Source organism: Streptomyces silvisoli, from assembly GCF_029269905.1.
Taxonomy (GTDB): Bacteria; Actinomycetota; Actinomycetes; order Streptomycetales; family Streptomycetaceae; genus Streptantibioticus_A; species Streptantibioticus_A silvisoli_A.
The window spans coordinates 1-57,303 of the sequence record NZ_JARJBC010000029.1; the positions used below are offsets into that span (position 1 = coordinate 1).

General features: G+C 71.3%; 49 protein-coding genes, 1 tRNA gene, 2 pseudogenes and 1 riboswitch (1 of these 53 only partly in view). Of the genes and pseudogenes, 37 read left to right on the forward strand and 15 right to left on the reverse strand.

Annotated elements, in window-relative coordinates; all coding sequences use genetic code 11:
* Positions 1-117: 117 nt before the first annotated feature.
* The 14 genes and pseudogenes from mfd to P3G67_RS31735 form a co-directional block, all read left to right on the forward strand.
* Positions 118-3,591, forward strand: a pseudogene (mfd, locus tag P3G67_RS31670) (transcription-repair coupling factor); the annotation flags it as partial.
* A 130-nt stretch (positions 3,592-3,721) separates the two neighbouring features.
* Positions 3,722-4,363, forward strand: a complete 642-nt coding sequence (locus P3G67_RS31675; RefSeq protein ID WP_276096576.1) for a SurA N-terminal domain-containing protein — start codon at positions 3,722-3,724, stop codon at positions 4,361-4,363.
* A 114-nt stretch (positions 4,364-4,477) separates the two neighbouring features.
* Complete coding sequence (locus P3G67_RS31680; RefSeq protein ID WP_276096577.1) at positions 4,478-5,461, forward strand: nucleoside triphosphate pyrophosphohydrolase; 984 nt, start codon at positions 4,478-4,480, stop codon at positions 5,459-5,461.
* Between the two features lie 29 nt (positions 5,462-5,490).
* Complete coding sequence (locus P3G67_RS31685) at positions 5,491-5,853, forward strand: DUF6479 family protein (protein WP_276096578.1); 363 nt, start codon at positions 5,491-5,493, stop codon at positions 5,851-5,853.
* Between the two features lie 42 nt (positions 5,854-5,895).
* Positions 5,896-6,582 (forward strand): endonuclease V, encoded by a 687-nt coding sequence (locus tag P3G67_RS31690; protein WP_276096579.1) that lies wholly within the window; start codon positions 5,896-5,898, stop codon positions 6,580-6,582.
* A gap of 23 nt (positions 6,583-6,605) precedes the next feature.
* On the forward strand, positions 6,606-7,862 hold the full coding sequence (locus tag P3G67_RS31695) for a cytochrome P450 family protein (protein ID WP_276096580.1): 1,257 nt from the start codon (positions 6,606-6,608) through the stop codon (positions 7,860-7,862).
* Positions 7,863-7,999: 137 nt separating this feature from the next.
* Positions 8,000-9,070, forward strand: coding sequence for a LysM peptidoglycan-binding domain-containing protein (locus P3G67_RS31700; protein WP_276096581.1), 1,071 nt, complete (start codon positions 8,000-8,002; stop codon positions 9,068-9,070).
* A 231-nt stretch (positions 9,071-9,301) separates the two neighbouring features.
* Positions 9,302-9,465, forward strand: a riboswitch (cyclic di-AMP (ydaO/yuaA leader).
* A 2-nt stretch (positions 9,466-9,467) separates the two neighbouring features.
* Positions 9,468-10,163, forward strand: a complete 696-nt coding sequence (locus P3G67_RS31705; RefSeq protein ID WP_276096582.1) for a LysM peptidoglycan-binding domain-containing protein — start codon at positions 9,468-9,470, stop codon at positions 10,161-10,163.
* Positions 10,164-10,389: 226 nt separating this feature from the next.
* Positions 10,390-11,670 (forward strand): phosphopyruvate hydratase, encoded by a 1,281-nt coding sequence (gene eno / locus P3G67_RS31710; protein WP_269855751.1) that lies wholly within the window; start codon positions 10,390-10,392, stop codon positions 11,668-11,670.
* 172 nt (positions 11,671-11,842) lie between these two features.
* A complete protein-coding gene (locus P3G67_RS31715) occupies positions 11,843-12,313 on the forward strand; it encodes an FtsB family cell division protein (RefSeq protein WP_269855842.1) in 471 nt (156 codons plus the stop codon).
* 64 nt (positions 12,314-12,377) lie between these two features.
* The gene (locus P3G67_RS31720) at positions 12,378-12,926 is read left to right on the forward strand and encodes a DUF501 domain-containing protein (RefSeq protein ID WP_269855752.1); all 549 of its coding nucleotides are present in this window, start codon (positions 12,378-12,380) and stop codon (positions 12,924-12,926) included.
* Complete coding sequence (locus P3G67_RS31725) at positions 12,923-13,864, forward strand: Ppx/GppA phosphatase family protein (protein WP_276096583.1); 942 nt, start codon at positions 12,923-12,925, stop codon at positions 13,862-13,864. Before P3G67_RS31720 ends, P3G67_RS31725 begins: the two co-directional genes overlap by 4 nt.
* A gap of 374 nt (positions 13,865-14,238) precedes the next feature.
* On the forward strand, positions 14,239-15,612 hold the full coding sequence (locus P3G67_RS31730) for an NAD(P)/FAD-dependent oxidoreductase (protein WP_269855754.1): 1,374 nt from the start codon (positions 14,239-14,241) through the stop codon (positions 15,610-15,612).
* A gap of 202 nt (positions 15,613-15,814) precedes the next feature.
* Complete coding sequence (locus tag P3G67_RS31735) at positions 15,815-17,131, forward strand: SAM-dependent methyltransferase (protein WP_276096584.1); 1,317 nt, start codon at positions 15,815-15,817, stop codon at positions 17,129-17,131.
* Between the two features lie 245 nt (positions 17,132-17,376).
* Here the strand turns inward: P3G67_RS31735 and P3G67_RS31740 are convergent, their stop codons facing one another.
* Together P3G67_RS31740 and P3G67_RS31745 are read right to left on the reverse strand one after the other, a co-directional pair.
* On the reverse strand, positions 17,377-19,923 hold the full coding sequence (locus P3G67_RS31740; protein WP_276096585.1) for an ABC transporter permease: 2,547 nt from the start codon (positions 19,921-19,923) through the stop codon (positions 17,377-17,379).
* A gap of 62 nt (positions 19,924-19,985) precedes the next feature.
* Positions 19,986-20,801: an ABC transporter ATP-binding protein gene (locus tag P3G67_RS31745; protein WP_276096586.1), complete on the reverse strand. Its 816-nt coding sequence runs from the start codon at positions 20,799-20,801 to the stop codon at positions 19,986-19,988.
* Positions 20,802-21,240: 439 nt separating this feature from the next.
* Between P3G67_RS31745 and P3G67_RS31750 the strand changes: the two genes are divergently transcribed.
* Both P3G67_RS31750 and P3G67_RS31755 read left to right on the forward strand, forming a co-directional pair.
* A tRNA-Leu gene (locus P3G67_RS31750) sits at positions 21,241-21,322 on the forward strand.
* Positions 21,323-21,503: 181 nt separating this feature from the next.
* Positions 21,504-22,350 (forward strand): annotated as a pseudogene (locus P3G67_RS31755) (Bax inhibitor-1/YccA family protein).
* A 109-nt stretch (positions 22,351-22,459) separates the two neighbouring features.
* On the opposite strand, the gene P3G67_RS31760 reads toward P3G67_RS31755, so the two are convergent.
* On the reverse strand, positions 22,460-22,693 hold the full coding sequence (locus P3G67_RS31760) for a DUF4287 domain-containing protein (RefSeq protein ID WP_276096587.1): 234 nt from the start codon (positions 22,691-22,693) through the stop codon (positions 22,460-22,462).
* Positions 22,694-22,800: 107 nt separating this feature from the next.
* On the opposite strand from P3G67_RS31760, the gene P3G67_RS31765 reads away from it, so the two are divergent.
* Entirely contained in the window at positions 22,801-23,115 is a 315-nt protein-coding gene (locus P3G67_RS31765) for a hypothetical protein (protein WP_276096588.1), read from the forward strand.
* 11 nt (positions 23,116-23,126) lie between these two features.
* Here P3G67_RS31765 and P3G67_RS31770 read toward each other — a convergent pair whose 3' ends face one another.
* From P3G67_RS31770 to P3G67_RS31780, 3 genes are all read right to left on the reverse strand, one after another.
* Positions 23,127-23,870, reverse strand: coding sequence for a hypothetical protein (locus P3G67_RS31770; RefSeq protein WP_276096639.1), 744 nt, complete (start codon positions 23,868-23,870; stop codon positions 23,127-23,129).
* Positions 23,871-24,143: 273 nt separating this feature from the next.
* Positions 24,144-25,364, reverse strand: a complete 1,221-nt coding sequence (locus P3G67_RS31775) for an acetyl-CoA C-acetyltransferase (protein WP_276096589.1) — start codon at positions 25,362-25,364, stop codon at positions 24,144-24,146.
* Positions 25,365-25,520: 156 nt separating this feature from the next.
* Positions 25,521-26,528 (reverse strand): SGNH/GDSL hydrolase family protein, encoded by a 1,008-nt coding sequence (locus tag P3G67_RS31780; protein ID WP_391858390.1) that lies wholly within the window; start codon positions 26,526-26,528, stop codon positions 25,521-25,523.
* Between the two features lie 126 nt (positions 26,529-26,654).
* Between P3G67_RS31780 and P3G67_RS31785 the strand changes: the two genes are divergently transcribed.
* The gene (locus tag P3G67_RS31785) at positions 26,655-28,040 is read left to right on the forward strand and encodes a cystathionine beta-synthase (protein ID WP_269855763.1); all 1,386 of its coding nucleotides are present in this window, start codon (positions 26,655-26,657) and stop codon (positions 28,038-28,040) included.
* A 440-nt stretch (positions 28,041-28,480) separates the two neighbouring features.
* Here P3G67_RS31785 and P3G67_RS31790 read toward each other — a convergent pair whose 3' ends face one another.
* The gene (locus P3G67_RS31790) at positions 28,481-28,903 is read right to left on the reverse strand and encodes a hypothetical protein (protein ID WP_276096591.1); all 423 of its coding nucleotides are present in this window, start codon (positions 28,901-28,903) and stop codon (positions 28,481-28,483) included.
* Between the two features lie 124 nt (positions 28,904-29,027).
* Here P3G67_RS31790 and P3G67_RS31795 point away from each other — a divergent pair, with 124 nt between their 5' ends.
* Together P3G67_RS31795 and P3G67_RS31800 are read left to right on the forward strand one after the other, a co-directional pair.
* Complete coding sequence (locus P3G67_RS31795; RefSeq protein WP_276096592.1) at positions 29,028-30,425, forward strand: acyl-CoA synthetase; 1,398 nt, start codon at positions 29,028-29,030, stop codon at positions 30,423-30,425.
* 172 nt (positions 30,426-30,597) lie between these two features.
* Positions 30,598-32,736, forward strand: a complete 2,139-nt coding sequence (locus P3G67_RS31800) for an MMPL family transporter (RefSeq protein WP_276096593.1) — start codon at positions 30,598-30,600, stop codon at positions 32,734-32,736.
* A gap of 54 nt (positions 32,737-32,790) precedes the next feature.
* On the opposite strand, the gene P3G67_RS31805 is transcribed toward P3G67_RS31800, so the two are convergent.
* Positions 32,791-33,198 carry a DUF6299 family protein gene (locus tag P3G67_RS31805; RefSeq protein WP_276096594.1) on the reverse strand — a complete coding sequence of 136 codons (408 nt, stop codon included), beginning with the start codon at positions 33,196-33,198 and terminating at the stop codon, positions 32,791-32,793.
* 220 nt (positions 33,199-33,418) lie between these two features.
* On the opposite strand from P3G67_RS31805, the gene P3G67_RS31810 reads away from it, so the two are divergent.
* Positions 33,419-34,033: a 50S ribosomal protein L25/general stress protein Ctc gene (locus P3G67_RS31810; protein ID WP_269855768.1), complete on the forward strand. Its 615-nt coding sequence runs from the start codon at positions 33,419-33,421 to the stop codon at positions 34,031-34,033.
* 6 nt (positions 34,034-34,039) lie between these two features.
* Here P3G67_RS31810 and P3G67_RS31815 read toward each other — a convergent pair whose 3' ends face one another.
* Positions 34,040-35,485: a purine-cytosine permease family protein gene (locus P3G67_RS31815; protein WP_276096595.1), complete on the reverse strand. Its 1,446-nt coding sequence runs from the start codon at positions 35,483-35,485 to the stop codon at positions 34,040-34,042.
* Positions 35,486-35,575: 90 nt separating this feature from the next.
* Between P3G67_RS31815 and P3G67_RS31820 the strand changes: the two genes are divergently transcribed.
* Positions 35,576-36,418, forward strand: a complete 843-nt coding sequence (locus P3G67_RS31820) for a MurR/RpiR family transcriptional regulator (RefSeq protein WP_276096596.1) — start codon at positions 35,576-35,578, stop codon at positions 36,416-36,418.
* 87 nt (positions 36,419-36,505) lie between these two features.
* Positions 36,506-37,084, forward strand: coding sequence for a hypothetical protein (locus P3G67_RS31825; RefSeq protein WP_276096597.1), 579 nt, complete (start codon positions 36,506-36,508; stop codon positions 37,082-37,084).
* Here the strand turns inward: P3G67_RS31825 and P3G67_RS31830 are convergent.
* Entirely contained in the window at positions 37,068-38,420 is a 1,353-nt protein-coding gene (locus P3G67_RS31830) for a diaminopimelate decarboxylase (RefSeq protein WP_276096598.1), read from the reverse strand. The genes P3G67_RS31825 and P3G67_RS31830 overlap by 17 nt on opposite strands.
* 148 nt (positions 38,421-38,568) lie before the next feature.
* Here P3G67_RS31830 and hutU point away from each other — a divergent pair, with 148 nt between their 5' ends.
* From hutU to hutI, 4 genes are all read left to right on the forward strand, one after another.
* Entirely contained in the window at positions 38,569-40,248 is a 1,680-nt protein-coding gene (hutU, locus tag P3G67_RS31835) for a urocanate hydratase (protein ID WP_276096599.1), read from the forward strand.
* Between the two features lie 125 nt (positions 40,249-40,373).
* Complete coding sequence (locus P3G67_RS31840) at positions 40,374-41,573, forward strand: allantoate amidohydrolase (protein ID WP_276096640.1); 1,200 nt, start codon at positions 40,374-40,376, stop codon at positions 41,571-41,573.
* Positions 41,564-42,973, forward strand: a complete 1,410-nt coding sequence (locus P3G67_RS31845) for a formimidoylglutamate deiminase (RefSeq protein WP_391858391.1) — start codon at positions 41,564-41,566, stop codon at positions 42,971-42,973. Before P3G67_RS31840 ends, P3G67_RS31845 begins: the two co-directional genes overlap by 10 nt.
* Positions 42,970-44,169: an imidazolonepropionase gene (hutI, locus tag P3G67_RS31850; RefSeq protein ID WP_391858392.1), complete on the forward strand. Its 1,200-nt coding sequence runs from the start codon at positions 42,970-42,972 to the stop codon at positions 44,167-44,169. The genes P3G67_RS31845 and hutI overlap by 4 nt, the downstream gene beginning before the upstream one ends.
* Before the next feature lie 106 nt (positions 44,170-44,275).
* Here hutI and P3G67_RS31855 read toward each other — a convergent pair whose 3' ends face one another.
* Complete coding sequence (locus P3G67_RS31855) at positions 44,276-45,199, reverse strand: RNA polymerase sigma factor SigF (RefSeq protein WP_276096643.1); 924 nt, start codon at positions 45,197-45,199, stop codon at positions 44,276-44,278.
* Between the two features lie 259 nt (positions 45,200-45,458).
* Between P3G67_RS31855 and P3G67_RS31860 the strand changes: the two genes are divergently transcribed.
* Positions 45,459-45,827, forward strand: coding sequence for an STAS domain-containing protein (locus P3G67_RS31860; protein WP_269855775.1), 369 nt, complete (start codon positions 45,459-45,461; stop codon positions 45,825-45,827).
* A gap of 138 nt (positions 45,828-45,965) precedes the next feature.
* Complete coding sequence (locus tag P3G67_RS31865; RefSeq protein ID WP_276096600.1) at positions 45,966-46,466, forward strand: ATP-binding protein; 501 nt, start codon at positions 45,966-45,968, stop codon at positions 46,464-46,466.
* On the opposite strand, the gene P3G67_RS31870 is transcribed toward P3G67_RS31865, so the two are convergent.
* The gene (locus tag P3G67_RS31870) at positions 46,463-46,861 is read right to left on the reverse strand and encodes a hypothetical protein (protein WP_276096601.1); all 399 of its coding nucleotides are present in this window, start codon (positions 46,859-46,861) and stop codon (positions 46,463-46,465) included. The two genes, P3G67_RS31865 and P3G67_RS31870, sit on opposite strands and share 4 nt — an antisense overlap.
* Before the next feature lie 92 nt (positions 46,862-46,953).
* Entirely contained in the window at positions 46,954-47,178 is a 225-nt protein-coding gene (locus P3G67_RS31875; protein ID WP_276096602.1) for a hypothetical protein, read from the reverse strand.
* A gap of 76 nt (positions 47,179-47,254) precedes the next feature.
* On the opposite strand from P3G67_RS31875, the gene P3G67_RS31880 reads away from it, so the two are divergent.
* From P3G67_RS31880 to P3G67_RS31900, 5 genes are all read left to right on the forward strand, one after another.
* The gene (locus P3G67_RS31880) at positions 47,255-47,908 is read left to right on the forward strand and encodes a TetR/AcrR family transcriptional regulator (RefSeq protein ID WP_276096603.1); all 654 of its coding nucleotides are present in this window, start codon (positions 47,255-47,257) and stop codon (positions 47,906-47,908) included.
* A gap of 132 nt (positions 47,909-48,040) precedes the next feature.
* Positions 48,041-48,754 (forward strand): LPXTG cell wall anchor domain-containing protein, encoded by a 714-nt coding sequence (locus P3G67_RS31885; RefSeq protein ID WP_276096604.1) that lies wholly within the window; start codon positions 48,041-48,043, stop codon positions 48,752-48,754.
* A gap of 28 nt (positions 48,755-48,782) precedes the next feature.
* Positions 48,783-49,706 (forward strand): hypothetical protein, encoded by a 924-nt coding sequence (locus P3G67_RS31890; protein ID WP_276096605.1) that lies wholly within the window; start codon positions 48,783-48,785, stop codon positions 49,704-49,706.
* A complete protein-coding gene (locus P3G67_RS31895; protein ID WP_276096606.1) occupies positions 49,703-50,740 on the forward strand; it encodes a neocarzinostatin apoprotein domain-containing protein in 1,038 nt (345 codons plus the stop codon). Before P3G67_RS31890 ends, P3G67_RS31895 begins: the two co-directional genes overlap by 4 nt.
* Positions 50,737-52,176: a hypothetical protein gene (locus P3G67_RS31900; protein ID WP_276096607.1), complete on the forward strand. Its 1,440-nt coding sequence runs from the start codon at positions 50,737-50,739 to the stop codon at positions 52,174-52,176. The genes P3G67_RS31895 and P3G67_RS31900 overlap by 4 nt, the downstream gene beginning before the upstream one ends.
* 62 nt (positions 52,177-52,238) lie before the next feature.
* On the opposite strand, the gene P3G67_RS31905 is transcribed toward P3G67_RS31900, so the two are convergent.
* A complete protein-coding gene (locus P3G67_RS31905) occupies positions 52,239-53,744 on the reverse strand; it encodes a peptide MFS transporter (RefSeq protein WP_276096608.1) in 1,506 nt (501 codons plus the stop codon).
* 456 nt (positions 53,745-54,200) lie between these two features.
* On the opposite strand from P3G67_RS31905, the gene P3G67_RS31910 reads away from it, so the two are divergent.
* Positions 54,201-54,872, forward strand: a complete 672-nt coding sequence (locus P3G67_RS31910; protein ID WP_269855784.1) for a response regulator transcription factor — start codon at positions 54,201-54,203, stop codon at positions 54,870-54,872.
* A gap of 25 nt (positions 54,873-54,897) precedes the next feature.
* Complete coding sequence (locus P3G67_RS31915; RefSeq protein ID WP_276096609.1) at positions 54,898-56,199, forward strand: ATP-binding protein; 1,302 nt, start codon at positions 54,898-54,900, stop codon at positions 56,197-56,199.
* Between the two features lie 16 nt (positions 56,200-56,215).
* Here P3G67_RS31915 and P3G67_RS31920 read toward each other — a convergent pair whose 3' ends face one another.
* Entirely contained in the window at positions 56,216-56,722 is a 507-nt protein-coding gene (locus tag P3G67_RS31920) for a GtrA family protein (RefSeq protein ID WP_269855786.1), read from the reverse strand.
* Between the two features lie 448 nt (positions 56,723-57,170).
* Between P3G67_RS31920 and P3G67_RS31925 the strand changes: the two genes are divergently transcribed.
* On the forward strand, positions 57,171-57,303 hold the 5' portion of the coding sequence (locus P3G67_RS31925; protein ID WP_391858393.1) for a 5-(carboxyamino)imidazole ribonucleotide synthase. Its footprint extends 1,037 nt past the window's final position; only the first 133 of its 1,170 coding nucleotides appear in the window; it begins with the start codon at positions 57,171-57,173; its stop codon lies off the right edge, out of view.

The following is a 57,303-nucleotide window of genomic DNA, read 5'->3' on the forward strand; positions in this document are numbered from 1 at the left end:
TCCCCAGGCCCCGCAGGGCCAGCAGCTTCTGGGCCGCCGTGCCCCAGCCCATGCCCAGGCCGAGGCCGATCACCGCGCCGAACATGGCGATCACCACGGACTCCAGCCGGATCATCCGCCGCAGCTGACGGCAACCGTCCACACCTGGACCTGGTGGGCCCGCCCGGCGCCCGACCGTTCGTGATCGCCGCCCTGGCGGCTTGCTCCGGCCGCCCCGTACTCGCCGTGACCGCCACCGGCCGGGAGGCCGAGGACCTGGCCGCCGCGCTGCGCTCGCTGCTGCCGCCGGACGCGGTCGTGGAGTACCCCGCGTGGGAGACGCTCCCGCACGAGCGGCTCTCCCCCCGCTCCGACACCGTCGGCCGCCGCCTCGCGGTGCTGCGCAGGCTCGCGCACCCCAGCAAGGACGATCCGTCCACCGGCCCGGTCAGCGTCGTGGTCGCCCCCGTACGTTCCGTACTGCAACCGCAGGTCAAGGGCCTGGGTGACCTGAAGCCGGTGAGCCTGCGCAGCGGCGACACCGCCGACCTCGGCGAGGTCGTGGACGGCCTGGCAGCCGCCGCGTACGCCCGTGTCGAACTCGTGGAGAAGCGCGGCGAGTTCGCGGTCCGCGGCGGCATCCTGGACGTCTTCCCGCCCACCGAGGAACATCCGCTGCGGATCGAGTTCTGGGGCGACGACGTCGAGGAGATCCGTTACTTCAAGGTCGCCGACCAGCGCTCCCTCGAAGTCGCCGAGCACGGCCTGTGGGCCCCGCCGTGCCGTGAACTGCTGCTGACCGACGAGGTACGGCGCAGGGCCGCGGAGCTGGCCGAGTCGCAGCCGGGACTCGCCGAACTGCTCGGCAAGATCGCCGAGGGCATCGCGGTGGAGGGCATGGAGTCGCTCGCCCCGGTGCTGGTGGACGACATGGAGCTGCTGCTGGACGTGATGCCCGCGGGCAGCCTGACCGTCGCCTGCGACCCGGAGCGGGTGCGTACCCGGGCCGCGGACCTGGTGGCCACCAGCCGGGAGTTCCTGGAGGCCTCCTGGGCCGCGACGGCGGGCGGCGGGCAGGCGCCGATCGACCTGGGCGCCGCCTCGCTGTGGTCGCTCGCCGACGTCCGCGACCACGCCCGGGAGATCGGCATGGCGTGGTGGTCGGTCAGCCAGTTCGCCAGCGACGCCGAACTGGACGACGACACCGTGAAGTTGGGCATGCACGCCCCCGAGACGTACCGCGGGGACAGCGCCCGCGCGCTCGCCGACACCAAGGGCTGGCTGGCCGACGGCTGGCGCGCCGTCTACGTCACCGAGGGCCACGGCCCGGCCGCCCGTACCGTCGAGGTGCTGGGCAACGAGGGCATCGCGGCCCGGCTGGACGCGGACCTGCCGGGCGCCCCCGAGCCGTCCGTCGTGCACGTCGCCTGCGGATCCATCGAGCACGGCTTCGTGGACCCGGGGCTGAAGCTGGCGGTGCTGACCGAGACCGATCTGTCCGGTCAGAAGTCCGCCAGCAAGGACATGGGCCGGATGCCGTCCCGGCGCCGCAAGACCATCGACCCGCTCACCCTCCAGGCCGGGGACTACATCGTGCACGAGCAGCACGGCGTGGGCCGCTACGTGGAGATGGTGCAGCGCACCGTGCAGGGCGCCACCCGTGAGTACCTGCTGGTGGAGTACGCCCCGGCCAAGCGCGGCCAGCCGGGCGACCGTCTCTTCGTGCCCACCGACCAGTTGGAGCAGATCACCAAGTACGTCGGCGGCGAGGCCCCGACGCTGCACCGGCTCGGCGGCGCCGACTGGACGAAGACCAAGGCGCGGGCGAAGAAGGCGGTCAAGGAGATCGCCGCGGACCTGATCAAGCTGTACTCGGCGCGGATGGCCGCCCCCGGTCACGCCTTCGGCGCGGACACCCCCTGGCAGCGCGAGCTGGAGGACGCGTTCCCGTACGCCGAGACCCCCGACCAGCTCACCACGATCGCCGAGGTCAAGGAGGACATGGAGAAGTCGGTCCCGATGGACCGGCTGATCTGCGGCGACGTCGGTTACGGCAAGACCGAGATCGCGGTGAGAGCGGCCTTCAAGGCGGTGCAGGACGGCAAGCAGGTGGCCGTGCTGGTTCCCACGACTTTGCTGGTCCAGCAGCACTTCGGCACGTTCTCCGAGCGCTACGGCCAGTTCCCGGTCAACGTGCGGGCGTTGTCCCGGTTCCAGACGGACACCGAGGCGAAGGCGGTGCTGGAGGGGCTGAAGGAGGGCTCGGTGGACGTGGTCATCGGCACCCACCGGCTGTTCTCCTCCGAGACCAGGTTCAAGGACCTGGGCCTGGTCATCGTGGACGAGGAGCAGCGCTTCGGTGTCGAGCACAAGGAGCAGTTGAAGAAGCTGCGGGCCAACGTGGACGTGCTGACCATGTCCGCGACGCCGATTCCGCGCACCCTGGAGATGGCGGTCACCGGCATCCGGGAGATGTCCACCATCACCACCCCGCCGGAGGAGCGGCACCCGGTGCTGACCTTCGTCGGCCCGTACGAGGAGAAGCAGATCGCGGCGGCGGTCCGCCGTGAACTGCTGCGTGAGGGACAGGTCTTCTACATCCACAACCGTGTGGAGTCGATCGACCGGGCCGCCGCGCGGCTGCGCGAGATGGTCCCGGAGGCGCGCATCGCCACCGCCCACGGGCAGATGGGCGAGCACACGCTGGAGCAGGTGGTGGTCGACTTCTGGGAGAAGAAGTTCGACGTGCTGGTGTCCACCACGATCGTGGAGTCCGGCATCGACATCTCCAACGCCAACACCCTGATCGTGGAGCGCGGCGACAACTTCGGCCTGTCGCAGCTGCACCAGCTGCGCGGCCGGGTCGGCCGGGGCCGTGAGCGCGGCTACGCGTACTTCCTGTACCCGCCGGAGAAGCCGCTGACCGAGACCGCGCACGAGCGGCTGGCGACCATCGCCCAGCACACCGAGATGGGCGCGGGCATGTACGTGGCGATGAAGGACCTGGAGATCCGCGGTGCGGGCAACCTGCTCGGCGGTGAGCAGTCCGGCCACATCGCGGGCGTCGGCTTCGACCTGTACGTACGGATGGTGGGCGAGGCGGTCGCCGACTACCGGGCGGCCCTGGAGTCCGGGGAGGCGCAGGAGGAGGCGCCGCTGGAGGTCAAGATCGAACTTCCGGTGGACGCGCACGTTCCGCATGACTACGCGCCGGGGGAGCGGCTGCGGCTCCAGGCGTACCGTTCGATCGCCGCGGTCAACTCCGAGGAAGACATCGCCGCGGTGCGCGAGGAACTCACCGACCGGTACGGCAAGTTGCCGGAGCCGGTGGAGAACCTGCTGCTGGTCGCCGGGCTGCGGCTGCTGGCCCGGCGGGCCGGTGTCACCGACATCACCCTGCAGGGCAACAACATCCGCTTCGGCCCGGTGGAGTTGCGCGAGTCCCAGGAGCTGCGGCTCAAGCGGCTGCACCCGCGCAGCGTCGTCAAGCCCGCGGTCAAGCAGGTGCTGGTGCCACGCCCGTCGACCGGCACGATCGGCGGCAAGCCGGTGGTGGGCCGTGAACTCCTGCAGTGGACGGCCGAGTTCCTGACCACGGTGGTGGGCGCCTAGCGTTTCCGGTCCGCGGCGGCGCGGCCATCACCGAATGGTGGCCGCGTAGTGGATATCGCCCCCCGGCAGTCCCTATCCTCGGTCAGCGCCAGGTCGTGCACTGTCGCTCGATCAACCGCCGGGAGGCACCATGGTCCGCCGTCGTACCGCCACGCTCTCCTTGACCGCCGCCGCTGTGCTCGCCGCGACGCCGCTGCTCACCTCCTGCGGCGCGGAGCATCCAGGGACGGCGGCCGTGGTCGGGGGGCAGACGATCTCGATGTCCACGTTGCAGTCGCAGGTCAAGGCGGTGCGCGACGCGCAGGGCGGTTCCGCGCAGACCGCGCAGCTGATCGAGTCGACCAGTGATCTGGACCGTACGACGCTGGGCGGCCTGGTCTTCGACCGGGTGCTGGACACCGCCGCGCGGCAGGCCGAGGTGACCGTCACCCGGGCCGAGGTGCAGCAGGCCCGGTCGGCCGCCGAGGCGCAGGCGGGCGGTGCGGCGGCGCTGCGCGACCAGTTGCTCCAGCAGTACGCCGTCGCACCGAACGGCATCGACGACTTCTACCGGGTGCAGGCCGAGGCCCAGGCGCTGGCGCGGAAGCTCGGCGTGGACCTGGCCACCCCCGACGGGCAGGCGGCGGTGACGAAGTCCCTGGTCAAGACCGCCCAGCAGATGCGGGTGGACGTCAATCCACGCTACGGCACCTGGAATTCCCAGACCCTGACCATCGGCACGGCCAGCACCCCGTGGCTGCGGCACGCCGTCGCCCCCACACCTGCCGCCTGAGGTCGGGTCCGGCGCCGCCAGGCACCCCTCGCCCGGGGTCGGCGGCCTCCTCCGGAAAGCCCCTTCCCGGGGGAGGCCGGGCCACCGCTGACATCTCAGCGGTAGCGTCTACGTGTGAACGACAACGCCGCCGCTGACGCCCGTCCCGGTCGTCTGGTCCTGCTCACCACCAGTCACCGTGTCGCCCCCGGTCTGCTGTCCTGGCCCGCCTGGCGGGTCCTGCGGGACGCGGACCTGGTGGTGTGTCCGGACAGCGCGCATCCGCAGCTGCCGTATCTGCGGGAGGCGGGCGTCGAGGTGGAGCGCTCGGCGCCGACCGGCCGTGAGCTGGTCGACCTGGCGGTCGGCGGCCGTACGGTGGTGGTCATCCCGTCTGCTGACGGCGACTCGTCGCTCACCGACGAGCTCGCCCGGCTGGCTGGTTCCGGCCGGGTGCGGATGCCGGAGCTGGAGCTGCTGCCCGCCTCGTACGACCTGCCGGGCGCGCGGCTGCTCGACCTGGTCGCGGTGATGGACCGGATCCGCGCGGAGTGCCCGTGGAGCGGCCGGCAGACCGGCGAGGGCCTGGTGAAGTACCTGATCGAGGAGGCGTACGAACTCGTCGAGGCGATCGAGGACGGTGACCGGGCGGCGTACCGCGAGGAGCTGGGGGACGTGCTGCTCCAGGTGGTCTTCCACGCCCGGATCGCGCAGGAGGACTCCGAGGAGCCGTTCTCGATCGACGATGTCGCGGGCACGATCGTGGACAAGCTGATCCGCCGCCACCCGCATGTCTTCGGCGGGGAGAGCGCCGAGACCCCGGAGGAGGTCAAGGAGCACTGGTTGCGCACCAAGGCCGCGGAGAAGCGCCGCGACTCGGTGACCGACGGCATCCCGCTGGACCAGCCCGCGCTGGCGCTCGCCGCGAAGCTGGCGGGCCGGGCGCGCACCGGCGGGGTGGCCGCGCCCGCGCCCGCGCACGACTCGGAGGACCTCGGGGACCGGCTGCTCGCCCTGGCCGCCCTCGCCGAGCGGCAGGGGGTGGATCCGGAGGCAGCGCTGCGCTCCGCCGCCCGTCGGTACCGGGACGCGATCCGAACGGCCGAGCGAACTGAGTGATCCGCCCGGCGTATGGGTAATAAATCCACATGATGTGGACATTCGGCGCGGAAACCGTCGCGGCGGGCTTCATAATCGGCCCGCTGCTGATCGGCATCGGCATTGTGGTCGCCCTGGCCCTCGTCGGGTTGTTCTACGGACGTCTGCGGCGCGGCCCGGGCCCGCAGCGCACACCGCAGCCCCCGCCGGAGCAGCCGCCACCACGGGCCCGGGCGTGGACGACACCCACCGAGTTCGCCGAGGGCGAGGCCCCGGCGAACCACGGACCGGGGCACCAGGACTCCCAGGTCTCCGAGCCCGAGGAGGTCAGCCGGGAGCCGGACGAGGTGCCTCGGGACGGCAGGCGGCGCTTGCCGTACGAGCTGCGCGGCTACCCGGGCCCGCGGACCTGAACCCGGTACCGCGCCGCCTCTCGAGTGGGTGATCATGGCGGTATGCGCATCGACATACCGCATTCCTGGCCGCGCACCGAGGCCGATGCCATCGCGATCCAGGACCGGCTGCGCGGCCTGGTGGACCGCGTCGGACCCGGGCCGCGGGAGCCGCGGCTGGTGGCCGGGCTCGACGTGGCGTACGCCGAGGACTCCAACCGGGTGGCCGCCGCCGTGGTGGTGCTGGACGCGCGGACCCTGGAGGTCGTGGAGCGCGCCACCGCGGTCGGTGACGCCACCTTCCCGTACGTCCCGGGCCTCTTCGCGTTCCGTGAACTGCCGGTGCTCGTCGAGGCGTTGACCCGGCTGGAGAGCGTTCCGGAACTTCTGCTCTGCGACGGCCAGGGCCTGGCGCATCCGCGCCGCTTCGGGCTCGCCTGCCATCTGGGGGTGCTCACCGGGATCGCGGCGGCCGGGGTCGCCAAGACCACGTTCGTCGGCGACTACGACGCCGCCGCGCTCGGCCCGCGGCGCGGTGCGGGCGTCCCGCTGGTCGACGGCGGTGAGACCGTCGGACGCGCGCTGCGCACCAGGGACGGCGTCAAGCCGGTGTACGTCTCCACCGGGCACGGCATCGACCTGGACACCGCCTGCCGCCATGTGCTGGCGCTCGCCCCGCGGTACCGGCTGCCGCAGACCACCCGGCTCGCCGACCGGCTCAGCCGGGACGTGCTGCGCGCCGCCCGCTGACGCCACCGGGTTAACGTCGGGGGGTGACTGACGCATCCGCCCCCGCCCTGTTCACCTGGGAGTTCGCCGCCGATCCCTACCCGGCGTACGCCTGGCTGCGGGAGCACGCGCCGGTGCACCGCACCACACTGCCCAGCGGGGTGGAGGCCTGGCTGGTCACCCGGTACCCCGACGCCCGGCAGGCACTCGCGGACGCCCGGCTCAGCAAGAACCCCGTCCACCACTCCGAGCGCGCCCACGCCAAGGGCAAGGTCGGCATCCCCGGTGAGCGCAGTGCCGACCTGATGACGCACCTGCTGAACATCGACCCGCCGGACCACACCCGGCTGCGCCGCCTGGTCTCCAAGGCGTTCACCCCGCGCCGGGTGGCCGAATTCGCCCCGCGGGTAACGGAGTTGACCAACCGGCTCATCGACTCCTTCGCGGCCAGGGGCGAGGCGGACCTGATCCATGAGTTCGCCTTCCCGCTGCCCATCTACGCCATCTGCGACCTGCTCGGCGTACCGGCCGAGGACCAGGACGACTTCCGCGACTGGGCGGGCATGATGATCCGGCACGGCGGCGGACCGCGCGGCGGCGTCGCCCGCTCGGTGAAGAAGATGCGCGCGTACCTGCTGGAGCTCATCCACCGCAAGCGCGCACAGCTCGGTGACGACCTGATCTCCGCCCTGATCAGGGCCAGCGACCACGGCGAGCACCTCACCGAGAACGAGGCCGCGGCGATGGCGTTCATCCTGCTGTTCGCCGGTTTCGAGACCACGGTCAACCTCATCGGCAACGGCACGTACGCGCTGCTGCGCGACCCGGGGCAACGGCGGCTGCTCCAGGACTCGGTGGGCCGCGGTGAGACGGACCTGCTGGCCACCGCGGTCGAGGAACTGCTGCGCTACGACGGGCCGGTGGAGTTGGCGACCTGGCGGTTCGCCACCGAACCGCTGACCATCGGCGGCCGGTCGATCGGCACCGGCGACCCGGTGCTGGTGGTCCTGGCCGCCGCCGACCGCGACCCGGAACGCTTCGCCGGTCCCGACACCCTCGACCTGGCCCGGCGCGACAACCCGCATCTGGGATTCGGACACGGCATCCACTACTGCCTGGGCGCCCCGCTCGCCCGGCTGGAGGGCCAGACCGCGCTGGCCACCCTGCTCACCCGGCTCCCCGACCTGCAACTCGCCGTGGATCCAGAGGAGTTGCGCTGGCGCGGCGGACTGATCATGCGCGGGCTGCGCACCCTTCCGGTCTCCTTCACCGCTGTCCGGGATGTCGCCAACGGGCAATAAGAGCATGGAGAATACAGACACCTGACGGGATGTCGGTCAGGCGTGACCTCCACGTGATCTCCACTACATCCGCCCGTGACCGACGCCGTTACGGGCTACGCTCTGCGCTCGTCCCCGCCGTCGGAGAAAGGCGTCACATGCTCAGGTCGGGCAACGGTCAGCACCGAAAGCCGCGTCAAGCGCCCGCGTTCGTCGTCACCGCCGGGGTCACCGGCGCCGGGATCGCGCTGCCGCTGCTCGGCGCCACGGGTGCGCACGCCGCCACCGCCAGCACCTGGGACAAGGTCGCGCAGTGCGAGAGCGGCGGCATGTGGAGCGCCGACAACGGCAACGGCTCGTACGGCGGCCTCCAGATGACCCAGGACACCTGGGAGCGGTTCGGCGGCACGGCCTACGCCGAGCGGCCCGACCTGGCCAGCCGGCAGCAGCAGATAGCCATCGCCGAGAAGGTGCTGTCCGCCCAGGGCGCCGACACCTGGGGCGGCTGCGCGGTGGACGCGGGCCTGGCCAGGGGTGGCGCCTCGGCGGAGGTGGACCCGGGCACCCTCGATCCGTCGACGGACGGGTCGTGGAACGACTCCGGCGCGTCCGGTGAATCCGGTTTGTCCAACTCGCCGGTTCTCGGGGATGGTTCGGGCGTGACGGGTTCTTCTGGTTCATCCAGCTCGTCCACTTCGACCGGTTCGAGTGGGTCTTCCGATTCATCTGGTTCGGTGGATGCGTCGGGTGCGCCATCGTCCGACCCGTCCTCCAGTCCCTCGCCCTCTTCTTCCGCTTCGTCCGCCCCCTCCTCCTCGGCCAGCAGCACGCCGTCGCCCTCCGGTGCCGGTGGCGGCGGCGGGCGGCACGCCAAGCCGTCTCCCTCCGCTTCCGGTTCGGCCAGCGCCGACCCCACGGCCTCCGGAACGCCCTCCGGAACGCTTTCCGGGGCGCCGTCGAGCGCTCCCGCCGACCCGGCGCCGACTACGTCCGGTGACCGTGGCGGTGACCGCGCCTCACGTGGCGGCGTCGACGCGCGCCAGCAGGGTCCGGGGGTGGACGGGCAGGAGAGCGGCTCGTACACCGTTCAGCCGGGCGACAACCTGACGCAAATCGCGACAGACCACTCGGTGCCCGGAGGCTGGCCGTCGCTCTACGACGCCAACAAGTCCGTGGTGGGCTCCAACCCGGACCTGATCCTGCCCGGACAACAGCTCACTCTTCGTTAAACCTGTGACATACCTCTCCCGGGCCGCTTCGGGCGACGGACCGTCAGCCGTCCGCTTATCCCGTTCCGACCTGCGGATCTGACGTTCCGCTGGTGATGCGTCAGGAATCCGCCGGTGCCGGGCGGTGTTTGTCAGCCGCCCGGGGGGTGTGTTTAAGGTCGTGACCGCTCGCCACCGCGAGCCCTGTCGGTCAGGTACGCCGAGTCCTGCCGCCGACCGACGGGAACAGTCGACGCGAAAGCGCCGTAGGCAGGAGCGGGGGACCCAAGGTTCTCCGCCGGTCCGCTCAACTCGACGGACCGGCTAGGGGTTAAGTCGCGCGCCGTGCGCCGCGACCGGGCACTCACTCGGCCCGAACCCGACAGCTGACCTCGTAGGCGTCGGTGAGGAAATCTCCATGGGTAAGCACCGCCGTGCCTCGAAGGCTGTCCGTATCGCCACCATCACCGGTGTCGCCGGTGCGGCCGTCGCCGCGCCGCTCCTGACCGCCACCTCGGCTTCCGCCGCCTCCGTGGCCGTCTGGGACCGTGTCGCCCAGTGCGAGTCCAGCGGCAACTGGTCCAACCACGACACCGGTGGCAACGGGCACTACGGCGGTCTGCAGTTCTCGCAGTCCAGCTGGGCCGCCGCCGGTGGTCTGAAGTACGCCTCGCGCGCCGACTACGCCACCAAGGACCAGCAGATCGCCGTCGCCGAGGTGCTGCTGAAGATGCAGGGCCCGGGTGCCTGGCAGTGCGCCTACGCCGGCCCGCTGACCTCCGGTGGCCCGGCCCCGGAGATCAACGTGAGCGGCTCCGCCTCCGCCTCGGCCGGCGCGGACAACGCGGCCAGCACCCAGACCGCCAAGGAGGCCCCGGCCAAGGAGGCCCCCGCCGAGGCCCCGGCGCCGAAGAAGGTCCGCAAGCACGCCCGCCCGGCCGCCCCGGTCGAGCAGGGCACCGGCAGCTACACCGTCAAGTCCGGTGACACCCTCTCCGGTATCGCCGCCGCCCACGGTGTCGCCGGTGGCTGGCAGAAGCTGTTCGAGCTGAACAACGACGTCGTCAAGGACGCCAACCTGATCTTCCCCGGTCAGCACCTGAAGCTCGGCTGAACCCCGACAACGGCACAACTGCCCTGACGGTCTCCCGTGTTCGCGAACCGCGCGGCGACCGATGAAAGCCCCCCGGCCGGACACGCCTTCCCCCCGAGCGTGTCCGGCCGGGGCATTTTGGGTTCGACCGCCGTCCCGTCGGCTGGCCGGACCGGGCGAGCCGGTTAGGCTCATCCCGCAGAGCACCAGCGCACCAACCAAGCAACACATCCCAAAGGAGATGCTCGTGCCGTCCATCGACGTCGTCGTAGCCCGGGAAATCCTCGACTCACGAGGCAACCCCACCGTCGAGGTCGAGGTCGGCCTCGACGACGGGAGCACCGGCCGCGCGGCCGTACCCTCCGGTGCCTCCACCGGTGCGTTCGAGGCCCTCGAACTGCGCGACGGGGACAAGGCCCGTTACGGCGGAAAGGGCGTGGAGAAGGCCGTTCTCGCCGTCATCGAGCAGATCGGCCCGGAGCTGGTGGGGTACGACGCCACCGAGCAGCGGCTGATCGACCAGGCGATGCTCGACCTGGACGCCACCCCGGACAAGTCCTCACTCGGCGCCAACGCCATCCTCGGCGTCTCGCTGGCCGTGGCGCACGCCGCCTCCGAGGCCTCCGACCTGCCGCTGTTCCGCTACATCGGCGGCCCGAACGCCCACGTACTGCCGGTCCCGATGATGAACATCCTCAACGGCGGCGCCCACGCGGACTCCAACGTCGACATCCAGGAGTTCATGATCGCGCCGATCGGCGCCGAGTCCTTCTCCGAGGCCCTGCGCTGGGGCGCGGAGACGTACCACGCGCTGAAGTCGGTCCTCAAGGAGCGCGGTCTGTCCACCGGCCTCGGCGACGAGGGCGGCTTCGCGCCGAACCTGGAGTCCAACCGCGCCGCCCTCGACCTGATCGTCGAGGCCATCAAGAAGGCCGGCTTCCAGCCCGGCCAGGACATCGCGCTCGCCCTTGACGTGGCCGCCACCGAGTTCTACAAGGACGGCGCGTACGTCTTCGAGGGCAAGGCCCGTACCGCCGCCGAGATGAGCGCCTACTACGGCGAGCTGGTCGCCGCCTACCCGCTGGTCTCCATCGAGGACCCGCTGGGCGAGGAGGACTGGGAGGGCTGGAAGACCATCACCGACCAGCTCGGCGACAAGGTCCAGCTGGTCGGTGACGACCTGTTCGTCACCAACCCGGAGCGCCTGCAGCGCGGCATCGACAGCGACACCGCCAACGCCCTGCTGGTCAAGGTCAACCAGATCGGTTCGCTGACCGAGACCCTGGACGCCGTCGAGCTGGCCCAGCGCAGCGGCTACAAGTGCATGATGTCGCACCGCTCCGGCGAGACCGAGGACGTCACCATCGCCGACCTGGCCGTCGCCACCAACTGCGGCCAGATCAAGACCGGTGCCCCGGCCCGCTCGGACCGCGTCGCCAAGTACAACCAGCTGCTGCGCATCGAGGAGATCCTCGACGACGCCGCGGTGTACGCCGGCCGCAGCGCCTTCCCGCGCTTCCGCGCCTGAGGTCCTGTGACGGGCCCGGGGGGCGGTGCCCCCCGGGCCCTTGGGGTTGAGGGCTCAACCCCAAGGGGTGTCCGGAGGCGAGAGCCCCCGGAATCGGGCCTGGGGCGTGGCCCGGTGGGTTTGGGGGCGAAGCCCCAGAACACAACTACGTACGTGCTGAGGGGTGAGCGACGTGCCAACGGACCGCTTCTCGACCGCGACCAGGCTCAAGGCCCTGGGCGCGCAGGCGCAGGCCCGCGTCTACCGGGCCACCGGCCGTACACCGCGGCGCAGCAGGCTCACCGGTCGCGCAGCGCTGCTGGCGCTGACCGTCTGCGCGCTGGTCGTCGCCCTCGCGTACCCGATGCGGCAGTACGTGGCCCAGCGCTCGCAGATCGCCGACCAGCGCGAGCAGGCGCGCCAGGCGCGCCAGCGGGTGGAGCGGCTGCAACAGGAGAAGGCCCGCTGGTCCGATCCGGAGTACGTCAAGGCGCAGGCCCGCGAGCAGCTGCACTTCGTGATGCCGGGGGAGACCGGGTACACCATGTCCGGCCAGCGCGGTACGGACGCCGACCAGAGCGACGCCGCCACAGGGGCGGCGGCCAACCGCGCCTGGTACGACAATCTTTGGAACGGAGTGAACTCCTCCGACGCCAGCCACTGACCGGGGCCCGGCTCGCCCGGGACCCGTACCACCACCGAGCCACCGCCGAACCAGAAAGCCGCCCGTGAAGAACCCGCCGCCCCGCACCGAACCCGCCCCGCCCACCGAGGCCGACATCGCCGCCATCGGCGAGCAGCTCGGCCGCGTGCCGCGCGGACTGCGGGCCGTAGCGCACCGCTGCCCGTGCGGGCTGCCGGACGTCGTGGAGACGGCGCCCCGGCTGGAGGACGGCACGCCGTTCCCCACGCTCTACTACCTGACCTGCCCGCGCGCCGCCTCCGCCATCGGCACCCTGGAGGCGGAGGGCGTGATGAAGGAGATGACGGCGCGGCTCGCTGAGGACGAGGAGCTGGCCGCCGGGTACCGGGCGGCGCACGAGGACTACATCGCCCGCCGGGACGCCATCGAGGTGCTGGAGAACTTCCCCAGCGCGGGCGGCATGCCGGACCGGGTCAAGTGCCTGCACGTGCTGGTCGGCCACTCGCTGGCGGCCGGTCCCGGGGTGAACCCGCTGGGTGACGAGGCGATCGCGATGCTGCCGCAGTGGTGGCGCAAGGGCCCCTGCGTGTGCGCCGGTGCCGACGAGGGCGGCGCCGAGGAGGACGCGAAGTGACCCGGGTCGCCGCGGTCGACTGCGGTACGAACTCCATCCGGCTGCTGGTCGCCGATGCCGACCGGCACACCGGCGCCATCAAGGACCTCGACCGGCGGATGCGGATCGTACGGCTCGGCCAGGACGTCGACCGCACCGGCCGGCTGGCGCCCGAGGCCCTGGAGCGCACCTTCGCCGCGTGCCGTGAGTACGCCGAGGTGATCCGCGAACTCGGTGCGGAGAAGGTGCGGTTCGTGGCCACGTCGGCCTCCCGGGACGCGCGGAACCGCGAGGAGTTCGTTCGGGGCGTGGTGGAGATCCTGGGCGTGGAGCCCGAGGTGATCTCCGGCGACGACGAGGCCGAGTACTCGTTCACCGGGGCGACGAGGGAACTGGCCGGCCGGGACCACTTCGAGAAGCCGTACCTGGTGGTGGACATCGGGGGCGGCTCGACCGAGTTCGTGGTCGGCTCGGAGCACGCCGCGGCGGCCCGCTCGGTGGACATCGGCTGCGTCCGGATGACCGAGCGGCACCTGGTCCGCGACGGCCAGGTCGGCGATCCGCCCACGCCGGGTCAGATCGCCGCGATGAGGGCGGACATCGCCGCCGCGCTGGACCTGGCCGCCGAGACGGTGCCGCTGGGGCGGGCCCGAACCCTGGTGGGCCTGGCCGGCTCGGTCACCACGGTGGCCGCGATCGCGCTGGGGCTGCGGGAGTACGACTCGTCGGCGATCCACCACTCGCGGATCGGCATCGATCAGGTCCGCGAGATCACCGACCGGCTGCTGTCCTCGACGCACGCCGAACGCGCCGCGATCCCGGTGCTGCACCCCGGGCGGATCGACGTGATCGGCGCGGGCGCCCTCGTACTGCTGATGATCATGGAGCGGGTGGGGGCCGGGGAGGTCGTGGTGAGCGAGCACGACATCCTCGACGGCATCGCGTGGAGTGTGGCCTGAGCGGTCGACTGAGCAGGGCGAACATCAGCTGAGCGGGCTGCGGCGCCCTCGCGCACGGGCCTTGGAAAGAGCTTCGTGAATTTCTTCACATGAAGAACGGGGCTTTTGTTGGGGTGGAGTTGAGGTTCCGCGCCCGCCGCGCGCCGGGGGAGTGTTTCGGCGGCGTTCCACGGGGTGCGGCGATCCGTCCGCCGCTACCCCGCTGATGCGGATCGTGGCTGCTCAGCGCGGTGGCTCAACGTCTTCGGGCCCTGTCCGGTTCCGTTGGCCGCTGTGGCATCGATCACGAAACCGCGCAGTGTAGCAGAGGGTCGCAAGAACCTTGTGAAGGGGCTCACGAAGGCCCCCCAAGCGGGTGCTGGATACTCGTCTTCATGAGCACCACGGAGCGTCCACGGATCCTCGTAGTAGGCGGCGGTTACGTCGGCCTGTACGCGGCGCGCCGCATCCTGAAGAAGATGCGGTTCGGCGAGGCGACCGTCACGGTCGTCGACCCCCGGTCGTACATGACGTACCAGCCCTTCCTCCCTGAGACTGCCGCCGGCAGCATCTCCCCGCGCCACGTCGTGGTTCCGCTGCGACGCGTGCTGCCCAAGGCGGAGGTCCTCACCGGCCGGGTCACCTCGGTCGACCAGGACCGCAAGGTGGCCGTCATCGAGCCGCTCGTCGGCGAGTCCTACGAGCTGCCCTTCGACTACCTCGTCGTCGCGCTCGGCGCCGTCTCCCGCACCTTCCCGATCCCCGGCCTCGCCGAGAACGGCATCGGCATGAAGGGCGTCGAGGAAGCCGTCGACCTGCGCAACCACGTGCTGGAGCAGCTGGACCTGGCCGACTCCACGACCGACGAGGAGGTCCGCCGCAAGGCGCTGACCTTCGTCTTCGTCGGCGGTGGCTTCGCGGGCGCGGAGACCATCGGCGAGGTCGAGGACATGGCCCGTGACGCGTGCAAGTACTACACGAACGTCAAGCGCGAGGACATGCGGTTCGTCCTCGTCGAGGCCGCCAACCGGATCCTGCCCGAGGTCGGCCCGGAGCTCGGCAAGTGGGGCCTTGAGCACCTGCGCGAGCGCGGCATCGAGGTCTACCTGGAGACGTCGATGAAGTCCTGCGTCGACAAGCACGTGGTGCTCGCCAACGGGCTTGAGGTCGACGCCTCCACCATCGTGTGGACCGCGGGCGTCAAGCCGAACCCGGCGCTGGCCAACTTCGGCCTGCCGCTCGGCCCGCGCGGCCACGTCGACACCGCTCCCACCCTCCAGGTCCAGGGCATGGACTACGTGTGGGCGGCCGGCGACAACGCCCAGGTGCCGGACCTCGCCTCCGGCGAGGGTGCCTGGTGCCCGCCGAACGCGCAGCACGCGCTGCGCCAGGCCAAGGTGCTCGGCGACAACGTGGTGTCCGGGATGCGCGGCTTCCCGCAGCACGAGTACAAGCACAAGAACATGGGCGCGGTCGCCGGTCTCGGCCTGCACAAGGGCGTCGCCCTGCTGTTCGGCAAGATCAAGCTCAAGGGCCGTCTGGCCTGGTACTGCCACCGCGGCTACCACGGCATGGCGGTGCCGACCTTCAACCGCAAGTTCCGGGTGCTCGCCGACTGGACGCTGGCGATGTTCCTCAAGCGCGACGTGGTGGCGCTCGGCGCGCTGGAGAACCCGCGCGACGAGTTCTACGAGGCCGCGGCGCCGGTGACGGCGGCGGCCACCGCCAAGGCCAAGGCGCCGGAAGGTGAGAAGGCCAAGGCCTCCTGACCTTCAGCGCTGCCCGACAGCTCTGATCGACGCCGAGGGCGTCCGCCATCCGTGGGGCGGACGCCCTCGGCGCTTTCGGGTACGGAATTTTCCCGTACTCGGTTCCCGATTCGGGACTACGATTGGGTCGCAAATCTGTTTTCGTGATGCAAGGACCTTGTCAGGTCCGTCGGTTGACGCACCATCACGGAGGTTTTGCACCATGGCCGACGCAGCCGTACGGCTCCTCGCACTCGCCGAAGGCGCCCTGGGCGCCCCGCTTCCGCTGCGGATCCGTGCCTGGGACGGTTCCGAGGCCGGGCCGCCGGACGCGCCGCTGCTGGTGCTGCGGCACCGGCGCGCGCTGCGCCGACTGCTGTGGAAGCCGGGGGAGTTGGGGCTCGCCCGGGCCTGGGTGGCCGGGGACATCGAGGTCGAGGGCGACCTGTACGAGACGCTGGAACGTCTCTCCGGGCTGATCTGGGAGCGGGACGAGCCGCAGGGCGGACTGCGCCCGCTGGACGCCGTACGGTCCCTGCGCGATCCCGCGCTGCGCCGGATGGCCCGTGAGGCGCTGCTCCTGGCGGGGCCCGGACTGCCGCCCGCCCCGCCCGCCGAGGAGGCGCCCAGGCGCGGCGGGGTGCGGCACACGCTCAGCCGGGACCGCGAGGCGATCCACCACCACTACGACGTCGGCAACACCTTCTACGAGCGGGTGCTCGGGCCTTCGATGGTCTACTCGTGCGCGTACTGGCAGCAGCCGGGCGGCACCCTGGAGGAAGCGCAGGAGGCCAAGCTCGACCTGATCTGCCGCAAGCTGTCGCTGACCGAGGGCCAGCGGCTGCTGGACGTCGGCTGCGGCTGGGGTTCGATGGTGCTGCACGCCGCCCAGCGCTACGGGGTGCGGGCGGTCGGCGTCACGCTCTCCACCGAGCAGGCGGCGTACGCCCGCAAGCGGGTGGCCGACGCGGGGCTGACCGACCGGGTGGAGATCCGGGTGCAGGACTACCGGGCGGTGGACGACGGGCCGTACGACGCGATCTCGTCCATCGGCATGGCGGAGCATGTGGGGTCCGCGCAGTACCGGGCGTACGCCTCGGCGCTGTACGGGTTGCTGCGGCCCGGTGGCCGCCTGCTCAACCACCAGATCGCGCGGCGCCCGCTGGAGCGGGAGGACGCCTACCGGGTGGACGAGTTCATCGACCGCTACGTCTTCCCCGACGGGGAGTTGTCGCCGCTCGGTTCCACGGTCGAGCTGCTGGAGGAGGCCGGTTTCGAGGTACGGGACGTGGAGGCACTCCGCGAGCACTACGGGCGCACCCTGCGCGCCTGGGTCGCCAACCTGGAGACCCACTGGCCGGAGGCCGTCCGCCTCACCTCGCCCGGCCGTGCCCGCGTCTGGCGCCTCTACATGGCGGCTTCCGCCCTGGCCTTCGAGCACAACCGCATCGGCGTCAACCAGGTCGTGGCGGTGAAAACCACCACGTCGGGTGACGCGTCCTTCCCCCGAACCAGACACGCATGGCTGGAGCCCCACTGACGAGTACCCCTCACCCGCCCTTCCCCGGGGCTCCGCTCCCTCGTCTCCGACGTGCGTCGTGGCTCCGACTTTGAACCCGCGGGGAAAAGACGCGCCCCCAAGCCCCTTGTATACCTGGGGACTTGGGGGCGAAATTCGAAGACCGGCAGGATTCGGAGCGAAGCCACGCGCCAACCCGGAGCCTGGGGTGAAGCCCGCCGCCCACCCCCGGGGGGGCGGGCGGCGGAGCCCCGAGGGGCGTGGGATCACTCCGTCTTGATCGCCTCCAGGACGTCGAGCTTCGCCGCTCGCCTCGCGGGCCACACCGCGGCCAGGGTGCCGACCAGGGCGGCCAGGGCGAGGAAGACGGCGATACGGGCCCAGGGGAGGACCATCACGTAGCCCTGGAGGTCAGCGCTGATGGAGTCTCCGGTGGCCCAGGCGATGAACAGGCCCAGGACCACGCCGGTGACCGCGCCGAAGAGGGCGATGACGACCGCCTCCAGCCGGATCATCCGCTTGACCCGGCCGCGGTCCAGGCCGACCGCGCGCAGCATGCCGATCTCACGGCGCCGCTCGAAGACCGACATGGCCAGCGTGTTGATGACCCCCAGCACCGCGATGACCAACGACATGCCCAGCAGCCCGTACATGATGTAGAGCATGTTGTTGATCATGCCGCCGAACGTGTCCCGGATCCCCTGACGGTCCATCACCGAGATCGCCGGGTTGTCCCCCAGCCCGTCGGTGATGGCCTGTGCCGCGGTGGGCGTGGCGCCGCCGGAGACGGAGACCAGCACCTGCCGTACCTCGGGCTTGTCGACGTGCGGCGTCAGCATCCGGTCCGGCATGACGACGTCCGACAGCACGAGGTTGTCGGCGAACGTTCCGCCCACCGTCACCTCGGCCCTCGTGCCGTCCGGGTAGCTGGCCTGGACGGTGTCGCCGACCCGCCAGCCCCGGCTCTTGGCGGTCTTGTCGGCGACCAGGACCTTGCCGTCGGCCAGCGCGGACTGCGAACCGTGCACCATCGTGATCTTGACGGTCTTGGCCAGCCCGGCCGGATCGGCCGCGGTGACCGACGAGAACTTGCCGTCCAGGTCGAAGTAGGAGTTCCGCAGCGCGGTCGCCGCGGTGACCCCCGGCACCTTGGAGATCTCGCCCGAGACGGAGTCGTCCAGCGGCATGCCGTTCGCCATCTGGACCATGTAGTCCGCCGACAGGTTGTCCACCGTCGCCTTGTCGATCGTCCGGCCGATGGAGACACCCAGCACCGACAGCCCGGTGATCAGGGTCAGCCCGATGGCCAGCGCGGAGGCGGTGGCCGCGGTACGTCGCGGATTACGCCGCGCGTTGCGCGCCGCCAGGTTGCCGGACACCCCGAACGCCCGCGCCAGTAGCGGCCGTACCGCCGCGATGACCGGCTGCGACAGCAGCGGCGTCAGCACGATCACTCCGATCACCAGCAGGAACGCCCCGCCGCCGACCTCCCAGCGCCCGGTGGCGCCACCCGCCGAACCGCCCAGCACGACCAGCGCGGCACCGACCGCGGCCAGCAGCCCGCCGAAGGTGTTGCGCAGCACCAGGGACTTGGTGGGCGCCGGCAGCTCCGCACTGCTCATCGCGGCGACCGGCGGAATCTTCGCGGCCCGGCGGGCGGGCAGCCAGGCGGCGAACATGGTGATCAGCACGCCCACCGCGAACGCCGCGACCACCGTCGTCGGCGCGACCACCAGCGGCCCGGACGGCACCTTGGCGCCGAAGGAGGCCATGGCGGAGCGCAGTCCCACCGCGATCCCGATGCCGCCCACGAACCCGGCCAGCGAGGCGGTGGCGCCCACGATCAGCGCCTCGGTGAGCACCGAGCGCGTCACCTGGCGGCGGCTCGCGCCCAGCGCGCGCAGCAGTGCCAGCTCCTTGGTGCGCTGCGCGACCAGCATGGTGAAGGTGTTGGCGATCAGGAAGATCCCGACGAACAGCGCGATGGCGGCGAACACCAACAGCATGGTGTTCAGCGAGTTGAACTGCTGCTCGATGTCCTTGGCCTGCCGGTCGGCGAGTTGCTTGCCGGTCTGCGCGTCGACGCTGCCGTCCTTGGGCAGCAGCGGGGTGATCTCGTCGAGGATCTTCTGCTGCGCGGTGCCCTTGTCGGCGGTGACCGTCACGTCGGAGAAGTGACCGGAGGTCAGGTAGAGCGACTGGGCGCTCGCGGTGTCGAACAGCACCAGCGAACCACCGGCGCTGACCGAGCCGTCGTCGGTGGTGAAGATGCCGGTGACGGTGTACGTCTTGACCGGCCCGTTGGTGGCGATCCGCGCCGGATCGCCGACGTGGAAGCCGCCCTTGTCGGCGGTGTCCTTGTCCAGCGCGACCTCGCCGGTCTGCGCCGGGCCGCGGCCGGAGACGAACGCGTAGCGCGGGTCCTTGCCGTTCTTGCCGGGTGCGAAGTTGGCACCGGAGTTGGTCCAGCCGTTGCCGATCAGCTTGCCCTTGGTGTCGGCGACTCCGGCGAACCCGGAGACCCGCCCGGTCGCGGAGGCGACGCCCGGCAGCTTGTCGATACGGTCGAGGGTCTGCTGGCTGATGCCCTCGTCCTGCTTCTTGCCGTGCGGGCCGGAGGACCCGCCGTAACTGGTGATGGCGACGGCCACGTTGTCGTACGACTTGGCCGACTGGTTCTTGTAGGCGTTGCCGAGCGTGTCGGTGAAGACCAGGGTGCCGGAGACGAAGGCGACGCCGAGCAGTACGGCGAGCACGGTCATCAGCAGCCTGGCCTTGTGCGTGAGCACATTGCGCAGGGCGGTTCGGAACATGGTTCAGTCCTGGGGGGATACGGGTGCGGATCGGCGTGGACGGGCGGCGGCTGGGCGCGAGCTCAGCTGGTACGGCCCTTGGCGTCGAAGCCGGGGGTCCGGGGGTTTCCCCCGGGAAGGCGCCGCATCCGCTCCAGTACGTCGTCGGCGGTCGGGTCGCGCAGTTCGTCGACGATCCGGCCGTCGGCGAGGAAGACGACGCGGTCCGCGTACGAGGCGGCCACCGGGTCGTGGGTGACCATCACCACGGTCTGGCCCAACTCCCGTACGGAGTTGCGCAGGAAGCCCAGCACCTCGGCGCCGGAGCGCGAGTCGAGGTTTCCGGTCGGCTCGTCGGCGAAGATGATCTCGGGCCGGGCGGCGAGCGCCCGGGCCACCGCCACGCGCTGCTGCTGGCCGCCGGAGAGCTGGGCGGGTCGGTGCGACAGCCGTCCGGACAGGCCGACGGTCTCGATGACCTTGGACAGCCACGCCTGGTCCGGCTTGCGGCCCGCGATGTCCATCGGCAGCGTGATGTTCTCGGCGGCGGTCAGGGTGGGCAGCAGGTTGAACGCCTGGAAGATGAAGCCGATCTTGTCCCGGCGCAGTCGTGTGAGCTGCTTGTCCTTGAGCGACGACAGCTCGGTGTCACCTATTCGAGCGGACCCGGAGGAGATCGAGTCGAGCCCCGCCATGCAGTGCATGAGCGTCGACTTGCCGGAGCCGGACGGGCCCATGATGGCGGTGAACTCGGCCTTGCGGAACTCCGTGGAGACGTTGTCGAGCGCGACCACGCGTGTCTCGCCCTGGCCGTAGACCTTGGTGAGATCCGTCGCGCGGGCGGCCACCGCGGTGGCACGATCGTCGGCGCGGGTGCCGGTCTGGGTGGTGGTGGTCACGGGTGGGGCTCCTGTCGTACGTGGCGGTGTTCACTCCATCCTTCCTGTGCCCAGCCACGGCCGGATCAGCCCCTGTCGTGGTTCTGCGGGGAGCCTTGGGAGGTACGGACGGCGCGGGCGTCATCCTCAGGTAGGAGATGAGCGGGGGCGCATTGCCCCGGCAGTGGGGCGCACGGGGGCGTGCGTGCTGCGACGTGACACTACTCGGCGAATTCCCGTCAATCGCTTCGAGTGGCGCATGCACCGGATAGCGGGTGCTCTTGCGGAATGCGCGCCGGTGAGGGCATATACCCGGGCAATCGCCCGGTTTTGACGGTCTTTCAGCTGCCCATAAAATCAGACAACGCGGGGCGGATTTTCACCTGTTCGGGGGTCAGTTCCGGATAGGCTCTTGCTACTTCATGGGGGCTGCCCGCTGTGCCCGCGGCGGTGTTCCCATGCCCGGGTGGTGGAATGTAGACACGGTGAGCTTAAACCTCACTGACCTACGGGTCGTGCCGGTTCGAGTCCGGCTCCGGGCACTCTCCTCCCGCTGGTGACCCTTCCCCGGGAGAGGGCCTCCCGAATCCTCGTTAATTCTTCAATTAATCAGATCGGCCTACCAATCGGCGCGGGAAGATCCTCCTCTGGTAGCAGCCGCGGTACTTTGCCAATCCATTACGGTTGGGGCAGAGCCGTACCGTGCGGCCATGGAGGAGTGAGATGAGGAGCAGCAACCCGGTCTTCTCGCGGCGGGGCTTCAGTGGGGACAACGGTTATGCGGGCTTCGGGCAGCACCCGACGCCCTCCGCCGGCTACCCGTACGGCCAGGCCGCCCCCCAGGACCTCACGGCCGAGCAGTTGCGGCAGATGTACCAGGCGCCACCCGCCAGCCCGGCGCAGAGCGGCCGGATGACCATCGACGACGTCGTCATGCGCACCGCCATGACGCTGGGCACGGTCTTCGTCGGCGCGCTGCTCGCGTGGTTCGTGCTGCCGGTGAGCCGCACCGGCTACGGGATCGCCGTGGGAGCGGCGCTGGTCGCCTTCGTGCTGGGCATGGTGCAGACGTTCAAGGCGGCTCCGACCCCTGCGCTGATCCTCGGCTACGCGGCCTTCGAGGGCGTCTTCCTCGGCGTCCTGAGCAAGATCGTTCAACGCGGCCTGGGCGGGCGCCCCCGTGCAGGCGGTGCTGGGCACGATGGCCGTGTTCGCCGGAATGCTCATCGCGTACCGCACGGGGCTGGTCAAGGTCACCGACCGCTACAGGCGGGTCGGCATGGCGATCGCCATCGGCTTCGTGCTGCTGATCTTCGTCAACCTGCTGTTCGCGGCCTTCGGCGGCGGTGCCGGGCTCGGCCTGCGCAGCGGTGGGCTCGGCGTGGTCGTCGGCATCGTCGGCGTGCTGCTCGGCGCGTTCTTCCTGTCGCTGGACTTCAAGCAGGTCGAGGACGGCATCCGGCACGGCGCCCCGCAGCGGGAGTCCTGGCTGGCCGCGTTCGGCCTGACGCTCTCGCTGGTGTGGATCTACCTGGAGATGCTGCGGCTGATCTCCATCCTGCGGGACTGAGCCGGGCCGCACCGGTCCCGGACGCACCGACGGGCCTCCAGAGGCGGCGATGTCGCTCCTGGAAGCCCGTCGGTGGCTTTGCGGGGCCTGGGGTCAAGGGGTCGCGGGGCTACCCGAGTTTGCGGGCCGCCCGCCTGAGGTCGTACTCATGGACGAGGGCCTTGGCGTAGCCGTGGGACAGGTCCGACTCCCGGCGGAGCCAGTCCACCTTCTCTTCGAAACGAAGGAGCGCGGGGCCGTTGTCGAGGTCGCGGAGCCAGTCGGAGACTTCGCGGCCGGTGCGCTCAGGGATGCGGGACAGCAGGTTCCGGTGGGTTTCTTCAGAGAAGACCATCTGGGACATCGGCGCCTCCAGTGTGCGTTCCGTTACCCCACCGTGCCTTAGCCGTTGGGCGTTGGCAACCGTCCCAGGCCTACGAGACGGCGCGGGCGCACGTATAAAGTCACCGCATGCTCGACTGCGCGCCCCTGGTAACCGCCGTGGAGCGGCTCGCCGACCGCTTCCGTGCCCTGCCGCAGAGCCGCTTGCGCGGCGTCGCGGAGGCCGGACTGGACCTCGCACGCGAGCTGTCGTGCGCCGCGCAACGGCTTGAACTGCCCGATCGCGAGCCGCTGTTGATGCCGGACGACGGCGTCTACGCACTCGGCGACCAGATCGCCGTGGCGGGCCATGACCTCCTCGCGGCCCTCGCCGGGCACCCCGGCCGCCACGACGTGCTGGACCAGGCGCTACGGAGCGTGGCGAAGGTGGAGGAACTCCTCTAGGGCCGCCGGGCTCACAGCGAGGCGACGACCCGGTCGGCCAGCACGAAGAGGCTCTCCTCGCCGTAGGTGAAGGTCAGCGCGAACGCGCCGGAGACCGCGGACCCGCCGAGCAGCGCCGGAGCCTCACCGCGCTCCAGCGCGGCGGCCAGCTGCTCCGCCGTCTCCCGGTGGCCGGGGGTCAGGCACAGCGTCGTACCGTCCGTGAAGACGTACAGGTCCAGCGTGCCGAGCGGCCCGGGGCGGACGTCCGCCAGCGGGATGCGCGCGTCGGCCAGCGCGGCCAGCCGGGCCACCGTCTCCTCGGGGTCGGCGACCACCGGGGAGGGCGTGAAGTCCGGGTCGGAGGGGTGGCGCCGGTGCGGCAGGCGCGGTTCGAGGCCCGCCAGGTCCGCCTGGCGCGGTACGTAGGGCAGCGCCTCGATCTCCGGGAACTCGGTGTGCCCGTCGAAGGCCGGCGCGTCGGCGGCCTCCCGCGCCTCCTGGGCGGCCCAGAACGCCCGGGCCTCGGCCAGCTCCCGGTCCCGCTCGTCGGCGAGCGCCGCCGCCACGGCGGTACGTATCTCCTCGATGGCCGGAGCCGGGCGGGCGCCCGGTACGGCACCGGCGGCGGTCTCCGCGTGGGCGCGCCGCACGGTGAGTTCACGGCGCAGCGTCCCCAGCTCACCGCGCAGCCCGCGCACGGCGAACACGGCGGCGGCCGCCACGGCCACGGCGGCGGCCGCGACGAGCAGCGAGACGAGGGCGATGAGGTTGATGGAGCTCACTGACGTACTCCTGGCGGGTGGGGGCACTACGGCGGTTTGCGACGGTTTACAGCGGAACTTTTTCTCCCCCACGGACACTCTGCACTGAAAGCGTTGGCCAGCGCAGTGCGGAATGTCACGAAAGGGACATGCCGTCGCCCGTAGTCGCCTTTCGCACCGCTCTGAGCTGCACAACGACGTTCCCCCGGGATGTTGGACACATCCCGGGGGAACGTCGAAAACGGTCAACCCAGCGCCGCCAGGTTCAGCTCGGCGCCCTCGCTCTCAGCTCAGCCGCTCGATGACCATCGCCATGCCCTGGCCGCCGCCGACGCACATCGTCTCCAGGCCGAACTGCTTGTCGTGCCACTGCAGCGAATTGATCAGCGTGGTGGTGATCCGGGCGCCGGTCATCCCGAAGGGGTGGCCGACGGCGATGGCGCCGCCGTTGACGTTCAGCTTGTCCAGGTCGATGCCGAGGTCCCGGTAGGACGGGATGACCTGGGCGGCGAACGCCTCGTTGATCTCCACCAGGTCGATGTCGTCGATGGTCAGGCCCGCCCGCTTGAGCGCCTGCTTGGACGCCTCGACCGGGCCGTAACCCATGATCTCCGGGGAGAGCGCGGACACCCCGGTGGACACGATCCGGGCCAGCGGGGTCAGGCCCAGCTCGCGGGCCTTGGTGTCGGACATGATGACCAGCGCCGCGGCGCCGTCGTTGAGCGGGCAGCAGTTGCCCGCCGTCACCAGGCCGTCGGGGCGGAAGACCGGCTTGAGGCCGGTGACGCCCTCCAGCGTCACGCCCGGGCGCGGACCGTCGTCCTTGCTGACCACGGTGCCGTCCGGCAGCGTGACCGGGGTGATCTCGCGCTGCCAGAAGCCGTCGGCGATCGCCTTCTCGGCGAGGTTCTGCGACCGTACGCCGAACTCGTCCATGTCCTGGCGGGTGATGCCCTTGAACCGGGCCAGGTTCTCGGCGGTCTGGCCCATCGCGATGTACGCGTCGGGCAGCAGGCCGTCCTCGCGCGGGTCGTGCCAGTCGGAGCCCTCGCTCTGCGCACGCTCCGCGGTACGCGCCTCCGCGTCCGCGAACAGCGGGTTGTGGGTGTCCGGCAGGCCGTCCGAGGTGCCCTTGACGCTGCGCGAGACCATCTCCACACCGGCCGAGACGAACACGTCGCCCTCGCCCGCCTTGATGGCGTGCAGCGCCATCCGGGAGGTCTGCAGCGACGAGGAGCAGTAGCGGGTGATGGTGCAGCCGGGCAGGTGGTCCATGCCCATCTGCACCGCGACGATCCGGCCGAGGTTGTGCCCCTGCTCGCCGCCGGGGAGACCGCAGCCGAGCATCAGGTCGTCGATCTCACGCGGGTCCAGCTCGGGGATCTTCGCCAGCGCGGCCTTGATGATCGTGGCCGTGAGGTCGTCCGGGCGCAGTTCCTTCAGCGATCCCTTGAAGGCGCGCCCGATGGGCGAGCGGGCGGCAGAGACGATTACGGCTTCGGGCATCGCGGGATCTCTCCTCCGGAGGCGTGACGGGCTCAGGTGGAAGTTACCGGTAGGTAGCGCGGGAGTCACCAGGCTCGTACTGTGACGTTGCGCTCGCGCCCAACGCCCTGGAGGCAAGGGTAGGTTCCGGCCCGCCCGGCCGGTACCCGCGGTGGCCTATGTGAGTGCGGAGACGCCCGCCTCGGGGCGCCGCTCCCCGCCGGAGGCCATCCGCCGCCGCAGCAGCGCCCACCGCCCACGGTGCCCGCCCCCGGACCCCGCCGCGGCCACCTCGGTACCGGACGCCCCCGCCGCGGCCGCCGCCGCGTCGGCGACCGGAAGCACGCTCTCGTCCGAGTCGGCGTCCGGCCACACTCCCAACGCGGCGCAGAGCGTGGGCAGTATCGCCATCGCGGCCGTCGCGTAGCCGGTGGCCGACGGGTGGTAGCTGTCCGGCCCGAACATCTCCCGCGGGTTGGCCGCGAACTCCGGCCCCAGCAGTTGCCCGAGCGACACCGTACGGCCGCCCAGCTCGATCACCGCGATGGTCTGCGCGGCGGCGAGCTGGCGGCTCAGCCGCCGGGCGACCCAGCGCAGCGGCTGGTAGACCGGCTCGATGGTGCCCAGGTCGGGGCAGGTGCCGACCACCACCTCGGCACCCGCGTCGCGCAGTCGGCGCACCGCCGCCGCGAGGTGCCGCACCGAGTCCGCGGGCGGCATACGGTGCGTCACGTCGTTCGCGCCGATCATGATCACGCAGACGTCCGGCACCGGGTCCGGGCCGTCCAGCAGCAGGCCCACCTGCCGTGCCAGGTCGTCCGAGCAGGCGCCCGGCAGGGCCACGTTCACCAGGTCGACCGGGCGCTCGGCCACCGCCGCCAGACCCGAGGCGAGTATCGCCCCCGGTGTCTCGCCCACCCGGTGCACACCCTGTCCGGCCGCCGTCGAGTCGCCCAGGAACGCCAGCCGCACCGGCTGGGCCCCGGCGTCACCGTAGGCGGCGAACGCCGACCCGTAGCGCCCGTCAGCGGTGGGCGGCGCGGCCTCCGAGCCGCCCACGGTCCTCCTGGCCAGCTGTACCTCGGTGAGCAGCAGTCCGATCACCGCCCCGCCGAGCAGACCCGCCCCGCCGCCGCCGTACGCGGCGGCGGTCGCGATCCGCCGTGCCACCCTCGCCCTCGACATCGGCATCCCCGTTCACTCGGTCCCGTAACAGCTTGTTGCCCGCTACGGCGCCCGGCGCAACGCGACCGTTCGGGGGCGCTTGCGCATAGGCTCTGAGCACACACAGGGAAACATCCGGAGGACGTCGTGCAGTTCCACGACTCGATGATCAGTCTCGTCGGCAACACCCCGCTGGTGAGGCTCAACAGCGTCACGGCCGGGATACAGGCCACGGTGCTGGCCAAGGTCGAGTACTTCAATCCCGGCGGTTCGGTCAAGGACCGCATCGCCCTGCGCATGATCGAAGCCGCGGAGAAGTCCGGCGAGCTGAAGCCGGGCGGCACCATCGTCGAGCCCACCTCGGGCAACACCGGCGTCGGTCTGGCCATCGTGGCGCAGCAGAAGGGCTACAAGTGCATCTTCGTCTGCCCGGACAAGGTGTCGACGGACAAGATCAACGTGCTGCGGGCGTACGGCGCCGAGGTCGTGGTCTGCCCGACCGCCGTCGACCCTGAGCACCCGGACTCGTACTACAACGTCTCCGACCGGCTGGTGCGTGAGACGCCGGGTGCCTGGAAGCCCGACCAGTACAGCAACCCGAACAACCCGCTGTCGCACTACCACTCCACCGGCCCGGAGCTGTGGCAGCAGACCGAGGGCGGGATCACCCACTTCGTGGCGGGCATCGGCACCGGCGGCACGATCTCCGGCACCGGCCGGTACCTCAAGGAGATCTCCGACGGCAAGGTCAAGGTCGTCGGCGCCGACCCGGAGGGCTCGGTCTACTCCGGCGGCTCAGGCCGTCCGTACCTGGTCGAGGGCGTCGGTGAGGACTTCTGGCCGACCGCGTACGACCAGGACATCACTGACGAGATCATCGCGGTCTCCGACAAGGACTCGTTCCAGATGACCCGCCGCCTGGCCAAGGAGGAGGGGCTGCTGGTCGGCGGTTCCTGCGGCATGGCCGTCGTCGCGGCGCTGCGGGTCGCCGAGCGGCTCGGGCCGGACGACGTCGTGGTGGTGCTGCTGCCGGACAGCGGCCGCGGCTACCTCAGCAAGATCTTCAACGACGAGTGGATGGCCGACTACGGCTTCCTGGAGGAGGGCGGCCAGCAGTCCCGGGTCGCCGACGTGCTGGCGTACCGCAGCGGCGGGATCCCGGAGCTGGTCCACATGCACCCGGAGGAGACCGTCGGCGAGGCGATCGACGTACTGCGCGAGTACGGGGTGTCGCAGATGCCCATCGTCAAGCCGGGCGCCGGGCACCCGGACGTGATGGCCGCCGAGGTGGTCGGCTCGGTGGTGGAACGCGAACTGCTGGACGCGCTGTTCACCAAGCGCGCACAGCTGGACGACCCGCTGGAGAAGCACATGTCCGCGCCGCTGCCGCAGGTCGGTTCGGGCGAGTCGGTCGGCGACCTGATGGAGGTGCTGCAGAACGCGGACGCGGCGATCGTGCTGGTCGAGGGCAAGCCGACGGGTGTGGTGAGCCGTCAGGACCTGCTGACCTTCCTCGCCAAGGTCGGCAAGTAGCGGCAAACGGCCCGCACCGCTGGGTGATTGGCCGGATTTCGCGGAAACGGTACGCGCGTGACACGCGTGCGCAGCACGGGCTTAACACGAGTCCGGCACATTGGTGGGTGTCGGGAAACCGACCCCACCGATGCGGCAACCAGGAATGACGGAGCGGCTCCCGGACCTCCTGGGTTGCCCCGGACGCGAAGCCCGGCCCTGACCCGGCCCCGCGTCCCGTGGGGGACCGCCGTCGTCCCGCCCCTGGCGGCCAAGCCGGGGTGCGGCGGTCCCCCCATTTTTTCGTCTTCGCCCCTCGCCGGGCGCTGGTACCCGCTGAGACGGGGCTGGCTGGTGTGTGCGACCGGCGAGGAACCCGCCGCCCGCGACGGCGCCCAACCACGGCGGTGGGTCCGCCGGTTGCCCACCCCCAGTCGCAACTCGCCGTGCTGGGACGGTGGTCAGCCGTCCCACTCGTCGTTGCCCCCGCGGGAGACGCCCCTGCCGAGGGAGTGGGCGATGTTGACGCCCACGATTCCGGCCCAGGTGATCAGCAGGCCGGGGAGGTGCGCGTTGACCACGCCGATCGCCGACAGCGGTACCGCGAGTACCAGCGAGATGCCCGCGATGCCGAAGCGGCGGTTGCGGTTGTCGTGGTCGCCGGAACGCCCCCGGCGGGACCCCGCCGGGTCGACTCGCGCGCCCGCCATTCGCTGCTGTGCGAGTTCTCGGCGAACCCTGCGCTCCACCTGGCTGTCGAGCCGCTGGTCCACCTTTTCCAGGAACGAGTCGATCAACTCGGCCTCGTATTCGGGACCGAGGTCCTTACGCGTCTGCAGTGTGGCGTCGAGCTCTTTCTTGAGCTCGGGGTCAGGGGCACTCATGGCATTCACGTTAGAACCGGCCGACCCCTATGTAAGTGGGGTTAGCCCCCGAATCTTGTCAGGGGTGCCCTCCTCCTCGGGCAGGTGTGTACGGTCGCGGGTGGACCGCGAAGGGGAGGCGTTGATGGAGCTGTTGACCGCGCTGGGAGCGGCGGACCGGGACCGTCCGGACGCCGTCACGATCGACGGCCGCGCGTTGGACCACGAAGCGCTGCTCGGCGCGGCCGGTGCCGTCGCCGCCCGGATCGCCGGCGCACCGGCCGTCGCCGTGCACGCCGCACCCGTACTGGAGACGGTGGTCGCGGTGGTGGCCGGACTGCTCGCCGGGGTGCCGGTGGTGCCCGTACCGCCGGACGCCGGACCCGCCGAACGCCGGCACATCCTGCGCGACTCCGGCGCGTCTCTGCTGCTCGCCGCCGCGCCGCAGGAGGCCGAGGACCTGGAGACGATCGAGGTCCGGGCCGCCGAGCGCGCTGACTTCACCGGCGCCGAACCCGCCGCCGACTCAACCGCGTTGGTCCTCTACACCTCGGGGACGACGGGCGCGCCCAAGGGCGTGCTGGTCTCCCGCCAGGCGATCGCCGCCGACCTGGACGCGCTGGCCGCGGCCTGGGCGTGGACGGCCGAGGACACGCTGGTGCACGGGCTGCCGCTGTTCCATGTGCACGGCCTGGTGCTGGGCGTGCTCGGCGCGCTGCGCACCGGCAGCCGCCTGGTGCACACCGGGCGCCCGACCCCGGCCGCCTACGCGGCTGCCGGCGGCACGCTGTACTTCGGTGTGCCGACGGTCTGGTCGCGGGTGGTACGGGAGCCGTCGGCCGCGAAGGAACTGGCGGCGGCGCGGCTGCTGGTCTCCGGCAGTGCGCCGCTGCCCGCCCCGGTGTTCCGGGACCTGGCGGCGCTGACCGGCCAGCGCCCTGTGGAGCGGTACGGGATGACCGAGACGCTGATCACCGTCAGCACCCGGGCCGACGGCGAGCGGCGGCCGGGCTCGGTGGGGCTGCCGGTGGCGGGCGTGACCACCCGGCTGGTGGGCGAGGACGGGGCACCGGTCCCGTACGACGGAGCCACGGTCGGTGAGCTCCAGGTCGGCGGGCCGACGCTGTTCGCAGGCTATCTGGGCCGCCCCGAGGCGACAGCCGCCGCGCTGACGGCGGACGGCTGGTTCCGTACCGGTGACATGGCGGTGGTGGAGCCGGACGGAATGCACCGGATCGTGGGCCGGGCGTCCACCGACCTGATCAAGTCGGGCGGCTACCGCATCGGCGCGGGCGAGGTGGAGAACGCGCTGCTGGACCATCCCGCGGTACGGGAGGCGGCGGTGGTCGGCGTACCGCACGACGACCTCGGTCAGCAGATCGTGGCCTATGTGGTCGCCGAAGGGGTGGACGAACGCGAGTTGATCGATTTCGTCGCCCGACATCTCTCCGTTCACAAACGGCCGCGCGCAATCCGCTTTCTGGACGCGCTACCGCGTAATGCGATGGGGAAGCCGCAGAAGAAGCTACTGCCCCCGTTCTGAGGGGAGTTGGCGGGGGTTGGAGAAACGGATTTGCAGAGGCCAAATAAGCTTCTTACGATGCACTAGCCCAACTACCTACCGGCCGGTCAGTGCGTGACGGCCGGGTCGCCCCTACCCGGGTCCCGCTCCAAAGGGTGGCGGTGATTTTTCCTGCCATGGGAGACAGCACCGCATGTTCCACCGCATAGGACGAGCAGTCGTCCGCCATCCGATATGGACGATCGTGGCGTGGGTCATAGCCGCCGTCGCGATCGTCGCCACCGCACCGAGTCTTCCCTCCAACAGCGACGAAAGTAGCTTCCTCCCCAAGAGCTACGAGTCCATCCAGGCCGCGGACCTCCAGTCGAAGGCGTTCCCCAGCGCCTTCACTCCCTCCGCGATCGTGCTCTACAGCCGTACCGACGGCCAGAAACTGGCCCCCGCAGACCTCAAGGACGCCCAGCGGGTCACCGGCCAGCTGGCCGCCAAGGGCATCGACCAGGTACAGAAGGTCATCCCCGGGCTTCCGTCGAAGGACGGGAAGTACGACCTGGCGCTGGTCCAGATGGACAGCAAGAACGCCGGCCAGCCCAAGCAGGCCGACGCGGCGAAGACGCTGCGCGCGGACGCCAAGGAACTGGCCTCGGGTACCCATCTGGACGTGAAGGTCGGCGGTTCCGCCGCGCAGGCCCTGGACCAGCAGGACTCCTCCCAGCGGGGTCAGGCGCTGGTCGGGATCGGCACCTTCGTGATCATTCTCGTCACCCTGCTGATCATCTTCCGGGCGCCGATCCTGGCGGTGCTGCCGCTGGTGCTGATCGGCCTGGTCTCCTCCGTCGCCAACGGGCTGATCGCCTACGCCACCAAGCTGTTCAACCTCCAGGCCAACAGCTCGATCTCGTCGATCCTGATCGTGGTGCTGTTCGGTGTCGGTACGGACTACTTCCTGTTCCTGATGTTCCGCTACCGGGAACGGCTGCGGGCGGGTGACGAACCCAAGGAGGCGATGATCAACGCGGTCGGCCGGGTCGGCGAGGCCATCGCCTCGGCGGCTGGCGCCGTGATCATCGCGTTCCTCGCCCTCGTGCTGTCCACCCTCGGCTTCCTGAAGCAGATGGGTCCGGCGCTGGCCATCGCGGTCGGTGCCACGCTGGTCGCGGGCCTCACGCTGATCCCGGCGGTGGTCTCGCTGATCGGCCCGAAGGTCTTCTGGCCGTCGAAGTCGTGGCAGAAGGAGCCGGAGAACGCCCGGTTCGCGGCGCTCGGCGGCATGGTGCGCCGACGTCCCGCCCTGGTCGCCGCGGTGTCCGGGGTGCTGATGGTCGCGCTGGCGCTGGGTACGTTCGGCTTCAAGGCCACCTTCGACCTGGCCGCGGGCTCGATGCCCAAGACCAAGGAGTCGATGGTCGTACAGACCGAGATGCAGAACGCCTACTCGGCCGGTGCCGCCGAGCCCACCAGCGTCTTCCTGACCAGCACCGACGGCAGGCCGCTGGACAAGGCGGCGCTGCCCGGCTTCGCGAAGAAGCTCCAGGGTGTCGACGGTGTGGCCGACTCCCGGCTGACCGCGCTCAGCAAGGACGGCATGACGGCCAACGTCACCGTCACCCTCAAGTACGACGCCGCCAGCGACAAGGCGATCAGCACCGTCGGCACCATCCGCGACACCGCGCACGCGGACGCGCCGTCCGGCACGAAGGCGCTGGTCGGCGGCATGTCGTCGATCTACAAGGACATCAACGCCGCCGTCAACCACGACTACAAGACGGTCTTCCCGGTCGCCGCGGTGCTGATCATGGTGATCCTGGGGCTGCTGCTGCGCAGCGTGGTCGCCCCCTGGTACCTCATGGCCTCGGTCGGCCTCGGCTTCGGCGCCACCCTCGGCGCCACGGTGCTGATCTTCCAGAAGGGCCAGGGGCACTCCGGCCTGATGTTCATGCTGCCGGTGATCATGTACCTCTTCGTGGTCGCCATCGGCACCGACTACAACATCCTGATGATCGCCCGACTGCGCGAGGAGGCCCGCGAGGGCCGCGAGCCGCGTGAGGCGGCGGGCGAGGCCCTGCGGCACGCGGGCCCGACCGTGGCCGCGGCGGGCTTCATCCTGGCGGCGACCTTCGCCACGATGATGCTCGCGGGCAACTCGATGCTGTCCGAGATGGGCTTCGCGGTCTCCTTCGGCATCGTCGTCGCCGCCTTCGTCATGGCGATGTTCTTCACGCCGAGCCTCACCGCGCTGATCGGCCACGCGGCCTGGTGGCCGGGCCACGGCGACCGGGCGGCGGTCAAGCCGCCCGCCCCGGGCCGCGAGAAGGCCCGCGAACTGGTCTGACCGGTACGACGGCGAGGGGCCGGGTGCGCACCGCGCGCACCCGGCCCCTTCGCGTCAACTCCCTTGCCGCGTGAGCCGCACGTCGTCGTCCGCGACGGCGAGGAACCGCGGCAGCGGCACCAGTCCCGCCGGGCTGAGCTTGACCAGCGTGACGCGCACCCGCGCCCGCCCCGGCCGGACGGCGGCCCGCCCCACGCTCCGCCACCGGTGCGGATTCCCGTCGCACTCGGCCACCGCCCCGTCGATCCCGTACTGCCGCCCGCCCTGTGCCACGCCGGCGCCGACCAGCACGGTCCCGTCCTCGACGCACCGGTACGTCCCGGACAGCGAGACCGTCCCGCCCCGCGAGACGCCCCCGACCCGATCAAGGCTGATCCCGCTCCCGTCGTCGGCCCGGGCCACCCCGACCGACGCCACCAGCACGGCAACCGCGGCAAGACTGAGAACCCCAGGAATACGCATAGAGCAGGCGTACCAGGCAGCAGGTCACGAATCTGTGATTGTCACTCTTCCGCCGCACCCGCCCCCGTGGCCACTGCCGAACGGCATCCGTCATGCACGGCCTCGTCGTGCTGCTGACGTAAGCGGGTGGTTCAGGCGACACCTGATGGTTTGGTGAGGTACAGGGGAGTTCGGGTGGATACCCTCGCCACCGGATCGTCGGAACGCGAGGAGTGCAGTCATGGCTGAGGTGCGGCTGAGCGCCGAGCTGCGCAAGGAGTTCGGCAAGGGCCCGGCCCGCCGTGCCCGCCGGGAGAACAAGGTCCCGGCGGTCGTCTACGGGCACGGCGCCGAGCCGAAGCACGTGCTGATCGACAGTCACGCGCTGATGATGGCGTTGAAGACCCCGAACGTGCTGATCAACCTGGACATCGAGGGCAAGGGCCAGCTGGTCATCCCCAAGGCCGTGCAGCGGGAGGCCGTCCGGCGCTTCCTGGTCCACGTGGACCTGCTGGAGGTCAAGCGCGGCGAGAAGGTCACCGTCGAGGTGCCGATCCATACCGAGGGCGATCTGGCCCCGGGCGGCAACCTGCTCGAGCACCTCCTGGACAGCCTGCCGGTCGAGGCGGAGGCCACCCGGATCCCGGAGGCGGTCACCGTCTCCATCGAGGGTCTGGACGCCGGACACGCGATCTACGCCAAGGACGTCCCGCTGCCCAAGGGCACGTCCCTGGCCGTCGACGGGGACACCGCCCTGCTGCAGATCGTCGCGGCCCAGGCCGAGGAACTCCCGGAAGAGGAGGAGGCCGAGGAAGAGGAGGCCGCGCCCGAGGGCGGCGCGCCCACCGAGGGCTGACCGGGCTCACACGGCGGGGTCGGACACCCGCGGCAGGTCCGACCCCGCCGCCCGTGCCGCCGGCGCCCACACTCCGTACAGCAGCGCCGGTAGCACCAGTCCCACGAGCCACGAGACGTCGGCCCCGCCCAGTGGGGCCACCAGCGGGCCGGTGTAGAACGACGAGCTGAGGAACGGGAGTTGGGCCGCCACGCCCACCGCGTAGACCAGCAGTGTGCGCCACCGCCAGCCGCCGTACCGGCCGTGCGGATCGCAGAGCGCCGGCAGGTCGTAGCGCTCCCGCGACACCCAGTAGAAGTCGACCAGGTTGATCGCCGACCAGGGTGTGAAGAACGTCAGCAGGAAGATCAGGAAGTCCGCGAAGGACGACAGGAAGCTGTCCTTGCCCAGCAGCGCGATCACCGTGCCCGCCACCATGACGAGCGCGACGTACCCGGCCCGGGCGCGCGGCGAGACCGTGCGGCCGCCCCGGAAGCCGCTGACGCCGGTGGCCAGCGACATGAAACCGCCGTATGTGTTCAGCACGTTGACGGTGAGCTTGCCCAGTGCGATCACGAGGTACAGCGCGCCGGCCGGCACCGTCCCGCCGCCGCCGAGGCCGACCACATAGCCGACCTCGTGGCCGGAGAAGGCGCCGCCCGCGCCGGCCGCGGCGAGCGCGCCGAAGGTCATCGACCACTGCGCGCCGAGCCCCGTACCGCCGAGCGTCCACCAGAAGACGGCACGGGCGGAGGTCTGTCGCGGCAGATAGCGCGAGTAGTCGGCCACGTACGGGCCGAACGCCAACTGCCAGGACGCGGAAAGGGAGACGGACAGCAGGAACAGCGGGGCGGAGAAGGTGTGGTGGGCCAGCAGCGCGCCGACGTCGGTCCGCTCCAGAAGCCGTACGCCCAGGTAGGCGAAGGCCAACGCGCCGACGCCGCTGGCGATCCGGCCGAGCGCGTGCACCATCCGGTAGCCGCACACCGCGGTCACCGCGGTGACCGCGGCGAAGACCACGATGCCCGCCGTGTCGCCGAGACGGGTGAGCCTGCCGACGGCCTGGCCCGCCAGCACCGTCCCGCTGGCGAAGAACCCCGTGTACATCACCACGACCAGCAGCAGCGGCACCACCGCCCCGCGCACCCCGAACTGGGCCCGCGAGGAGATCATTTGGGGCAGCCCGAGCCGTGGGCCCTGAGCGGCGTGCAGGGCCATCACCGCGCCGCCGAGCACATTGCCGACCAGCAGCCCGAGCACCGCCCACAGAGCGCCGGCCCCGAAGACCACCGCGAGCGCACCGGTGACCACCGCGGTGATCTGGAGGTTGGCGCCCAGCCAGAGGGTGAACTGGCCGGCCGCGCGGCCGTGCCGTTCGGAGTCGGGGATGACGTCGATGGATCTGCGCTCGACAAGTCCGGCCACGGTGGCGGCTCCTCGCTCATCGTCCTGCATGGGTTCATGCAGGGTCATGGCACGCTGAATGAAGAGTCAATACGCAGGCGCTAGTCTGCCGCTACCGATGTACGGTCGGGCGGCGACGGAAGCAGGCCAGGAGGCGCGATGGCGACGCAGGACGGGGGAGCGGCGCGGCTGATGCGGCTGTTCGACGGGCACCGGCTGACGCCCACCCAGCGGCGGATCGCGCACTGCCTGGTGCGCCGGGCCGCCGACGCGCCGTTCCTGTCCTCCGTGGAGGTGGCCGAGCTGGCCGGGGTGAGCCAGCCGTCGGTGACCCGGTTCGCGGTGGCGCTGGGCTTCGACGGCTACCCGGCGCTGCGACGGCATCTGCGCGAGGTCGCCCCCGTGCCGCAGGCCGAGCGCAGCGACAGCCGCAACGAGTACCAGCAGGCGGTGGAAGACGAGATCGAGAACCTGCGGCAGCTCCGCGCGCTGCTGGCCGACCCCGAGCCGGTGGCACGGGCCGGGCGGCTGCTGGCCGCCTCCCGGCCGCTGCTCGTCCTGGGGCTGCGCGCCGCCGGGGCGCAGGCGCGCGGCTTCGGGTACTTCGCGGCCAAGGTGCACCCGGACGTGAGGGTGCTGGACGAGGGCGGCAGCGCGCTGGCCGACCGCATCGACGCGGCCAGGCGGGCGGGCGCGAGCGCGCTGCTGTGCTTCGCGCTGCCACGCCACCCGCGCGAGGTGGTGGACGCCCTGGAGTACGCCAGGCAGGCGGGGTTGACCGTCGTCACCGTCGCCGACAGCTCGTTCGCACCGGTCGCCAGGGACACCGATCTGCTGCTGCCCGCCGCGGTCGGCACCGGGCTGGTCTTCGACACGCCGTGCGCGCCGATGATGCTGGGCCGGGTGCTGCTGGAGGCGATGTGCGACGACCTGCCGGACGCACAGGCCCGGCTTGAGGAGTTCGACGCGCGTGCCGCGGCGCGCGGGCTGTTCGTCGACTGATGTCCGGTTCGGTCCTCACGCTGTTTTGAGCTTCGCTGAGTAACCTCCGACCGGAAAGTATCGATTCCGGATCGGAGGAGGACGGTCGTGGGGCGCGGGGCGTATGCGCTGGCTCGGGTCGCGGTGATGGTACGGACGGCCGGGCGGTGGTGTTGGTGGCTCGGGGCGCTGGCGGCGCTCGCCGGGGCCTTCGTGCCGGGCCTCACCGGGCGCCGGATCGGGGCGCTGGGCGGCGCCGCGCTGTTCCTCGTCGCCGCCGTCGCCGCGTTCCTCGCCCGCCGTCGACGGTACGCCGCGCTGGCGCAGGCGGCGACACACGCCGCCAGGTCGGCGTTCCTGCAGGACCGTCGGGTCACCGCCCGGCTGTGGCTGCGACCGCGCCGCTGGTGGCTGCTGCTCGCGTTCGTGCTGGCGGTCGGCAGCTCGGCGGCGGCCTCCGCGGCGGGCGGCATGCTGCTGGCCGGGGCGGGCGCCGGGCTGTGGGCGAAGGCGGTCTGGCTGGGCCGCTGGGAGCGCTCCCACGAGGCACTGCTGTGGACGCGCCCGGAGGAGGCGCTGCGCCGCGGCCCGGCGGGCGGCGACGTAAGGGCGTACCTGACCACCGGCCCGGCCGCCGGAGACGCCCGGCCAGGCGGGGCCCGACGGGTGGTCAGCCCAGCGCGCTGAGCGCCTCCGGCTGGGCGCCGCCACTCTCGGCGACGATCTCGTCGAGCGTCTGCGGCGCCCGTACGGTGGCGAACCGCACCGCGTCGCCGTCGCACGCGTACCCGTAGATTCCGGGCCGGGGCAGCGAGTTGTACTGGTAGTGGGTGGAGAAGTAGTACGCGCCGGTGTCCAGCAGCGCGACCAGGTCGCCCTCCTCCAGCGGCGGCAGCTCGCGCGCCTCGGCCACGATGTCGCCCGCGAAGCAGCACGGCCCGGCCACGTCCTGGCTGACCGGCGCACCCTCCTTGGGGCGGCCCTTGGCGTCCAGCGCGGTGACCCGGATCGGCCAGGCGCCGGGCGCGTAGACGGTACGGGTGGCGAGCTGGGCGCCCGCGTGGGTGACCGCGATCCGACGGCCGCCCGCGGTCTTCGCGTACTCCACGCGGGCCAGGATCGTGCCGTGCTTGGCCAGCAGCGAGCGGCCGAACTCGGTGACGATGCCGTAGCGGCCGTCGAACAGGCCGGGCACGGTGGCCCTCAGCAGCCGGGCGTACTCGTGGTGCGTCGGCCGCGTGGCGTCGGAGGCGAAGTTCACCGGCAGTCCGCCGCCGATGTCCAGCGTGTCGATCTGCCGCCGTCCGGCGGTCGTGTTGATCCGCTCGGCGAGTTCGTAGGTGACCCGCACGCCCTCGGCCATCAGCTCCAGCGGGCAGCCCTGCGAGCCGGTGTGCGCGTGCAGCCGGGTCAGCCAGGGGCGCCGTACACAGGTGTCCACCAGCCACTCCATGACGCCCGGATCGCGCAGCGGCAGGCCGAACTTGGACCGGTCGGTGGCGGTGCTGGTGGCCGCGATGCGGCCACCGCCGATCTGCGGGTTGACCCGCAGGCCGATGGGGGAAGCGGTCTCGGATCCGGCGAGCAGCGCGTCGAGGCGGTCCAGCTCCTGCGGGTTGTCGGCGTTGACGGCAACCCCCAGCGCCAGCGCCTCGCGCAGTTCGGCGGCGGTCTTGGCCGGGGAGTCCAGCACGATGTGGTGCGCGGGCACCCCGGCCGCCCGGGCCAGCGCCAGCTCGCCGGGGCTGGCCACCTCGCAGCCGACGCCCTCGGCGTACAGCAGCCGCAGCACCGGGACCAGGGACGCGGCCTTGACCGCGAAGGCATGGCTGACGGTCACCCCGGGCGTGGCGAACGCCGCCCGCAGCTCGCGGGCCGACTCCCGGATGCCCTCGGCGTCCAGCAGCCCCACGACCGGCAGGTCCGCGCCCAGTACTCCCTGCTCGACGGCGGCGCGCAGGGCGTGCGCCCGGCGGGTGGCCGGATCCGGCGGGGTGGCGGCGTTCTGGTCCGCAGTTGCCATGGACCCACTCCACCACCGGCGGCGCCGACTCGCCAGTAACCGCGAACACCCGCCATGACACCTGTTGACTGGAACTATTCACGCGGCAAGTATGTGAATGACCCGATCCAGACCCGGTCGGGCGACGATGTGTGAGGAGGCGACCCGCATGTCCGCTACGGCCGTAGGTGAACCCGGCCCCCGCCCGGTCCGGGCCCCGCGTGGCACCCAGCTCAGTGCCCTCGGCTGGCAGCAGGAGGCCGCGCTGCGGATGCTCCAGAACAACCTCGACCCCGAGGTCGCGGAGCACCCCGACAAGCTGGTCGTCTACGGCGGCACCGGCAAGGCGGCCCGCGACTGGCGCTCGTTCGACGCCATGGTGCGCACTCTCAAGGGGCTGAAGCAGGACGAGACGATGCTCGTCCAGTCCGGCCGTCCGGTGGGCGTGATGACCACCCACGAATGGGCGCCCCGGGTGCTGATCGCCAACTCCAACCTGGTCGGCGACTGGGCGAACTGGGAGGAGTTCCGCCGCCTGGAGGCCCTCGGCCTGACGATGTACGGGCAGATGACCGCCGGATCGTGGATCTACATCGGCACCCAGGGCATCCTCCAGGGCACCTACGAGACCTTCGCGGCGGTGGCGGCCAAACGGTTCGGCGGTTCGCTGGCCGGAACCATCACCCTGACCGCCGGGCTCGGCGGCATGGGCGGCGCCCAGCCGCTCGCCGTCACCATGAACGGCGGCGTGGCCATCTGCGTCGACTGCGACCCGCGCGCCATCGAGCGGCGCATCGAGCACCGCTACCTGGACGTGCGGGCCGACTCCCTCGACCACGCGCTGGAGTTGGCGACACAGGCCCGTGACCAGCGCAGGCCGCTGTCGATCGGCCTGCTCGGCAACGCGGCCGAACTGCTGCCGCGAATGCTGCAGACGGGCGCGCCCATCGACATCGTCACCGACCAGACCAGCGCCCACGACCCGCTGAGCTACCTGCCGCTGGGCGTCGCCTTCGAGGACATGGCGGAGCTCGCGCGGGAGAAGCCCGCCGACTTCACCCAGCGCGCGCGGGAGTCCATGGCCAGGCACGTCGAGGCGATGGTCGGCTTCATGGACGCGGGCGCCGAGGTCTTCGACTACGGCAACTCCATCCGCGGCGAGGCCCAACTCGCCGGGTACGAGCGGGCGTTCGCCTTCCCGGGCTTCGTGCCCGCGTACATCCGGCCGCTGTTCTGCGAGGGGAAGGGTCCCTTCCGGTGGGCGGCGCTGTCCGGCGACCCCAAGGACATCGCGGCCACCGACCGGGCGATCCTCGACCTGTTCCCGGAGAACGACTCCCTCGCCCGCTGGATCCGGATGGCGGGCGAACGCGTCCACTTCCAGGGCCTGCCCGCCCGCATCTGCTGGCTCGGCTACGGCGAGCGGGACAAGGCCGGTGAGCGCTTCAACGACATGGTGGCCAGCGGCGAGCTGACCGCGCCCATCGTCATCGGCCGCGACCACCTCGACTGCGGCTCGGTCGCCTCCCCGTACCGGGAGACCGAGGCGATGCTCGACGGCTCCGACGCGATCGCCGACTGGCCGCTGCTCAACGCCATGGTCAACGTGGCCTCCGGCGCCTCCTGGGTCTCCATCCACCACGGCGGCGGCGTCGGCATGGGCCGCTCGATCCACGCGGGCCAGGTGACCGTAGCCGACGGCACGGCGCTCGCGGGGGAGAAGATCCGCCGGGTGCTGACCAACGACCCCGGGATGGGCGTGATCCGGCATGTGGACGCCGGGTACGACATCGCGGACGAGGTCGCGGCCGAGCGCGGCGTGCGCGTTCCCATGCGGGAGGGCGAGTGACCTCCAGCGCCGGCGGCCGCCCCGCTGGGGCGGGTACTTCGGTGCCCGGTGCGCGCGGTGGGCCGGCCGCGCCCACCCGTTCCGCGCCGCGGAACGACTGCCCGCCACCTGCCGGGTTCCACGAGATGTGGCGGGACCTGCGGCCGATCGGGCTTGACGCCGGATCGGGCGGGTACCGCCGGTTCGCGTGGACGGGGGCCGACGCCGACTGCCGGGCGTGGTTCCGTGCGCAGGCCGAGTCGCGCGGGCTGGCGTACGAGGTGGACCGCAACGGCAACCAGTGGGCCTGGCTCGGCGACCCGGCCGCCGGGGACGCCGTCGTCACCGGCTCGCACCTGGACTCAGTGCCCGACGGTGGCGCGTTCGACGGTCCGCTCGGCGTGGTGTCGTCCTTCGCCGCCCTCGACGAGCTGCGGGCCCGGGGCGCCAGCCCCACCCGCCCGCTGGCGATCGTCAACTTCGGCGACGAGGAGGGCGCCCGGTTCGGCCTCGCCTGCGTCGGCTCCCGGCTGACCGCGGGCCAGCTCACCGCCGACCAGGCCGCCGAGCTGCGGGACGCGGACGGCATCAGCCTGCCGCAGGCCATGGAGCGCGCCGGGTACGACCCCGAGGCCATCGGTCCGGACCCCGAACGGCTCGCCCGGATCGGCGCGTTCGTGGAACTCCACGTCGAGCAGGGCCGGGCGCTCGACCTGAGCGGTGATCCGGTCGGCGTGGCGTCCGCGATCTGGCCGCACGGCCGCTGGCGGTTCGACTTCCGCGGCGAGGCCAACCACGCCGGCACCACCCGGCTGGAAGACCGCCGCGACCCGATGCTGACGTACGCCAACACCGTGCTGGCCGCCCGCAAGAAGGCACGGCTGGCCGGTGCCCTGGCCACCTTCGGCAAGGTCGCGGTGGAACCCAACGGCGTCAACGCCATCCCCTCCCTGGTCCGTGGCTGGCTGGACTCCCGCGCCGCCGACGAGCGCACGCTGGCCGCCGTGGTCGAGGAGATCGAGCGCGCGGCCGCGGAACGCGGTGACCGGGACGGTGTAGAGGTCCGGGTCACCCGGGAGTCCTTCACCCCGGTGGTGGAGTTCGAGCACGCGCTGCGCGACCAGGTCGCCGGGCTGCTGTCGGCCGACGGCCGCACGGTCCCGGTGCTGCCCACCGGCGCGGGACACGATGCGGGTATTTTGTCCGCTTCCGTTCCCACCGCCATGCTGTTCGTACGGAACCCCACCGGGGTTTCGCACTCCCCGGCCGAGCACGCCGCCGAGGACGACTGCCTCGCCGGAGTGCTCGCGCTCGCCGATGTACTGGAGGGCCTGGCGTGTCGCTGACGCCGCAGACCTACTGGGCGGAGTACGCCTGGATCGACGGGCGTGTCGAGGACGAGGTGGTGATCGAATCCGCCCCCGACGGCCGGATCGCCGCCGTGCGGCCCTCGGTCGAGACCCCGCCCGCGGGCGCCGTACGGCTGCCCGGGCTCACCCTGCCCGGTCTGGCCAACGCCCACTCGCACGCCTTCCACCGCGCCCTGCGCGGCACCGTCCAGGCCCAGTACGCCGCCGTGCCCCGGCCGCCGGGCCAGGGGACGGCCGGGGACGGCGAGCGGGCGCCGGACTCCTTCTGGACCTGGCGCGAGGTGATGTACGCCGTCGCCCAGAACCTCACCCCCGAGCGGTACTTCGACCTCGCCCGCGCCGTCTACGCCGAGATGGCGCTGGCCGGGATCACCTGTGTCGGCGAGTTCCACTACGTCCACCACCAGCCCGGCGGCGCCCCCTACGGCGAGCCCAACGCGATGGGCGACGCGTTGATCGCCGCCGCGGCGGACGCCGGTATCCGCATCACCCTGCTCGACACCTGCTACCTCTCCTCCGGTTTCGGCGCCGCCCCCGAACCGCGCCAGCTGCGCTTCAGCGACGGCGACGCGGACGCCTGGGCGGCCCGCGCCGCCGCGATCAAGACGGACGGCGACCACGCCAGGGTCGGCGCGGCCATCCACTCGGTGCGGGCGGTGCCCGCCGAGCAACTCGCCACCGTGGTGCGCTGGGCCGACGAGCGGCACGCACCGCTGCACGTGCACCTGTCCGAGCAGCCCGCGGAGAACGAGGCGTGCCTGCGGACACACGGCCGCACCCCCACCCAACTGCTCGCCGATCACGGCGCGTTGGGGCCGCGTACCACCGCCGTCCACGCGACGCACCTGACGGACCAGGACATCCGGCTGATCGGCGGCGCCTCGGCGACCGTCTGCATGTGCCCCACCACCGAGCGGGACTTGGCGGACGGCATCGGCCCGGCCGTCCAACTCCAGCGCGCCGGCAGCCCGTTGAGCCTGGGCAGCGACAGCCACGCGGTCATCGACCTGCTGGAAGAGGCCCGCGCGATGGAACTGGACGAGCGGCTGCGCACGGGCGCACGCGGCCACTGGACGGCGGCCGAACTGCTGCGCGCCGCCACCGAGGACGGGCACGCCTGCCTCGGCTGGTCCGACGCGGGCCGCATCGAGCCCGGTTACCTCGCCGACCTCACCACGATCGCGCTGGACTCGGTCCGTACCGCGGGCACCCCGGCGCGACTGGGCGCCGAGACGGCCGTATTCGCCGCCTCCAACGCGGACGTGCGGCACACCGTGGTCGCGGGCCGTCACATCGTCCGCAACGGACACCACCAGCTGGTCCAGGACGTCGCCGGGGCGCTGGCCGACGCCATCGCCGCCGTACGCACCCCATGACCCCGCAGCCGAAGGACACCACCACACCGATGGCGACCGCGATCACCAACATCAGCAGCCTCGTCACCAACGATCCCTCCCTCGGCCACGGCCCGCTGGGCATCATCGAAAGCGCGGCCGTCGTCATCGACGGCGACCGCATCGCCTGGGTCGGCACCAACAGCAAAGCACCCGCCACTGACAGTCACCTCGACGCCGAGGGTCGGGCGGTGCTCCCGGGCTTCGTGGACTCCCACTCCCATCTGGTGTTCGCGGGTGACCGCACCGCCGAGTTCAACGCCCGCATGGAGGGCCGCCCCTACTCCGCGGGCGGCATCCGCACCACCGTCGCGGCCACCCGCGCCGCCTCCGACGCCGAACTCGACGCCACCGTGGCCCGTTTCGTGGGCGAGGCGCTGCGCCAGGGCACGACCACCATCGAGACCAAGTCCGGCTACGGGCTCACCGTCGAGGACGAGGCCCGCGCCCTACGCGTCGCGGCCCGCCACACCGACGAGGTGACGTTCCTGGGGGCGCACATCGTCGCCCCCGAGTACGCCGAAGATCCGGCCGGGTACGTGGAGTTGGTGACCGGCCCCATGCTGGAGGCGTGCGCGCCGCACGCCCGCTGGATCGACGTCTTCTGTGAGCGCGGCGCGTTCGACGGCGACCAGGCCCGGGCGATCCTCACCGCGGGAGCCGCGCGCGGGCTCACCCCCCGTGTCCACGCCAACCAGCTGGGGCACGGTCCCGGCGTCCAACTCGCCGTGGAACTCGGTGCGGCGTCCGCCGACCACTGCACGCACCTCACCGACGCCGACGTGGACGCGCTGGCCAGTGGGGACACCGTGGCCACGCTGCTGCCCGGTGCCGAGTTCTCCACCCGGTCCCGGTACCCGGACGCCCGGCGGCTGCTGGACGCCGGAGCCACCGTCGCCCTGTCCACCGACTGCAACCCCGGCTCGTCCTTCACCAGCTCCATGCCGTTCTGCATCGCGCTGGCGGTACGGGAGATGGGCATGACACCCGACGAGGCGGTCCGTGCGGCTACCGCGGGTGGCGCGCGGGCGCTGCGACGTACGGACGTCGGCCGGGTGGCGGTCGGCGCGCGAGCGGACCTGGTGCTTCTCGAAGCCCCCTCCCATGTGCACCTGGCCTACCGGCCGGGGGTTCCGCTGACGGCGGCGGTGTGGCGCGGGGGCGCCAGGGTCCGCTAGGGCGGGACCCTTCCTGCGGGCCGCGGCGGCGGGCAAGCGAAACGGTGGGTCCGGCAACGCCGAACCCACCGTGAGCCGCGACGGCGCCGGAAGGGCGCCGGGGGCCTTACTCCTCGATCAGCAGGCCCCGCCTGAGGCGGGACAACGTCCGCGTCAGCAGACGCGAGACGTGCATCTGGGAGATGCCCAGTTCCTCGCCGATCTCCGACTGGGTCAGATTGCCGACGAAGCGCAGCGAGAGGATCTTGCGGTCCCGGGCGGGCAGTTCCGCGATCAGCGGCTTGAGTGACTCGACGTACTCGATGCCCTCCAGGCCGTGGTCCTCGTAGCCGATGCGGTCGGACAGCGCGGCCTCGGAGTCGTCCTCCTCCGGCTGGGCGTCCAGCGAGCTGGCGGTGTACGCGTTGCTCGCCGCCATGCCCTCGACGACCTCTTCCTCGCTGAGGCCGAGTCGTTCGGCCAGCTCCGCCACGGTGGGGGAGCGGTCCAGGCGCTGGGCGAGTTCGTCTCCGGCCTTGGCCAGGTCGAGCCGCAGTTCCTGGAGCCGTCGCGGCACCCGCACCGACCAGCTGGTGTCACGGAAGAAACGCTTGATCTCGCCGATGATCGTCGGCATCGCGAAGGTGGGGAACTCCACACCCCGGCTCAGCTCGAACCGGTCGATCGCCTTGATCAGTCCGATCGTGCCGACCTGGACGATGTCCTCCATCGGCTCGCTGCGCGAGCGGAAGCGGGAGGCCGCGAACTTCACCAGGGCGAGATTCAGCTCGACCAGGGTGTTGCGGACGTACGCGTGCTCGTGCGTGCCCTCTTCCAGGGTCTCCAGGCGTTGGAAGAGCGTCTTGGACAGGGCCCTCGCGTCCAGCGGCGCCACCTCGTCGAAGGGCGGGATCGCCGGCAGATCGGCGAGTCCCTCCAGGTCCGGCAGTGGAGTCGACGCGTCTGGCGTCTCCGAGGTTCCGGTCTCCGGCTCCGCAGCGGCTCCGTAGTCCGTCTCCTGAAGCGTCTGTGCGTCGAGCTGGGATGCCATGATCTCCTCCCTCAGGCCGGGCCGAAGGCTGCCGCTGCCATGCTTGGCGTACTGCTGGTGCGGCGCCTCCAACCGGCCGTGTACGGACATCTCCTTACCAGGCCTACCCGTTTTCGGGTCCGACTTGCAAGTTTCCGGGGAAGTCCTGATGCAGCTGTTACGAGCGGCGACCCTCTGTACGCGCGGCACCGACTACCGTCCGCTTCTCGGACGGCGTAAGGTGCGAGGGCGCAGTCACAGGCAACCAGGAGGAACGCGCATGGACCGCGGGATGGTCGGGACCGCCGGCCGAGACCGTCTCAGTGTCGCCGTGCAGCGGCGTGGACACTGTGCGATCTTCACCCCGGCCGGTGAGCTGGATCACCACACCGCTGAACTTCTGCGGGAGCCGATGGAGAACAGCGTCGACGAGGGGTGCAGCAAGCTCGTCGTGGACTGTTCGCGGCTTGAGTTCTGCGACTCCACCGGCCTGAACGTGTTGCTCGGCGCCCGGCTGAAGGCCGAGGCCGTAGGCGGCGGGGTGCACCTCGCCGGGCTGCGTCCGGTGGTGGCGCGGGTGTTCGAGATCACCGGTGCCGAAGCCGTTTTCACTGTCCATGACACTCTCGCCGACGCGTTGAACGAGTGACGTGAACCGTGGCGGCCGCCCCTTTATGTCGAGGGGCGACCAGCGCCACACCGGCTCGCGAGAATCTGGGGGTGTTGCCCGGGTTCCCTCGGGCAGGAGACTCCTCGAACTGTCGGACATCGGTGAGGTGAAGCGCTGATGAGCACCACCCGGCCCTTTGCGCCGGACGACCGTGACCGCAATCACGGCGACGTCCGCGACTCAGGCATGCCCGTGACGGGTATGCCGGGGTACCAGGTGCGCAGCCTCGCGCTCGCTGACGCCAGCGGCGTCGTTCCGCTCGCCCGCGACTTCACCCGTCAGGCGCTGTACGACTGGGGCTGGCTGCCCGCCGCCAACGACGAGCGGCGGGCCAGCGCCGAGGACATCCTGCTGATCGTCTCCGAACTGGTCACCAACGCCTGTCTGCACGGCGGCGGCCCCCAGGAGCTACGGCTGCACGGTGCCCCCAAGATGCTGCGGCTCGAGGTGTCCGACGGCAGCTCCGGCCACCCCGCGCCGCGCACCCCGCACCGGGCGGGCCGCCCCGGGGGGCACGGGATGTTCATCGTGGAGCGGCTCTGCCTGGACTGGGGCGTGGTGCGGGATCCGGCCAACCCCGGAAAAACCGTTTGGGCGGAGGTCGCCTGGCCGGGCTAGGGCCCGGTCGGCCGTGCGCGGGCGTGCAGCGTCAGCCCCGCGGCCGCGATCACGTCGGAGGTGACCAGCGCCTGGTCGGCCTCCACCTGGGGCAGGTAGACGAACGGCGGGACGAGTGGCGGGACCGGCAGCCGGTCCGGGGTGAACGTCAGGCACATCACGCCTTCGAGGCAGCCGCTGAACCGGGTCAGGTAGAGGGTCACATCGCCGGTGAGGTCCAACCGGTCGGCGCCGAGCGCCAGTTCGGGACCGTTGTCGCGGGTGGTGAGCCGATAGTCGGTCAACGAGGCCGCGCGCATCCGCAGCACCATCACCTTCCGCGGCCCCGCCGCGGTGAGCACCTCGCTGACCCCGGCGATGGTGAACCCCTCCGGCGCGAACCACGTCGTGGTCACCGTCGGCGGTGTGCTCGGCGCCGGAACGCCCGCGAACCGGGGCGTAGCGGACGCCGCACGGGATAGCGCCCCGGACCCTGGCACCGGCCCGGTCACCAGACCCGCCAGCAGTACGAACGGCAGCGCGACCGCGAGCGTACGGCCGGGCGGACGTCCCGGCGGCAGAAGCTGGTGCCGGAGACCGCGAAGGAGGCGGCCAGCGCCCCCTGTGCCATTCCGGCGGCGAGCGCGCCGACCGCGAGGACCGCGGGTAACGCGACAACCGCCGCCTTCCTCCAGGCCGTTGCGCCTTCCGGCATGTACCGCTGTGCGCCCATGTGGTTCCTCCGTCGCGTCGGAAGACCCTCTGCCATACTGCGGATGACCCGCGGCAGTCGGAGAGTAGGGCGGAATTTGAATAATAGTCAACGGTGCGGACGGCGGTCTTCCGTGACCGCCCGCGATACCGAACGGTCCCGGGCCCGGCGCGCCGAACTCATCGCCATCGGCCGCAGGTTGTTCGCGGACACCTCGTACGACGCGCTGTCCATGGACGACATCGCCCGGCACGCCGATGTGGCCAAGGGGCTGATCTACTACTACTTCAAGAACAAGCGCGGCTACTACCTGGCGATCATCGAGGAGTCGGTGGCAGAACTGGTGGTCAGGGCGGACAGCGACACCGGGCTGCCGCCCGCCGAGCGGGTGCGCCGCACCGTCGACGGCTATCTGCGCTACGCCCAGCACCACCAGGCCGCGTACCGCACCATCGTCACCGGAGGCGTCGGCTTCGACGCCGAGGTGCACGCCATCCGCGACGGGGTGCGGGAGGCGATCCTGACCGCGATCGCCCACGGGGCGTGGGGACATGGGCGGATCCCGCTGGTGGCCCGGCTGGCGCTGATCGGCTGGATGTCGGCGGTGGAGGGCGTCACCCTCGACTGGCTGGCCCACCAGGAACTGCCCCGGGAGACGGTGCGCGCGCTGCTGGTGCGCATGTTGGGGGACACGCTGCGCACCATCGAGGACTTCGAGCCCGGGTGCCCGGCGCCGGTGTCGGGCGGCTGAGTCCGGCGGTGGCGCCCGATCCCGGCGCGGCGGCATGAGCGAACCCCCTTCCCTTGGCAGGAGCCCCGGCGTACCGTCGGATCCCCGAATCTGATGTATCGTCAGTAACTTTTCGGCCGAAGGGAGTTGGCGATGTCGTACGCCGCGAGCGGGACCGCGGTCCGGGGCGGAGCGCTCGCCCTGGCCGCGACGGTGGTGGTGGCGGTCGCGCTGGGCACCGCCCCGGCCGCGTACGCCACGACGGTCCCCGTGGACTACCAGTGCCAGACCCCGATCGGCAACAAGGGCGCCGTCTCGCCCATCGACATCAAGGCCGCGCGCAGCGGCTCGGACTACAAGCTCACCATGTCCTTCGAGAAGGGCGTCTCGTCCAGCCCCATCGAACTCGGCAAGGGCGCGATGAACCCCAGTGCCGTCATCAAGGTCGGCGGGGCCGACTCGGGCACGGTCAACGTCTCGGGGCCGCCCAACGACGCGCCGATCCCCGCCAACACGCCAATAAAGATCAACGATCTGTCCGGTACGTACACCCCGCACGCCAGCGGCAAGGTCACCTTCACCGCGGGCACCCTCACCATCAAGGCGCTCGGGACCACCACGACGTGTACCGCGAGCAACAACCCGGGACCCTCGCTCACCCTCGATGTCACCGCGGCGGGCGGATCCGGCAGTTCCGGCGGCTCGGGCTCCGCATCCGGTTCCGCCTCCGGCTCGGGTTCCGGCGGGCAGTTGCCGCAGACCGGTCCGGATGACTCCGCGGTCGCACTGGGCACCTTCGGCGGCACCGTGCTGCTGCTCGGCGCGGGTGGCGTGCTGTGGCTGACCCGGAGGAACCAGCCGCGCTAGGCCTGGTACGGCGGAAGGAGTGCGGCCCATGGCGTCCCCCAGCCCGTCTCCCGAGTCCCCGGCCACGGCGCCGCGGGGCCTCGGTGCCGTCATCGCCGTGCTGCTGGCGTGCGCCGCCCTCGGCGGATGGACCGCGGCGCCCGCGGGCGACCGCCCGTACTTCTACCTGGAGACCGGGCCGGGAACGGTCGCCCGGGACACCGTGTCGGTGGCCAACCCCTCTGACCGGCCGGGGCGGTTCACGCTCTACGGTGCCGACGCGCGCCTCACCGCGCACGGCGGCTTCGCGGTGCGCGACGCCGCCGACAGCACCGACTCCGGCACCTGGACGCGGTTCGCCTCGTCCTCGGTCCAGGTGCCGGCCAGGACCTGCGCCGACATACCGTTCACCATCACGGTGCCCGGCACCGCGCCACCCGGTGACCATCCCGCCGCCATCGTCATCGAGGACGGCACCGGCAGGCGCACCATCGTGCCGGTGCGTCTGCGGGTCACCGGCCGTGCCCTGGCCGCGCTCGGCGTCGAGGACGTGACCGTGGCCCGCACCGCGCACGGCACCGAGATCCGCTACGTCGTGGTCAACCGCGGCAACACCCCGCTGACCCCGAGCGTCGCGGTACGCGCCGACGGGCCGCTGGGCACGTCACTGCGCCGCCCGGCACGCCCACTGGGCGTACTCCCACCCGGCCGCCGGGTCCAACTGGCCGAGCCCTGGCCGCATCCTCCGGCACTGGACCGCGACCGGATCCGGGTGACGGCCACCGCGGGCGGCACCACGGCGGTGGGCACCGCCAGCTATGCCACCGTGCCCTGGGCGCTGCTCGGCGGCGTGTGCGTGGCGGGCGGATGCGCCGCCGCGGCACTCCTGGTGCGCCGCCGGGGCGCGTACGGATGCGACGGCGGCGGTCAACAGGGCGACGGCGCACGGGAACTGGCGGGAGCGACGACATGACATGGCGTCACCGGTGCGCGGCGGCCGTACTCGCGCTACTGCTGTCGCTCCTCGTGCTGGCCGCGCCCGGCCCGGCGGCCGCCGACGGCGCGACCGTACGGCTCTCCGCCCAACAGGCGGGCGCGGGCGGCACGATCACCGTGACGGGGACCGGGTGGCGGCCCAACTCCCTGCTGACGATGCTGATCTGTGGCCAGAACGCGATCGGCGGCACCAACTCCTGTGCCAACGCCACCGGGAGAGCGGTTACGACGAACGCGTCCGGCGCGTTCAGCGAGCGGCTCCCGGTCGCCGAACCGCCCAAGCCGTGCCCCTGTGTGGTGCATGTCGCCACGGTGGTGGGCGATCCGGTCATCGTCGACGCGGCGTTCAGCGTGGCAGGGCACCCCGTGGCGCCGCTGCCGCCGGACACCGGGGGCGGGCGGCTGGCCGCGCTAGCCGCCCGGCTGGACGGCAGCAGCGGCCTGCTCACCTGGTTCGGCGCCCCCGCCCAGCGCCGACTCGTGCTCACCGTGGGCAACATGGGCTCCGACCCGGCCAAGGACCCGGTCTTCAAGGTCGGCCTCTCACACGGCGTCTACGCCCCGCAGTGGCAGGACCAGCGATGGCGGGGCACCGTGAACCCCGGCGCCAAGGCGCAGGTCAGCCTGCCGGTGGAGCTGGCCGCCGGGGCGCACGGCGAGTACCGGGTGACGCTGGAGTACGGCGGCAAGGTGCTGGTAGAGCAGCCGTGGAGCGTTTCGCGGCCGTGGGGCGTGACGCTGTTCTGGACCCTGCTGTTCGTCGTCGTACCGGCCGGGGTGTTCCGGATCGGCATGGCGGTCGTCGACCGTCTGCGCCCTCCGACGGCCACCCGGCGGCCTGCTCCGGTCCGCCCCCGCACCGGCCGCGGCAACGACCCGGACCCCGTGCCCGCCACGTCTTTCCGCCCGGCAGGCCTTCCGTGGTTCGCCCCCGACAACCGTCCGGGGGACCGCGGCGCACCCTCCGCACCGTCGACGGATGACCACCCCACTGCGAAGGGAAGCACGTGATACGTACCCGAACACGACCACCCGCGAGCCGCACCGCCGGCGCGGTCTGCGCCGCTCTGCTGCTCGGCGGGGCGTCCCTGGTATGGGCCGCGGGACCGGCCCACGCCGCCGAGTCGGACTTCGCCACCCAGTGCGTACCACCGGCGATCTCCGGCCTGCCGCCGGTCAACGGCACCACCAAGGCCGACATCACCGCACCGGCCACGGCCACCGTCGGCGACGAGGTCACCGTGGTGTGGAAGACGCTCCAGGCGGCGTCCAACAACCCCGGCATCATCGACCTCGGCAAGGACACCGTGCAGCCGAGCGGGAACCTGACGGTCGGCGGCGCGCAGACCGGCACCCTGGCGGTCCAGGGACCGCGCTCCAACCCGCCGATCCCCAAGAACAGCCCCATGGTGCTGTCCGACATGACCGGCAAGCTCAAGCTCACCGCGCCCGGGGACGTGACGCTCACCCCCGCCGACTACGACATCAACGTCAGCCAGCCGATCTCCACGGACACCAAGTGCAAGGCGACGGCCACCGTGCCGCCCGCCGTCACCATCAAGGTCACGGCGGGCGGCGGCACTTCGGGCGGTGGCACTTCAGGCGGCACCAGTAGTGGCGGTACGAGTGGTTCCGGAGGAACGGGCGGCACTGGCGGAACCAGCGGTTCCGGGGGCACCAGCGGTTCCGGAGGCACCACCGGCGGCGGTACGAGCGGTTCCGGTGGAACCAGCAGCAGCGGCGGCACCACCGGAGGCTCCGGCGGCGGAACCTCCTTCACCGGCAAGCCGGTTGACGTCGACTACCAGTGCGTGACCCCGATCGGCAACAAGAGCGCCGTCTCCCCGGTACAGATCAACGCCACCAAGAGCGGCGGCGACTACGGCCTGACCGTGCACTTCGGCAAGAGCGTGATGAACAGCCCGGCCGACATCCCGGCCAACTCCGTCAAGCCGTCGATGAAGGTGACGGTGGGCGGCGCGGACCACGGTGCGGTCCCGGTCGCGGGACCGACCAACCCGCAGCCCATCAAGGCCGGTGACCCCATCGCCATCCCCGACCTGACCGGCACCTACAAGCCGGGCGCCACCGGCAAGTCCACACTCACCCCGGGCGTGCTGACCGTCAACGCGCTGGGCACCACGACCACCTGCACCCCGGCGAAGGACCCGGGCGTCTCGCTGACCCTGGACACCTCCGGCCAGCCGGGCGGCACCAGTGGCGGCGGCACCACCGGAGGCACCGGCGGTACCTCGGCCGGTACCGGCGGCACCGGTGACACCGGCGGTGCCGGGAGCGCCTCCGGTTCGGGTTCCTCCGGCAGCCTCGCGGCGACCGGTGCCGGTGACATCGGCGCGTTGCACGCCCTGGCGCTGGTGGCGGGCACCGTCATCCTGCTGGGCTGCGCGGTCTTCGCCTTCACCCCGTGGCGCAGACTGCGCCGGTGAACGCGTGAGAGGCCCCCGGGACACAGGTCCCGGGGGCCTCTCGGCACGTGCTCAGCGGTGCCTCAGTGCACGTCGCCCAGCAGTGCGATGATCCGCTTGCGGTAGATGAAGACCGCCACACCGGCGAGCGCGGCCACCGCGCCCTGGATCGCGAACGAAGCCTCGGACAGGAACGCGTTGCCCGCCACCAGCTGGATGATCGCGGCGGTGCAGTCACCGGCCGTCACGGCCAGGAACCACAGACCCATCATCTGGCCCGCGTACTTGGCCGGAGCCAGCTTGGTGGTGACCGACAGACCGACCGGCGAGAGGCACAGCTCCGCGACCGTCTGCACCAGATAGACCATGGCCAGCCACAGCGGGGTGACCTTCGCCCCGCCCGCGGCGGCGGTCTGCGCCATCATCATCACGCCGAACGAGATGCCGATGCCCAGCAGGCCGAGGGCGAACTTCACGGTGGTGCTGGGGTTGCGGTCCTTCAGCTTCACCCAGAGCATCGCGACGAACGGCGCCAGCGCCATGATGTAGAGCGGGTTCAGCGACTGGAACCAGCTGCTCGGGAAGCCGAAGCCGAACAGCTTCGACGCCGTGTTGTTGCTGGCGAAGACCGTCAGGGTGGAACCGGACTGGTCGTAGATCATCCAGAACACCGCGGCGGCGATGAAGAACCAGATGTACCCGGTGACCTTGGACCGCTCGTCCGCCGTGATCTCCCTGTCGCGGCGGATCTTCACGAAGTAGTACGCGGGCAGCGCCAGACCGGCCAGCGACAGCGGCCACAGCGCCCAGTTGATGGTGAACGAACCGGTGGCGACCACGACGGCGTAGAAGAGCACCGCCGCACCGGCCCACATGCCGGCCTTCTTCAGCAGTACGGAGCGCTCCTCGGCCCGCAGCGGGGCCGGGACGCGGCTGCTCTCCTCCGCCAGGTGGCGGGTGCCCAGCAGGAACTGGCCGAGGCCCAGCGCCATGCCGACACCGGCGAGGGCGAAGCCCAGGTGCCAGTTGACGCTCTGGCCCACCGTGCCGATGACCAGCGGGGCGGCGAAGGCACCGAGGTTGATGCCCATGTAGAAGATCGTGAAGGCGCCGTCCCGGCGCGGGTCGTTCCGTTCCGGGTAGAGGTGGCCGACCATCGTGGAGATGTTGGCCTTCAGCAGGCCGGAGCCGACCGCGATGAAGACCAGGCCCACGAAGAACGAGGCCTCGACCGGCACCGCCAGCAGGAAGTGGCCGATCATGATGATGGTGCCGGCCACGGCGACGGTCTTGCGCGGGCCCCACAGGCGGTCCGCGATCCAGCCGCCTGGCATGGCGAGCAGGTACACCGTCGCGTTGTAGACGGAGTAGATAGCGGCACCAGTGGCGGCGGCGAAGGCCAGACCGCCCTTGGAAGCCGGGGCGACCAGATAGAGCACGAGCAGTGCGCGCATGCCGTAGAAGCTGAACCGCTCCCACATCTCCGTCATGAAGAGGGTGGCCAGGCCGCGGGGGTGGCCGAAGAAGGTGCCGCCGCCGTTCACAGGGGTCGCCTGTGCTGCGGTGTCCTTCGTCAGGCTGGACGCCATGGTCGTTCCTTGGGTGCTCAGAGCGCGCGTTGGGGGGAACACACGCCCGGTGGGGGTGACCGGCACCGGCACGCGTACCGCCCGCCCCTCAACGTCCAGGGGGTTCGCTCCCTTGTTCTGGGAGCGGCAGAGCGGTCGCACGCCGGGATCCACGCCCCGCCTTCGCGGCATGGGCCCGGCCGACAGGTCGTTCACTGGTGGAGGTGGCGGTATGCCGCCCCCGCACAGAAAGAGACCCTTGGCGCGTCGTTCGGCCGAGAGTCTCTTGGTCGTGCTAACGGACGTTCGCCCCAAGGTAGGTCAAGAGTCACGGCTATTGCACCGTCTTGAGATATACGTCACAAGGGGGCGCGAGGAGTCGTGTGATCCACTCTCCGGCGCGCCGAGCCCCATCGATGATCCGGTGGCGTCCGCCCGCGCGCCCCCGTGGCCAGCTACGCGGACTACCATCAGCCCATGACCCGCGTACTGCTCGCCGAGGACGACGCTTCAATCTCGGAACCGCTCGCGCGCGCGCTGCGCCGCGAGGGTTACGAGGTCGAGGTGCGCGAAGACGGACCCACGGCACTCGACGCCGGACTGCAGGGCGCCGTGGACCTGCTCGTTCTGGATCTGGGCCTGCCCGGCATGGACGGCCTGGAGGTGTGCCGACGGCTGCGCACCGAGGGCCATGGCTTTCCGGTTCTGGTGCTCACCGCCCGCGCCGACGAGGTGGACACGGTGGTCGGCCTGGACGCCGGTGCCGACGACTACGTGACAAAGCCGTTCCGGCTGGCCGAACTGCTCGCCCGGGTGCGGGCGTTGCTGCGGCGCGGCAGCGCCGAGGCCCAGCCCACCACCCAGGGCGTGCGGATCGACGTCGAGTCGCACCGCGCCTGGATCGGCGATGAGGAACTGTCGCTCACCGCCAAGGAGTTCGACCTGCTGCGCGTACTGGTACGGGACGCGGGCCGGGTCGTCACCCGCGACCAGCTGATGCGCGAGGTGTGGGACACCACGTGGTGGTCCTCGACCAAGACGCTCGACATGCACATCTCCTGGCTGCGCAAGAAGCTCGGCGACGATGCCGCCAATCCGCGCTACATCTCCACCGTCCGGGGCGTCGGCTTCCGTTTCGAGAAGAACTAGCAGAACGAGAAGTGTCTGAGCTCCGATGCGCCGCCGTCTGATCAACTCCACGCTCGCCGTGGTCCTCGTCGTGATCGCCGTCTTCGGGATCTCGTTGGTGATCGTGGAGAGCCGGACGATCGAGAGCAGCGCCAAGGAGAGCGTGCAGTCCGACGCCGTCCAGCTGATCGGTGTCGTGGAGAACCGCATCGCCGCGGGGGAGAAGGTCTCGCCACCCGCGCTCACCCGGCAGATCACCTCCCAGCGGTACGCCGTGATCAGGATCCCCGGTCAGGGGCCGATCACCCTGGGCACGCCGCCGCACGGCAAGGTCATCCAGTCACTGCAGACCGGGGTGCACGGCGAGTCGGTGCTGGTCCAGGAGTCCCGCTCGGTGATCAGCCAGGAGATCGGCCGGACCCTGCTGGTGATCCTGGCGGTGGCGCTGCTGGCCATCGCCGCGGCCGTGGTCCTCGCCGTACAGCAGGCCAGACGGCTGACCTCGCCGCTGATCGACCTGGCCGAGACCGCCGAGCGGCTGGGCTCCGGCGATCCGCGCCCCCGGCACCGCCGCTACGGGGTGCCGGAGCTGGACCGGGTGGCCGACGTGCTGGACGCCAGCGCGGAGCGGATCGCCAAGATGCTCACCGCCGAGCGGCGGCTGGCCGCTGACGCCTCCCACCAGCTGCGCACCCCGCTGACCGCGCTGTCGATGCGCCTTGAGGAGATCATCGCCACCGACGACCACGACACGGTCAAGGAGGAGGCGACCATCGCGCTCGGCCAGGTCGAGCGGCTCACCGACGTCGTGCAGCGGCTGCTGACCAACTCCCGCGACCCGCGCACCGGCTCCGCGGTCACCTTCGACCTGGACGAGGTGATCAAGCAGCAACTGGAGGAGTGGCGCCCGGCGTACCGCGGTGAGGGCCGCAGCATCTCCAGCACGGGCACCCGCGGGCTGCGCGCCGTCGGCACGCCGGGGGCGGTCGCCCAGGTGCTGGCCACGCTGATCGAGAACGCGCTGATGCACGGCTCCGGCTCGGTGGTCATCCACACCCGGGTCACCGGCAACCAGGCCGTCGCCGAGGTCACCGACGAGGGCCAGGGCGTGCCGCCCGACCTCGGCTCCCGGGTCTTCGAGCGGACCGTCAGCGGCCGCAACTCGACCGGCCTCGGCCTCGCCGTCGCCCGCGACCTGGCGGAGGCCGACGGCGGCCGTCTGGAACTGCTCCAGCAGCGTCCGCCGGTCTTCGCGCTGTTCCTGGCCCGGGAGAACGGGGAGTACGCCGAGGGCGGCACAGAAACGCCGGAGGGCCGTCCTGGTCAGGACGGCCCTCCGGTTCGCTGACGTGTACGCGGGGTGACTACTTGCGGCCCGCGTTGACCCGGGACCGCTCGGCGTCGCTGAGGATCGCCTCCGCCTGCTCGACCGCCTGCGCGGGCAGCGAGCGGAACACCCAGGTGCGGTAGGACCAGAAGCGGAACAGGGTGGCGACACCGATTCCGGTGAACTTCCAGAAGTTGTTGGCCAGCGGGCCGTCCCAGCCCATGCCGTAGGTGGCGCCGAACAGCACGCCGTTCTCGATCACCAGGCCGATCGCGCTGAAGAACACGAACAGGCCCAGCTCCTTGCCGCGCCCGCTCTTGTCCGCGTCCCGGTAGGTGAAGTAGCGGAAGCCCACGTAGTTGAAGGCGATCGCGACGATGGTCGCCACCACACTGGCCCGCACGGTCTGCAGGTGGGTCGCGCTGCGTAGCAGGTTGAACACCACGAGGTTGACGGCGATGCCGGCGATGCCGACGACGCCGAACTTGGCGATCTCGCGGTAGAGGAGCCTCAATCGAGTGTTCAGCGCGCTCAGTCGACTCATGATGTCGCTAGACCCTGTCTGTCGGTGATCGTCGGTTGCCGGTGCTGATGTGCCGGTGCCGTTTCATTGGGCTGTTCGGCTGCTCCCCCGAGGCATCATGCTAACCACCAAGGGTGAACGATCGCCTCCTGTCGAGGTGTATCCGTTCCCGCTCAAGGGTAGGGACCCGCCAAGTTGTGCCCATGTGCCGGTAAAAGGTGAACCTCCCATGAGTTGGACGGTCCGCTGCTCACGGGGGTTCGCAGTGGGCGTCTTAAATTCGGCTTACATTCTTGCGATGATCGCATGCCCGGGCGCGTTTAGCCCGGCAACGCGAGGGTGTCCAATCGGCGGCTGGGTGGTACGGGTGCCCGGTCGACCACCGTTCCGCGCCGTCACGCAACGCGCGTAGATTCATCCGGAGTGTCCTCGCCTATACCCTGGCCTGGTGACATTCCCCGTAGTCGGCATGGTCGGGGGCGGACAGCTCGCCCGTATGACGCACGAGGCGGGCATCCCGCTCGGCATTCGTTTCAAACTGCTCTGCGATGGTCCGCAGGACTCCGCGGCACAGGTCGTCCAGGACGTGGTGATCGGCAACT

Bases quoted from the DNA above. Each gene is read 5' to 3' on its own strand.
- P3G67_RS31675 (WP_276096576.1), top strand. From the start codon at position 3,722: ATGGTCCGCCGTCGTACCGCCACGCTCTCCTTGACCGCCGCCGCTGTG.
- P3G67_RS31685 (WP_276096578.1), top strand. From the start codon at position 5,491: ATGATGTGGACATTCGGCGCGGAAACCGTCGCGGCGGGCTTCATAATC.
- P3G67_RS31690 (WP_276096579.1), top strand. From the start codon at position 5,896: ATGCGCATCGACATACCGCATTCCTGGCCGCGCACCGAGGCCGATGCC.
- P3G67_RS31700 (WP_276096581.1), top strand. From the start codon at position 8,000: ATGCTCAGGTCGGGCAACGGTCAGCACCGAAAGCCGCGTCAAGCGCCC.
- P3G67_RS31705 (WP_276096582.1), top strand. From the start codon at position 9,468: ATGGGTAAGCACCGCCGTGCCTCGAAGGCTGTCCGTATCGCCACCATC.
- P3G67_RS31730 (WP_269855754.1), top strand. From the start codon at position 14,239: ATGAGCACCACGGAGCGTCCACGGATCCTCGTAGTAGGCGGCGGTTAC.
- P3G67_RS31735 (WP_276096584.1), top strand. From the start codon at position 15,815: ATGGCCGACGCAGCCGTACGGCTCCTCGCACTCGCCGAAGGCGCCCTG.
- P3G67_RS31740 (WP_276096585.1), bottom strand. From the start codon at position 19,923: ATGTTCCGAACCGCCCTGCGCAATGTGCTCACGCACAAGGCCAGGCTG.
- P3G67_RS31760 (WP_276096587.1), bottom strand. From the start codon at position 22,693: ATGTCCCAGATGGTCTTCTCTGAAGAAACCCACCGGAACCTGCTGTCC.
- P3G67_RS31765 (WP_276096588.1), top strand. From the start codon at position 22,801: ATGCTCGACTGCGCGCCCCTGGTAACCGCCGTGGAGCGGCTCGCCGAC.
- P3G67_RS31775 (WP_276096589.1), bottom strand. From the start codon at position 25,364: ATGCCCGAAGCCGTAATCGTCTCTGCCGCCCGCTCGCCCATCGGGCGC.
- P3G67_RS31780 (WP_391858390.1), bottom strand. From the start codon at position 26,528: ATGTCGAGGGCGAGGGTGGCACGGCGGATCGCGACCGCCGCCGCGTAC.
- P3G67_RS31790 (WP_276096591.1), bottom strand. From the start codon at position 28,903: ATGAGTGCCCCTGACCCCGAGCTCAAGAAAGAGCTCGACGCCACACTG.
- P3G67_RS31795 (WP_276096592.1), top strand. From the start codon at position 29,028: ATGGAGCTGTTGACCGCGCTGGGAGCGGCGGACCGGGACCGTCCGGAC.
- P3G67_RS31800 (WP_276096593.1), top strand. From the start codon at position 30,598: ATGTTCCACCGCATAGGACGAGCAGTCGTCCGCCATCCGATATGGACG.
- P3G67_RS31805 (WP_276096594.1), bottom strand. From the start codon at position 33,198: ATGCGTATTCCTGGGGTTCTCAGTCTTGCCGCGGTTGCCGTGCTGGTG.
- P3G67_RS31810 (WP_269855768.1), top strand. From the start codon at position 33,419: ATGGCTGAGGTGCGGCTGAGCGCCGAGCTGCGCAAGGAGTTCGGCAAG.
- P3G67_RS31815 (WP_276096595.1), bottom strand. From the start codon at position 35,485: ATGACCCTGCATGAACCCATGCAGGACGATGAGCGAGGAGCCGCCACC.
- P3G67_RS31820 (WP_276096596.1), top strand. From the start codon at position 35,576: ATGGCGACGCAGGACGGGGGAGCGGCGCGGCTGATGCGGCTGTTCGAC.
- P3G67_RS31830 (WP_276096598.1), bottom strand. From the start codon at position 38,420: ATGGCAACTGCGGACCAGAACGCCGCCACCCCGCCGGATCCGGCCACC.
- hutU (WP_276096599.1), top strand. From the start codon at position 38,569: ATGTCCGCTACGGCCGTAGGTGAACCCGGCCCCCGCCCGGTCCGGGCC.
- P3G67_RS31840 (WP_276096640.1), top strand. From the start codon at position 40,374: ATGTGGCGGGACCTGCGGCCGATCGGGCTTGACGCCGGATCGGGCGGG.
- hutI (WP_391858392.1), top strand. From the start codon at position 42,970: ATGACCCCGCAGCCGAAGGACACCACCACACCGATGGCGACCGCGATC.
- P3G67_RS31855 (WP_276096643.1), bottom strand. From the start codon at position 45,199: ATGGCATCCCAGCTCGACGCACAGACGCTTCAGGAGACGGACTACGGA.
- P3G67_RS31860 (WP_269855775.1), top strand. From the start codon at position 45,459: ATGGACCGCGGGATGGTCGGGACCGCCGGCCGAGACCGTCTCAGTGTC.
- P3G67_RS31865 (WP_276096600.1), top strand. From the start codon at position 45,966: ATGAGCACCACCCGGCCCTTTGCGCCGGACGACCGTGACCGCAATCAC.
- P3G67_RS31875 (WP_276096602.1), bottom strand. From the start codon at position 47,178: ATGGGCGCACAGCGGTACATGCCGGAAGGCGCAACGGCCTGGAGGAAG.
- P3G67_RS31885 (WP_276096604.1), top strand. From the start codon at position 48,041: ATGTCGTACGCCGCGAGCGGGACCGCGGTCCGGGGCGGAGCGCTCGCC.
- P3G67_RS31890 (WP_276096605.1), top strand. From the start codon at position 48,783: ATGGCGTCCCCCAGCCCGTCTCCCGAGTCCCCGGCCACGGCGCCGCGG.
- P3G67_RS31895 (WP_276096606.1), top strand. From the start codon at position 49,703: ATGACATGGCGTCACCGGTGCGCGGCGGCCGTACTCGCGCTACTGCTG.
- P3G67_RS31905 (WP_276096608.1), bottom strand. From the start codon at position 53,744: ATGGCGTCCAGCCTGACGAAGGACACCGCAGCACAGGCGACCCCTGTG.
- P3G67_RS31910 (WP_269855784.1), top strand. From the start codon at position 54,201: ATGACCCGCGTACTGCTCGCCGAGGACGACGCTTCAATCTCGGAACCG.
- P3G67_RS31915 (WP_276096609.1), top strand. From the start codon at position 54,898: ATGCGCCGCCGTCTGATCAACTCCACGCTCGCCGTGGTCCTCGTCGTG.
- P3G67_RS31920 (WP_269855786.1), bottom strand. From the start codon at position 56,722: ATGAGTCGACTGAGCGCGCTGAACACTCGATTGAGGCTCCTCTACCGC.